Origin of the sequence: Streptomyces sp. NPDC048349 (assembly GCF_040651925.1) — a bacterium.
GTDB lineage: Bacteria > Actinomycetota > Actinomycetes > Streptomycetales > Streptomycetaceae > Streptomyces.
On the sequence record NZ_JBEZLA010000017.1, the window covers coordinates 1 to 56,055 of the forward strand.

General features: G+C 71.9%; 52 protein-coding genes, 1 tRNA gene and 1 pseudogene. 33 read left to right on the forward strand and 21 right to left on the reverse strand.

All coding sequences use genetic code 11. From position 1 onward, the window contains the following. Nucleotides 1-88: 88 nt before the first annotated feature. On the reverse strand, nt 89-1,270 hold the full coding sequence (locus AB0D44_RS12170) for a pyridoxal phosphate-dependent aminotransferase (RefSeq protein ID WP_362588373.1): 1,182 nt from the start codon (nt 1,268-1,270) through the stop codon (nt 89-91). Nucleotides 1,271-1,528: 258 nt separating this feature from the next. Here AB0D44_RS12170 and AB0D44_RS12175 point away from each other — a divergent pair, with 258 nt between their 5' ends. From AB0D44_RS12175 to AB0D44_RS12235, 13 genes are all read left to right on the forward strand, one after another. Further along, nucleotides 1,529-1,756, forward strand: a complete 228-nt coding sequence (locus AB0D44_RS12175; RefSeq protein WP_362588376.1) for a hypothetical protein — start codon at nt 1,529-1,531, stop codon at nt 1,754-1,756. Between the two features lie 214 nt (nt 1,757-1,970). Then, nucleotides 1,971-2,519 (forward strand): DUF2617 family protein, encoded by a 549-nt coding sequence (locus tag AB0D44_RS12180; protein ID WP_362588379.1) that lies wholly within the window; start codon nt 1,971-1,973, stop codon nt 2,517-2,519. A gap of 223 nt (nt 2,520-2,742) precedes the next feature. Beyond that, the gene (locus AB0D44_RS12185) at nt 2,743-4,386 is read left to right on the forward strand and encodes a polyamine aminopropyltransferase (protein ID WP_362588382.1); all 1,644 of its coding nucleotides are present in this window, start codon (nt 2,743-2,745) and stop codon (nt 4,384-4,386) included. 32 nt (nt 4,387-4,418) lie between these two features. Beyond that, the gene (locus tag AB0D44_RS12190) at nt 4,419-5,375 is read left to right on the forward strand and encodes an SRPBCC domain-containing protein (protein WP_362588385.1); all 957 of its coding nucleotides are present in this window, start codon (nt 4,419-4,421) and stop codon (nt 5,373-5,375) included. A 20-nt stretch (nt 5,376-5,395) separates the two neighbouring features. After that, complete coding sequence (locus tag AB0D44_RS12195) at nt 5,396-6,181, forward strand: aldose 1-epimerase (RefSeq protein ID WP_362588388.1); 786 nt, start codon at nt 5,396-5,398, stop codon at nt 6,179-6,181. Between the two features lie 21 nt (nt 6,182-6,202). After that, nucleotides 6,203-6,742, forward strand: coding sequence for an orotate phosphoribosyltransferase (gene pyrE / locus AB0D44_RS12200; RefSeq protein WP_362588390.1), 540 nt, complete (start codon nt 6,203-6,205; stop codon nt 6,740-6,742). Between the two features lie 283 nt (nt 6,743-7,025). Beyond that, nucleotides 7,026-8,048 carry a class II fructose-bisphosphate aldolase gene (fbaA, locus tag AB0D44_RS12205; protein ID WP_362588392.1) on the forward strand — a complete coding sequence of 341 codons (1,023 nt, stop codon included), beginning with the start codon at nt 7,026-7,028 and terminating at the stop codon, nt 8,046-8,048. A gap of 163 nt (nt 8,049-8,211) precedes the next feature. After that, a complete protein-coding gene (locus tag AB0D44_RS12210; protein ID WP_362588394.1) occupies nt 8,212-8,625 on the forward strand; it encodes a DUF3151 domain-containing protein in 414 nt (137 codons plus the stop codon). 148 nt (nt 8,626-8,773) lie between these two features. Further along, entirely contained in the window at nt 8,774-9,619 is an 846-nt protein-coding gene (locus AB0D44_RS12215; RefSeq protein WP_362588397.1) for a tryptophan 2,3-dioxygenase family protein, read from the forward strand. Next, a complete protein-coding gene (gene kynU / locus AB0D44_RS12220) occupies nt 9,612-10,817 on the forward strand; it encodes a kynureninase (protein WP_362588400.1) in 1,206 nt (401 codons plus the stop codon). The genes AB0D44_RS12215 and kynU overlap by 8 nt, the downstream gene beginning before the upstream one ends. 171 nt (nt 10,818-10,988) lie before the next feature. Beyond that, nucleotides 10,989-11,867 (forward strand): alpha/beta hydrolase, encoded by an 879-nt coding sequence (locus AB0D44_RS12225; RefSeq protein ID WP_362588403.1) that lies wholly within the window; start codon nt 10,989-10,991, stop codon nt 11,865-11,867. A gap of 278 nt (nt 11,868-12,145) precedes the next feature. After that, a complete protein-coding gene (locus tag AB0D44_RS12230) occupies nt 12,146-13,759 on the forward strand; it encodes a hypothetical protein (protein WP_362588405.1) in 1,614 nt (537 codons plus the stop codon). A gap of 150 nt (nt 13,760-13,909) precedes the next feature. Further along, the gene (locus tag AB0D44_RS12235) at nt 13,910-15,559 is read left to right on the forward strand and encodes a PKD domain-containing protein (RefSeq protein ID WP_362588408.1); all 1,650 of its coding nucleotides are present in this window, start codon (nt 13,910-13,912) and stop codon (nt 15,557-15,559) included. Nucleotides 15,560-15,683: 124 nt separating this feature from the next. Here the strand turns inward: AB0D44_RS12235 and AB0D44_RS12240 are convergent, their stop codons facing one another. Further along, the gene (locus AB0D44_RS12240; RefSeq protein ID WP_362588411.1) at nt 15,684-16,967 is read right to left on the reverse strand and encodes an adenylosuccinate synthase; all 1,284 of its coding nucleotides are present in this window, start codon (nt 16,965-16,967) and stop codon (nt 15,684-15,686) included. Between the two features lie 184 nt (nt 16,968-17,151). Between AB0D44_RS12240 and AB0D44_RS12245 the strand changes: the two genes are divergently transcribed. Then, entirely contained in the window at nt 17,152-17,982 is an 831-nt protein-coding gene (locus AB0D44_RS12245) for a diacylglycerol kinase (protein ID WP_362588614.1), read from the forward strand. Between the two features lie 294 nt (nt 17,983-18,276). Here AB0D44_RS12245 and AB0D44_RS12250 read toward each other — a convergent pair whose 3' ends face one another. Next, complete coding sequence (locus AB0D44_RS12250) at nt 18,277-18,771, reverse strand: MarR family transcriptional regulator (protein WP_362588617.1); 495 nt, start codon at nt 18,769-18,771, stop codon at nt 18,277-18,279. A gap of 81 nt (nt 18,772-18,852) precedes the next feature. Between AB0D44_RS12250 and AB0D44_RS12255 the strand changes: the two genes are divergently transcribed. Both AB0D44_RS12255 and AB0D44_RS12260 read left to right on the forward strand, forming a co-directional pair. Then, nucleotides 18,853-19,821: an ABC transporter ATP-binding protein gene (locus AB0D44_RS12255; protein ID WP_362588414.1), complete on the forward strand. Its 969-nt coding sequence runs from the start codon at nt 18,853-18,855 to the stop codon at nt 19,819-19,821. Next, a complete protein-coding gene (locus AB0D44_RS12260) occupies nt 19,818-21,401 on the forward strand; it encodes an ABC transporter permease (RefSeq protein WP_362588416.1) in 1,584 nt (527 codons plus the stop codon). Before AB0D44_RS12255 ends, AB0D44_RS12260 begins: the two co-directional genes overlap by 4 nt. Before the next feature lie 10 nt (nt 21,402-21,411). Here the strand turns inward: AB0D44_RS12260 and AB0D44_RS12265 are convergent, their stop codons facing one another. The 7 genes from AB0D44_RS12265 to AB0D44_RS12295 form a co-directional block, all read right to left on the reverse strand. Beyond that, entirely contained in the window at nt 21,412-22,620 is a 1,209-nt protein-coding gene (locus tag AB0D44_RS12265) for a cytochrome P450 (RefSeq protein WP_362588418.1), read from the reverse strand. 9 nt (nt 22,621-22,629) lie between these two features. Then, nucleotides 22,630-23,289 carry a response regulator transcription factor gene (locus AB0D44_RS12270; RefSeq protein WP_362588420.1) on the reverse strand — a complete coding sequence of 220 codons (660 nt, stop codon included), beginning with the start codon at nt 23,287-23,289 and terminating at the stop codon, nt 22,630-22,632. After that, nucleotides 23,286-24,680, reverse strand: coding sequence for a histidine kinase (locus AB0D44_RS12275; protein WP_362588423.1), 1,395 nt, complete (start codon nt 24,678-24,680; stop codon nt 23,286-23,288). The genes AB0D44_RS12270 and AB0D44_RS12275 overlap by 4 nt, the downstream gene beginning before the upstream one ends. An 89-nt stretch (nt 24,681-24,769) precedes the next feature. Further along, on the reverse strand, nt 24,770-25,441 hold the full coding sequence (locus AB0D44_RS12280) for a response regulator transcription factor (RefSeq protein ID WP_362588426.1): 672 nt from the start codon (nt 25,439-25,441) through the stop codon (nt 24,770-24,772). Further along, nucleotides 25,438-26,790, reverse strand: coding sequence for a sensor histidine kinase (locus AB0D44_RS12285; protein WP_362588429.1), 1,353 nt, complete (start codon nt 26,788-26,790; stop codon nt 25,438-25,440). The genes AB0D44_RS12280 and AB0D44_RS12285 overlap by 4 nt, the downstream gene beginning before the upstream one ends. A 10-nt stretch (nt 26,791-26,800) precedes the next feature. Then, a complete protein-coding gene (locus AB0D44_RS12290; protein WP_362588432.1) occupies nt 26,801-28,000 on the reverse strand; it encodes an acyltransferase in 1,200 nt (399 codons plus the stop codon). Next, nucleotides 27,993-29,087, reverse strand: coding sequence for an alpha/beta hydrolase (locus tag AB0D44_RS12295; RefSeq protein WP_362588434.1), 1,095 nt, complete (start codon nt 29,085-29,087; stop codon nt 27,993-27,995). The genes AB0D44_RS12290 and AB0D44_RS12295 overlap by 8 nt, the downstream gene beginning before the upstream one ends. A gap of 192 nt (nt 29,088-29,279) precedes the next feature. Between AB0D44_RS12295 and AB0D44_RS12300 the strand changes: the two genes are divergently transcribed. After that, nucleotides 29,280-29,756 carry a diadenosine tetraphosphate hydrolase gene (locus AB0D44_RS12300; RefSeq protein WP_362588620.1) on the forward strand — a complete coding sequence of 159 codons (477 nt, stop codon included), beginning with the start codon at nt 29,280-29,282 and terminating at the stop codon, nt 29,754-29,756. 153 nt (nt 29,757-29,909) lie between these two features. On the opposite strand, the gene AB0D44_RS12305 is transcribed toward AB0D44_RS12300, so the two are convergent. Beyond that, nucleotides 29,910-30,413 (reverse strand): MarR family transcriptional regulator, encoded by a 504-nt coding sequence (locus tag AB0D44_RS12305; protein WP_362588437.1) that lies wholly within the window; start codon nt 30,411-30,413, stop codon nt 29,910-29,912. Beyond that, nucleotides 30,406-31,035, reverse strand: coding sequence for a DJ-1/PfpI family protein (locus AB0D44_RS12310; RefSeq protein WP_362588440.1), 630 nt, complete (start codon nt 31,033-31,035; stop codon nt 30,406-30,408). The genes AB0D44_RS12305 and AB0D44_RS12310 overlap by 8 nt, the downstream gene beginning before the upstream one ends. 198 nt (nt 31,036-31,233) lie before the next feature. Here AB0D44_RS12310 and AB0D44_RS12315 point away from each other — a divergent pair, with 198 nt between their 5' ends. From AB0D44_RS12315 to AB0D44_RS12325, 3 genes are all read left to right on the forward strand, one after another. Next, nucleotides 31,234-32,595: an aspartate aminotransferase family protein gene (locus AB0D44_RS12315; RefSeq protein ID WP_362588442.1), complete on the forward strand. Its 1,362-nt coding sequence runs from the start codon at nt 31,234-31,236 to the stop codon at nt 32,593-32,595. A 96-nt stretch (nt 32,596-32,691) separates the two neighbouring features. Then, nucleotides 32,692-33,360, forward strand: coding sequence for a GntR family transcriptional regulator (locus AB0D44_RS12320; protein ID WP_362588445.1), 669 nt, complete (start codon nt 32,692-32,694; stop codon nt 33,358-33,360). A 173-nt stretch (nt 33,361-33,533) separates the two neighbouring features. Continuing rightward, complete coding sequence (locus tag AB0D44_RS12325) at nt 33,534-34,184, forward strand: hypothetical protein (RefSeq protein ID WP_362588447.1); 651 nt, start codon at nt 33,534-33,536, stop codon at nt 34,182-34,184. Nucleotides 34,185-34,482: 298 nt separating this feature from the next. Here AB0D44_RS12325 and AB0D44_RS12330 read toward each other — a convergent pair whose 3' ends face one another. Then, the gene (locus tag AB0D44_RS12330) at nt 34,483-35,238 is read right to left on the reverse strand and encodes an SLATT domain-containing protein (RefSeq protein WP_362588450.1); all 756 of its coding nucleotides are present in this window, start codon (nt 35,236-35,238) and stop codon (nt 34,483-34,485) included. 267 nt (nt 35,239-35,505) lie between these two features. Here AB0D44_RS12330 and AB0D44_RS12335 point away from each other — a divergent pair, with 267 nt between their 5' ends. The 7 genes from AB0D44_RS12335 (at nt 35,506) to AB0D44_RS12365 (ending at nt 41,661) form a co-directional block, all read left to right on the forward strand. Continuing rightward, complete coding sequence (locus tag AB0D44_RS12335; RefSeq protein ID WP_076044258.1) at nt 35,506-35,850, forward strand: YbaB/EbfC family nucleoid-associated protein; 345 nt, start codon at nt 35,506-35,508, stop codon at nt 35,848-35,850. Nucleotides 35,851-35,887: 37 nt separating this feature from the next. Then, nucleotides 35,888-36,487 (forward strand): recombination mediator RecR, encoded by a 600-nt coding sequence (gene recR, locus AB0D44_RS12340; RefSeq protein ID WP_362588453.1) that lies wholly within the window; start codon nt 35,888-35,890, stop codon nt 36,485-36,487. After that, entirely contained in the window at nt 36,480-37,127 is a 648-nt protein-coding gene (locus AB0D44_RS12345) for a DUF5063 domain-containing protein (protein ID WP_362588456.1), read from the forward strand. Before recR ends, AB0D44_RS12345 begins: the two co-directional genes overlap by 8 nt. A gap of 161 nt (nt 37,128-37,288) precedes the next feature. Continuing rightward, nucleotides 37,289-38,563: an aspartate kinase gene (locus tag AB0D44_RS12350; RefSeq protein ID WP_362588459.1), complete on the forward strand. Its 1,275-nt coding sequence runs from the start codon at nt 37,289-37,291 to the stop codon at nt 38,561-38,563. Then, complete coding sequence (locus tag AB0D44_RS12355) at nt 38,560-39,633, forward strand: aspartate-semialdehyde dehydrogenase (protein ID WP_362588462.1); 1,074 nt, start codon at nt 38,560-38,562, stop codon at nt 39,631-39,633. The genes AB0D44_RS12350 and AB0D44_RS12355 overlap by 4 nt, the downstream gene beginning before the upstream one ends. 169 nt (nt 39,634-39,802) lie before the next feature. Next, nucleotides 39,803-40,597, forward strand: a complete 795-nt coding sequence (locus AB0D44_RS12360; RefSeq protein WP_362588465.1) for a SigE family RNA polymerase sigma factor — start codon at nt 39,803-39,805, stop codon at nt 40,595-40,597. Further along, on the forward strand, nt 40,594-41,661 hold the full coding sequence (locus AB0D44_RS12365; protein ID WP_362588468.1) for a hypothetical protein: 1,068 nt from the start codon (nt 40,594-40,596) through the stop codon (nt 41,659-41,661). The genes AB0D44_RS12360 and AB0D44_RS12365 overlap by 4 nt, the downstream gene beginning before the upstream one ends. Nucleotides 41,662-41,793: 132 nt before the next feature. Here the strand turns inward: AB0D44_RS12365 and AB0D44_RS12370 are convergent, their stop codons facing one another. Next, nucleotides 41,794-42,573, reverse strand: a complete 780-nt coding sequence (locus AB0D44_RS12370; protein ID WP_362588471.1) for an SURF1 family protein — start codon at nt 42,571-42,573, stop codon at nt 41,794-41,796. 34 nt (nt 42,574-42,607) lie between these two features. Continuing rightward, on the reverse strand, nt 42,608-44,383 hold the full coding sequence (locus AB0D44_RS12375; protein ID WP_362588623.1) for a prolyl oligopeptidase family serine peptidase: 1,776 nt from the start codon (nt 44,381-44,383) through the stop codon (nt 42,608-42,610). A gap of 320 nt (nt 44,384-44,703) precedes the next feature. Here AB0D44_RS12375 and codA point away from each other — a divergent pair, with 320 nt between their 5' ends. Continuing rightward, complete coding sequence (codA, locus tag AB0D44_RS12380; RefSeq protein WP_362588474.1) at nt 44,704-46,071, forward strand: cytosine deaminase; 1,368 nt, start codon at nt 44,704-44,706, stop codon at nt 46,069-46,071. 30 nt (nt 46,072-46,101) lie between these two features. Then, a complete protein-coding gene (locus AB0D44_RS12385; RefSeq protein WP_362588476.1) occupies nt 46,102-46,692 on the forward strand; it encodes an HD domain-containing protein in 591 nt (196 codons plus the stop codon). A gap of 66 nt (nt 46,693-46,758) precedes the next feature. Here the strand turns inward: AB0D44_RS12385 and AB0D44_RS12390 are convergent, their stop codons facing one another. Next, a complete protein-coding gene (locus AB0D44_RS12390) occupies nt 46,759-47,433 on the reverse strand; it encodes a TetR/AcrR family transcriptional regulator (RefSeq protein ID WP_362588478.1) in 675 nt (224 codons plus the stop codon). 151 nt (nt 47,434-47,584) lie between these two features. On the opposite strand from AB0D44_RS12390, the gene AB0D44_RS12395 reads away from it, so the two are divergent. The 3 genes from AB0D44_RS12395 to AB0D44_RS12405 all read left to right on the forward strand — a co-directional run bounded on the left by AB0D44_RS12395 (nt 47,585) and on the right by AB0D44_RS12405 (nt 51,088). Further along, entirely contained in the window at nt 47,585-48,094 is a 510-nt protein-coding gene (locus tag AB0D44_RS12395; RefSeq protein WP_362588481.1) for a DUF5956 family protein, read from the forward strand. Nucleotides 48,095-48,255: 161 nt separating this feature from the next. Next, nucleotides 48,256-49,296: a M4 family metallopeptidase gene (locus tag AB0D44_RS12400; RefSeq protein ID WP_362588484.1), complete on the forward strand. Its 1,041-nt coding sequence runs from the start codon at nt 48,256-48,258 to the stop codon at nt 49,294-49,296. Between the two features lie 292 nt (nt 49,297-49,588). Next, on the forward strand, nt 49,589-51,088 hold the full coding sequence (locus AB0D44_RS12405; RefSeq protein ID WP_362588626.1) for a M4 family metallopeptidase: 1,500 nt from the start codon (nt 49,589-49,591) through the stop codon (nt 51,086-51,088). Nucleotides 51,089-51,531: 443 nt separating this feature from the next. Here the strand turns inward: AB0D44_RS12405 and AB0D44_RS12410 are convergent, their stop codons facing one another. Both AB0D44_RS12410 and AB0D44_RS12415 read right to left on the reverse strand, forming a co-directional pair. Beyond that, complete coding sequence (locus AB0D44_RS12410) at nt 51,532-52,212, reverse strand: hypothetical protein (protein ID WP_362588487.1); 681 nt, start codon at nt 52,210-52,212, stop codon at nt 51,532-51,534. Continuing rightward, nucleotides 52,209-52,769 (reverse strand): hypothetical protein, encoded by a 561-nt coding sequence (locus AB0D44_RS12415; RefSeq protein ID WP_362588490.1) that lies wholly within the window; start codon nt 52,767-52,769, stop codon nt 52,209-52,211. The genes AB0D44_RS12410 and AB0D44_RS12415 overlap by 4 nt, the downstream gene beginning before the upstream one ends. Before the next feature lie 109 nt (nt 52,770-52,878). Between AB0D44_RS12415 and AB0D44_RS12420 the strand changes: the two are divergent. Continuing rightward, nucleotides 52,879-53,412 (forward strand): annotated as a pseudogene (locus AB0D44_RS12420) (LacI family transcriptional regulator); the annotation flags it as partial. Nucleotides 53,413-53,995: 583 nt separating this feature from the next. Here the strand turns inward: AB0D44_RS12420 and AB0D44_RS12425 are convergent. The 3 genes from AB0D44_RS12425 to AB0D44_RS12435 form a co-directional block, all read right to left on the reverse strand. After that, entirely contained in the window at nt 53,996-54,559 is a 564-nt protein-coding gene (locus tag AB0D44_RS12425) for a barstar family protein (RefSeq protein WP_362588493.1), read from the reverse strand. 337 nt (nt 54,560-54,896) lie between these two features. After that, on the reverse strand, nt 54,897-55,550 hold the full coding sequence (locus AB0D44_RS12430; RefSeq protein ID WP_362588496.1) for a hypothetical protein: 654 nt from the start codon (nt 55,548-55,550) through the stop codon (nt 54,897-54,899). A gap of 368 nt (nt 55,551-55,918) precedes the next feature. After that, a tRNA-Pro gene (locus tag AB0D44_RS12435) sits at nt 55,919-55,992 on the reverse strand. Nucleotides 55,993-56,055: the final 63 nt, after the last annotated feature.

Here is a 56,055-nt window from a genome sequence, read left to right on the forward strand (position 1 = left end):
GTACGTCCAGTACGGGGGCATCCGGCCGGCACGCCGAGAGCACGCACCGGACACCGCTCCTTCACCACGGACCTCCGTCAGACACCCCCTAGAGCCGGCTCAGGCGGGACACCGCCTCCTGGAGGACATCGGTCCGCTTGCAGAAGGCCCAGCGGACCTGAGTGGCCCCGGCGGACTTGTCGTCGTAGAAGACCTGGTTCGGGATGGCGACCACGCCGCAGCGCTCGGGCAGGGCGCGGCAGAAGGCCGGCCCGTCCTCCTCGCCCAGCGGAGTGATGTCCGTGGTGATGAAGTAGGTGCCCTGCGGGCGGTAGACCTCGAAGCCGGCCGCCGCGAGGCCGTCGGCGAGCAGGTCGCGCTTGGCGGCCAGGTCCGCGCGGAAGCCCTCGTAGTAGGAGTCGGGCAGGGCGAGGGCCTCGGCGATCGCGTACTGGAAGGGGCCGGAGGAGACGTAGGTGAGGAACTGCTTCGCCGAGCGGACGGCCGCCACCAGCTCCGGCGGCGCCGTGACCCAGCCGACCTTCCAGCCCGTGAAGGAGAAGGTCTTCCCCGCGGAAGAAATGGTGACCGTGCGCTCGCGCATGCCCGGGAACCCCGCCAGGGGGGTGTGGGCGCCCTCGAAGACCAGGTGCTCGTAGACCTCGTCCGTGACGACCAGCAGGTCGCGCTCCACGGCGAGGGCGGCGACGGCGCTCAGCTCCTCGTGGGTCAGGACGGTGCCCGTGGGGTTGTGCGGGGTGTTCAGCAGGAGCAGGCGGGTGCGCGGGGTGACGGCCGCGCGCAGTTCGTCCAGGTCGAGGGCGAAGCTGCCGGCGTGCGGGCGCAGGGTGACGGGGACGCGGACGGCGCCGGCCATCGCGATGCAGGCCGCGTACGAGTCGTAATAGGGCTCCAGGGCGATGACCTCGTCGCCCGGTTCGAGGAGGGCCAGAAGGGCGGCGGCGATGGCCTCGGTGGCACCGGCCGTGACCAGGACCTCGGTGTCGGGATCGTAGGGCAGGCCGTAGAAGCGCTGCTGGTGCGCGGCGATCGCGGTGCGCAGCTCCGGGATGCCGGGGCCCGGCGGGTACTGGTTGCCGAGGCCCGTGAGGACCGCCCGGGAGGCCGCCTCGGCGATGTCGGCGGGGCCGTCCGTGTCGGGGAAGCCCTGGCCCAGGTTGATCGACCCGGTGCGGGCGGCCAGCGCCGACATCTCCGCGAAGATCGTGGTGCCGAAGGCCGCCAGACGGCGGTTGAGGAAGGGGCGGTCGCTGCTCACGGGTGCGCTCATGGGCGCCATCCTGGGGGGAACCTCTGGACTTGCTCAAGTGTGCTTTGGGCCGCGTGGCCTGGGGGCATCCCCCCTTCACACGGGACGCGGGGATCCCGTCCCCCGGGAAGACCGGGGCGTGAGAGAGGGGGCGGGCATCGTGTTCGTCTTCGTTGTGATCGGGCTGTTCGTCTTCGCCGTCGTCGTGACCGTGGCGGTCCGCTCGTTCCGCCAGGGGTACTCCGGATCCGGCTCGGGTTCGAGCAGCAGCTCCGGCTGGTGGGCGGGAAGCGGCGCCGGGTCGTCGTCCTCCTGCGGCTCGTCGTCCTCCTGCAGCTCGTCTTCCTCCTGCGGATCGTCGTCTTCCTGCGGCGGTGGCGGGGGGTGCGGTTCCAGCTGACACGGGGCAGCTGGCACCGCATGGACGAGGGCGCCCGGCGGGCTGGTTTCCGCCGGGCGCCCTCTCCTTCGCGCCCGCACCACGACGCGCGGGAAGCACGTGGTTGAACACGTGAACTGTGGAGCCCCCGGGGGGATGTAAACCCCGTCAAGTTGGGTAAAAGCGCTGTGAGTGCCGTGCCTTTCATGATTCCCTCGGTTGAGTAGACCAGTCCTCGGACCTCCCTGGACTTCCTGTGGACCCGTGCCGGTGTCCCCCCACCCGTTGACTACCGCTGGCGGGCCCCGGCCCATCTCCCTCGCGCGTTTGCGGAGCCGACTCATGCTCACGACCCTCCAGACCACCTACACCGACACGCGTGCCGCCGATCTCGCCTGGGCCCTGGGTCGGGACCGGCTGCCCGCCCTGGCCGTACTGAACCTCGAACTGTCGGGTGCGAAGGTGGAGTTGCGCCTGCTCGGGGCCTCTCATCAGGTGCTCCTGGAGGAAGGCGAGGTGCTCTGCTCGGAGACGGTCGCCTGTATGCCCGGCAGCAGTACGCCGCTGCCGCTCGGCGTGGCCAAGCGGGTGGGCGACTGGGAGTACGAGTTCGCGGCCCGGGTCGAGACGTTGTCCCGCGGGTCCTTCGCGGGGCGGGCGCAGGAGTTGCTCGCCCTGGTCGCCGACCACCCGAACGGACTAGCGGGCACCTTCCCCGGCAGCCCGCACGCGTTCACCGCGATGCTGGCGCAGCACTACGAGGGCCAGGTGCGCTGGCGGACCTGGCACGCGTACCCGCAGGAGGGCCAACTGGTCGCGACCAGGACCCGGGTCGGCGTCCGCGCGGGTACCGCGACGGTGGCGGCCCTCGAGTCGCACGCGGTGCGCTAGGGGCGCGGCGGGGCTCCAAGGGCAGGGGGGCTCCAGGAGTCCGGTGGTGCTCCGGGGCAGGGCGGTGCTCTGGGGCACGGTGGTGCTCTGGGGGCGCGTGGTGCTCGTCGGCCGCCGGGGCGCGGGGATTGTCGTTCGGTTACGCCAACTGGCCGGATCGGTACGCCACTTGCACCCATGTGGGTGACCGGATGCGAGTGGGCGGTGACGTACGGTTCGCTGCATGATCGACCGTTCCGTCCCGCGCCGGGTCCTCCCGGCTCCGGAGCCGCGGGGCGCGGCGACCGTCCCGGCCGCCCTGCCCGTACGGCCCCGGACCGGCCGACTCCTCGTGCTGGCCACCGTGTTCGTCTGCGCCGCCTGCGGGCTCGTGTACGAACTGGAGCTGCTCGCCCTGGGCTCCTACCTCATCGGCGATTCCGTCACCCAGGCGTCGGTCGTGCTGTCCGTCATGGTCTTCGCCATGGGCGTCGGCTCCCTGCTCGCCAAACGGCTGCGGCACCGGCCCGCCTTCGGCTTCGCCGCGATCGAGGCGGGGCTCGCGCTGCTCGGCGGGCTCTCCGCCCTGGCGCTGTACGCGAGCTTCGCCTGGCTGGGCGAATCCCAGCCGGCCCTCGTCGCCTTCTCCTTCGGCATCGGCGTCCTCATCGGCGCGGAGATCCCGCTGCTGATGGCGCTCATCCAGCGCATCCGCAGACAGGACGCGGGCGGGGCCGTCGCCGACCTGTTCGCCGCCGACTACGTGGGCGCACTGGTGGGCGGTCTCGCCTTCCCCTTCCTGCTGCTGCCGGTGCTCGGCCAGCTCACCGGCGCCATGCTCACCGGCACCGTGAACGCGGTCGTCGGCGGCGGGCTCGTGCTCTGGCTGTTCCGCCGTGACCTGAGCCGGCGCGCCCGCTGGACGCTGGTCGCCGCCAACGTGACCGTGCTGTCCGTGCTGGCCTGCGCGACCGTCCTCGCCGACGACTTCGAGCGGGTCGCCCGCCGCGCCGTCTACGGCGAGGAGGTGCGCGTCGCCGTCCGGACCGGGGTGCAGGAACTGGTGCTCACCGGCCCCCCGACCGGCTCCCCGCGCTCCCTGGACCTGTACCTCGACGGGCGGCTGCGGGTCAGCGGCTACGACGAGTACCGCTACCACGAGGCCCTCGTCCACCCCGCGATGACCGGCCCGCACACCCGGGTCCTGGTCCTCGGCGGCGGTGACGGGCTCGCCGCCCGCGAGGTGCTGCGCTACCGGGACGTCGCCTCCGTCACCGTCGTCGAACTGGACCCCGGCGTGGTCCGGCTCGCCCGCACCGACCCGATGCTCTCCGCGCTCAACGCCGGCGTGTACGGGGACCCGCGCCTGGGGGTCGTCACGCAGGACGCGTTCCGCTGGCTGCGCGGGCCGGCCGCCCGGAACCGCTTCGACGTGATCGTCTCGGACCTGCCGGACCCGGGCATCACCCCCAGCACGAAGCTGTACTCGCAGGAGTTCTACGGGCTGGCCGCGCGGGCCCTGCGGCCCGGGGGCCGGATCGCCGTACACGCCGGACCGCTGGCCACGCGCCCGCGCACGTACTGGACGGTCGAGGCCACCCTGCGCGCGGCCGGCCTGCGGACCTCCCCCTACAGCGCGGGCGGCCGCCTGTCGGGCTTCGCCGCCGGACCCGACCGCACCCCCCTCGGCGGCAGCGGCGCGCCCCCGCAGGACTGGGGCTTCGTCCTGGCCTCGCGGGAGCAGGCGCCCCCGCTGCGGGTGGACCGCGACACGCCGGGGCTGCAATCGCTGTCGACCGGCTCGCTCCAGGACGCCGCGCGTGACGCCGAGCGCACCCGGATGCCGGGACTTCCGCCGTCGACCCTTCCGCACCCGCGGTATTCGTGACCCGGTGGGCTCTCGTCGGTAGGCTCGACCGCATGGAGCATCAGGTGTTCGTTCCGGTACCGGCAGACACTCTCCGCGCCGTGCTGCGCGACCCCGTCCGGGTGGCCCGGTGCGTGCCGGGGCTCCAGCAGGACGCCGACACCGACTCCGGACCGCTCGCCGGCCGGCTGAAGGTCAGGGTCGGCGGGAACACCGTGACCTACCGGGGCGCCCTCTCGGTCTCCGAACGGGACCCCGATCACTTCGCCGTCGACGGCGAGGGCACGGAGGTGCGGGGCAGCGGGACCGTCAAGCTCGCCCTCGCGCTGCGGCTCACCCCGGAGGGGGACCAGAGGACGCGGCTCGACTTCACCGCCGGGGCCACCGCCGACGGGCGCGCCGCCGCATTCACCGCCGCGGCCACCGCCACCGCCGTACAGCGGCTGCTCGACCAGAGCGCCGAGCGGCTCGCCGAGGAGGCCCGGGGCGGGAGCGGGGCGGGGGGAGCCGCCCCCGGCCAGGACGCCGGGGCCGCCGTGACCCCCGGTGAGGGAGAAGCGGCCGGAGCCGCCCCCGGTGAGGGCGCCGCGTACGGGGCCGCCGGGCCCGACATGAGCGATCCGGTGGCCGACGCGGAGGAGGCCGAAGGCGACGGCGCCGCCGGGCCGACGGGTTCCGCCGGGGACGACATCACCGAGGTCACCGCCTCCCTGTTCGACACCGAGGTACCGCCGCCCTCCCTGGACCCGTTCCTTGCCGGGGGATTCGACGACCTCGACGACCTCGGCGATCTGCCCCGGCCCCCGGCCGAGGCCGCCCACGCCCGTCGCACCATGATCGGCCGCAGCGCCGAGGAGGTGGACCACGCGCCCCCGCGCGGCCGGTACGCTCCCGTCCCCGCACCCGCCGCCACCACGGCCGGCGACAACCTGCGCTGGCTCGCCCCCGCCGCGGCCCTCGCCCTGGCCTCGGCCGTCGTCATCGGCCGGGCCCTGCGCCGCCGTCGCTGACCCCTATTACGCTCGACCGCATGAGTACGCAACTGAGCGCCGGCGGCGCCGAACTGACCATCGACCAGGAGAACGGCTGCCGGATCAGCAGCCTGCGCGTCGACGGGATCGAGCTGCTGCGCCAGGGTCCGCACTTCGGGGCCTTCCCGATGGTCCCCTGGTGCGGACGCACCGCGAACGGGCGGTTCCGCGACGGCGGGGTCCTCCACCAGCTCCCGGTCAACCACCCCCCGCACGCCATCCACGGCTTCGGCCGCGACACCGCCTGGCGCCGGGGCCGGCTCACCGACACCGAGGCGGCGTTCGTCTTCGACCTCGCCGACCCGTGGCCGTGGCCTGGCCGGGTGACCCAGAGCTTCGAGCTGACCCCCGACGGGCTGACGCTCGCCCTGGGCGTCGAGACGTACGGCGACTCCTTCCCCGCCCAGGCGGGCTGGCACCCCTGGTTCCGCCGCAACCTCGGCACCGGCGAGGACGTACGGCTCGACTTCGAGCCCGCGTGGCAGGAGGAGCGCGGTGACGACCACCTGCCCACCGGCCACCGCACCGACCCGAAGCCCGGCCCCTGGGACGACTGCTTCGGCATGCCGCACGGCGTGGACGTCACCCTCACGTGGCCCGGCGCGCTGGAGCTCAAGGTCACGAGCCGTGAGGAGTGGGTGGTCGTCTACGACGAGGAGGCCGAGGCCGTCTGCGTCGAACCGCAGTCCGGCCCGCCGAACGGGCTGAACACCCTCCCGCGCCTGGTCACCCCCGTCGACCCGCTGGAGGTCTCCACCACGTGGACGTGGCGGCGTCCGGTCTAGGCCGCAATTAAGCTCAGAGCCATGAGTGACGTACGCGATGCGCTTCTGCAGCAGATCAAGGACAAGGCCGTCGTGCACGGCAAGGTGATCCTCTCCTCCGGCCGGGAGGCCGACTACTACATCGACCTCCGCCGGATCACCCTCGACGGCGAGGCGGCCCCGCTGGTCGGGCAGGTCATGCTCGACCTCACCGCCGACCTCGACTTCGACTGCGTCGGCGGTCTGACCCTGGGCGCCGACCCGGTCGCGACCTCGATGCTGCACGCCTCCGCCGCGCGCGGCCGGCGGCTGGACGCCTTCGTCGTCCGCAAGGCGCAGAAGGCCCACGGCATGCAGCGCCGCATCGAGGGCACCGACGTCAAGGGCAAGCGCTGCCTGGTCGTCGAGGACACCTCCACCACCGGCGGCTCCCCGCTGACCGCAGTCGAGGCGGTCCGCGAGGCCGGCGGCGAGGTCGTGGCCGTCGCCACCATCGTCGACCGCGGTGCGGCCGGTGCCATCGCCGAGGCGGGCCTCCCGTACCTCACCGGCTACCGCCTCGAGGACCTCGGCCTCTCCTAGGGAGGTCCCCGGCCGGGCCACAGCTCTGGCCACGGGCCGGCGGTCCCCGCCGCGGCGCCCCGGGGACCGAAGGTCCCCGTACGTCCCGGATCAAGTTCTGACCTGCTGCTTTTCGGCCCGCCGGGATGTTTCACGTGAAACGTCCCGGCGGGTTCCGGCCGTACTGGCCGACGGCGGGGGTGGAGTGTCGGGCGGAGTCTGGAAAGATGGGTGCGACGATGACGTCGCCCCCAGGTCAGGGCCCGCAATAAGCACACTCCCCGCACATCCAAGGAGCGGACAGATGCCCATCGCAACCCCCGAGGTCTACAACGAGATGCTCGACCGGGCGAAGGCAGGCAAGTTCGCCTACCCGGCCATCAACGTGACCTCGTCCCAGACCCTGCACGCTGCGCTGCGCGGCTTCGCGGAGGCCGAGAGCGACGGCATCATCCAGATCTCCACCGGTGGTGCGGAGTTCCTGGGTGGCCAGTACAAGAAGGACATGGTCACCGGCGCCGTCGCCCTGGCCGAGTTCGCGCACATCGTCGCCGCCAAGTACGACATCACGGTCGCGCTGCACACGGACCACTGCCCCAAGGACAAGCTGGACGGCTACGTACGTCCGCTGCTCGACATCTCCGCCGAGCGCGTCGCCAAGGGTCTGAACCCGCTCTTCCAGTCGCACATGTGGGACGGCTCCGCCGAGACCCTGGCCGACAACCTGGCCATCGGCCAGGAGCTGCTCGCCAAGGCCGCCGCCGCGAAGATCATCCTCGAGGTCGAGATCACCCCGACCGGCGGCGAGGAGGACGGCGTCAGCCACGAGATCAACGACGAGCTCTACACCACCGTCGAGGACGCGATCCGCACCGCCGAGGCCCTGGGCCTGGGCGAGAAGGGCCGTTACCTGCTGGCCGCCTCCTTCGGCAACGTGCACGGCGTCTACAAGCCGGGCAACGTCGTCCTGCGTCCCGAGCTCCTCAAGGACCTCCAGGCCGGTGTCGGCGAGAAGTTCGGCAAGGCCTCGCCGTTCGACTTCGTCTTCCACGGCGGCTCGGGCTCCACGGCCGAGGAGATCGCCACCGCGCTGGAGAACGGCGTCGTGAAGATGAACCTCGACACCGACACCCAGTACGCCTTCACCCGCCCCGTCGTGGACCACATGTTCACCCACTACGCGGGCGTGCTGAAGGTCGACGGCGAGGTCGGCACGAAGTCCAAGTACGACCCCCGCACCTGGGGCAAGGCCGCCGAGGCCGGCATGGCCGCGCGCGTCACCGAGGCCTGCGCCAACCTGCGCTCCACGGGCACCAAGCTGAAGTAGGCGCCCGCGCGCGTACGTTCACGCCGGTCCCACCGAAGGGCCCGGCCCGCCGTCCCACGACGGCGGGCCGGGCCCTTCGGCCGTCGCGGCGCGTACGTTCACGACGGGCCCTTCGGCCGTCGCCCTCCGCCAGTCGCGCCCCGCGATACCCCAGACTGGGGGCATGTCCATTCACCAGAACCTGCTCGGGGGCCCCGCCCCCACCCACCTCCCCGACGAGCCCGGCCGCGAGGCCCTGGCGTCCGGCACTCCCGCGGCCGAGGTGGCGGCCGCGCACCCCACCTCCTCCCTCGCCTGGGCGACCCTCGCCGACGAGGCCTTCGCCGCCGGCCGCACCGTCGAGTCGTACGCGTACGCCCGCACGGGCTACCATCGCGGCCTCGACGCGCTGCGCCGCGCCGGCTGGAAGGGCCACGGGCCCGTGCCGTGGGAGCACGAGCCCAACCGCGGGTTCCTGCGCGCCCTGCACGCCCTGGCCCGCGCCGCCGAGGCGATCGGCGAGAAGGAGGAGTACGAGCGCTGCTCGACCTTCCTGCGCGACTCCTCGCAGACGGCGGCGGACGCGCTGCAGGCCTGAGGCCCGCAGGGCGGGGATGTGACGTACGCCACTCCCCGCTGGAGCCCCGGCCCGACCGCGTCCTATGATGCGGGCAGGGGACCGGGGCTCCACTTGCCTCACGGAAGGAGCGGACCGCTACCCGGAAGCACGTGTCGAGGAGACAGCGATGTCGAACACCCTTGATGCCTCCGGAGCCGGTTCGGACACCCCGAACCTCGACTTCGACGGCACCACCCCGTACGAGGACTACGTCCAGGCGGACGTCCTCACCCACCTCCAGCACCTCCGCTCGGACGACCCCGGCGAGATGGTCTTCCTGGTCACCACCCAGGTCATGGAGCTGTGGTTCACGGTCATAGTCCACGAGTGGGAAACCGCCGCGAAGGCCCTGCGCGAGGACCGCATCCCGGTCGCGATGGATGCGCTGAAACGATCCCTCCGCGAACTCGAGGCCCTCAACGCCTCCTGGCGCCCGCTCGCCCAGCTCACCCCGGGCCAGTTCAACGCCTACCGCTCCGCGCTCGGCGAGGGCTCCGGATTCCAGTCGGCGATGTACCGCCGGATGGAGTTCCTGCTCGGCGAGAAGTCCTCCTCCATGCTGGTCCCGCACCGCGGCGCCCCGCGCGTCCACGCGGAGCTGGAGAAGGCCCTGCACGAGCCCAGCCTCTACGACGAGGTCCTGCGCCTGCTGGCCCGCCGCGGCTTCCCGGTCCCGGCCGAGGTCCTCAGCCGCGACCTCTCGCAGCGCTACGAGCCGTCGGCCGACGTCGAGGCCGTTTGGACCGGCCTGTACGCCGCCCCGGACGAGCACCTGGACCTGCACCGCCTGGGCGAGGTCCTCACGGACGTCGCCGAACTGGTCTGGCGCTGGCGCAACGACCACCTGGTGGCCACCCGCCGCGCGATGGGCGCGAAGACCGGCACGGGCGGCTCGGCAGGCGTGACGTGGCTCGAGAAGCGCGCCGCGAAGAACGTCTTCCCGGAGCTCTGGACGGCCCGCAGCCATGTCTGACGCGACCGCGATACCGGACCTGACGGCCCGGGCGGAGGCCCTCGACGCGGCCGACGAGCTGGCCAAGCTCAAGGACCGCTTCACCCTCCCCGAGGGTGTCGTCTACCTGGACGGCAACAGCCTCGGCGCCCTGCCGGCCGGCGTCGCCGAGACCACCGCCGACGTCGTCTCGCGACAGTGGGGCGAGCTCCTCATCCGCTCGTGGGACGAGAGCGACTGGTGGACCGCCCCCGAGCGGATCGGCGACAAGCTCGCCCCCCTCATCGGCGCGGCCCCCGGCCAGGTGGTCGTCGGCGACTCGACCAGCGTCAACCTGTTCAAGGCCCTGGTCGGCGCGGCCCGCCTCGCCTCGCCGGGCCGTACGCAGCTGCTGGTCGACGCCGCCACCTTCCCCACCGACGGCTACATCGCGGCGTCGGCGGCCCGGATGACCGGCCTCGAGGTGGTCCCGGTGGACCCGTCCGGCGCCGCGCAGGCGATCGGCGGCGACACCGCCGTGGTCCTGCTCAACCACGTCGACTACAAGTCCGGCCGCCTCCACGACCTCCCGGCCCTGACGGCGGCCGCCCGCGCCGCCGGCGCGGTCACGGTCTGGGACCTGTGCCATTCCGCGGGCGCCCTGCCCGTCGGGCTCGACGCGCACGGCGTCGACCTCGCGGTGGGCTGCACGTACAAGTACCTCAACGGCGGCCCCGGCGCCCCCGCCTACCTGTACATCGCCGACCGCCACCAGGCCGCCTTCGACTCCCCCCTGCCGGGGTGGAACGGCCACGCCGACCCCTTCGCCATGACGCCGGAGTTCGCCCCGGCCGACGGCGCGCGGCGCGGCCGCGTGGGCACGCCGGACATCCTGTCCATGCTGGCCCTGGAGGCGGCGCTCGAGGTCTGGGAGGGCGTGGGTATCGAAGCCGTGCGCGCCAAGTCCCTCGCCCTGACCGACTTCTTCCTCGCATGCGTGGCGCAGTACGTCCCGCGCGGCCGGGTCGAATCGGTCACCCCGGCCGAGCACGCCCACCGGGGCAGCCAGGTCTCGCTGCGCACCGAGAACGCCCGCGAGGTCATGCGGGAGCTCATCGCGCGCGGCGTCATCGGGGACTTCCGGGCCCCCGACGTCCTGCGCTTCGGCTTCACCCCGCTCTACGTCGGATTCGCCGACGCGGAGCGCGCGGCGCGCACACTGGGTCACATTTTCGGGTGACCCCGTAGCGAAACGTCACATCACCGGGCGGGCGGGGCTACGGCTCCGCCCGCTCCGGCACATCCCGGGCCCCGCACGGAACGGCTCGTTCCAGACTGATACGGTCCCGCTCTGCCGGACCACCGGAACATCTGTCCCCGCTGTCCCACGCGTTACCGAGAGGTTGAGCCGATGACGGACCCCGCCGCAGTGGAACGGGACGCCGCCGAGGCTGCCTCGGCCTTCTCCCATCCGGCGGTCGCGCCGGACGCGACCGCCGCGTACGGGGAACACCCCGACCAGGTCATCGACTTCTATGCCCCGCGCGGTGCGGCCGAAGGCCCGGTTCCGCTGGTCGCCGTGCTGCACGGCGGCGCCTGGCGGGCCCCGTACGACCGGCAGCACGTCACACCCTTCGCGGACTTCCTGGCCCGGCAGGGTTTCGTGGTCGCCAACATCGAGTACCGGCGCGGCCGTTCACTGCCGGCCCAGGGCTCGCAGGGTCCCGTCGCCGGGCGGTGGCCGGAGACCTTCGACGACGTGGCGGCCGCGCTGGACGCCCTCCCCGGACTGGCCGCGGCCGCGCTGCCGCAGGCCGACATCCGCCGGGTGGTCCTGACCGGCCACTCGGCCGGCGGCCACCTCGCGCTGTGGGGGGCGGCCCGGCACGTGCTCCCGCACGGCTCCCCGTGGAGGCTGCCCTCGCCGCCGGTGCTGCGCGGCGTGGTGGCGCTGGCCCCGATCGCGGACTTCGCGGTGGCGGAGGAGCTCGGTGTGTGCGGGGGCGCGAGCGCGCAGCTCCTGGGCGGGCCGGAGCAGTTCGCGGCCCGGCTGCCCTTCGCGGACCCGGCGGCCCTGCTCCCCACGGGCATCGCCACGGCCGTGGTCCAGGGCCGCGAGGACATCGTGGTGCCGCCCGCGGTCGCGGAGTCGTACGTGGCCGCCGCGGCGAAGGCGGGGGAGATGGTGGGCCTGACGCTGCTGGACGGGGTCGGTCATTTCCCGCTCATCGACCCGGCGGCGGACGCGTGCGCGGTGGTGGCGGAGGAGATCTCGCAGCTGGCCTGGTAGGGCCCGGCGGCATGCGGTGCAGGCGCAGTCCGTGCAACTTGCCCACGGGATTGCAGGATCCAACGGGCGGGGCAACGGCCTAGAACCGGACAGGTCGGGGCAGATCAGGGCCGGGTCTGCGCCACCCGCCCGCATACCCGGCTGACCCCCCGCCGTAAGGTATGTAGGCTGCACCCGATACATCCTGAGCACGTTCAAAAATGGGGGGATCGGTGCGCAGTCGCCGTCTCGTAGTATCCGCCGCACTTATAGCCGCCGGTGCGGGCCTCATCCCGGGAATGGCCCACGCGGCCGACCCGGGCAAGCCGGCCACCAACCGTGTGGCCGCCTCCGCCGCCGACCTGGACAAGGCCGCGGCGTCGAGCTTCAAGAAGTTCTCCAGCCCCGCCGACCGTACGGTCCGCAAGAGCCTGCCGGCCGGCGAGAACAAGGCCGCCACCGTCCAGTCGGCGGATGGCGCCGTCGCGGGCAACCCGAACCTGGCGATGGTCCTGAACGCCAGCGGTGACACCGCGCACGGTCTCAAGCTGGACACCGAGATCATCAGCGAGACCGCCTCGCTCAGCATCACCATCGAGTGGGGCGACGGCAAGAAGGACACCACCACCGCCGGCGGTTCCACCACGCTGAGCAACAGCCACACCTACGCCGAACTGGGCGAGTACACCGTCAAGGTCACCGTGACGGACACCGCGAACCAGGTCGAGGTCGTCAACACGCTCCCGATCCAGACCGCGGGCTCGGACTTCACCCCGTACGGCCCGACCCGTCTGCTGGACACCCGCAGCGGCATCGGCGCCGCCAAGGCCAAGGTCCCCGCGCGCGGCACGGCCCACCTGAAGGTCGGCGGCAACGGCGGCATTCCGGCCGGCGTCACCGCGGTCGTCCTGAACGTGACCGCCACCAACACCACCCAGGCCGGTCACGTCACCGTGTTCGGCTCGGGCCACGAGCAGCCGATCACCTCGAACGTCAACTTCGAGGCCGGTCAGACCGTTCCGAACCTGGTCATCGTGCCCGTCGGCAAGGACGGCTACGTGGACCTGTTCAACGGCGGCTGGGAGTCGATCGACCTGCTCGCCGACGTGACCGGCTACTTCACCCGGTCCGCGGCCAGCGGCTACTCCTCGATGACGCCGACCCGCTTCGTCGACTCCCGCGAGGGCCTGGGCACCGTCAAGGGCCAGGTTCCCGGCCAGGGCGTCTTCAGCACCCAGATCAGCGGCCTGCGCGGGGTGCCCCAGGGCATCAGCGCCGTGGCGCTGAACGTGACCGTCACCAACCCGAAGGAAGCCGGTCACGTCACCGTCTTCCCGAGCGGTCAGACGGCGCCGTCCACCTCCAGCGTGAACTTCACCGCCGGTCAGACCATCGCCAACTCGGTGATCGTGCCCGTCGGCGCTGACGGGAAGATCAGCCTCCGCAACGGTGCCTGGGCCGGGGCCGACGTGATCGTCGACGTCGTCGGCTATTACAGCCAGGCCAGCAACGGCGCCTACATGCCGCTGTCGCCGGGCCGTCTGCTCGACAGCCGTGACCCCGACAGCCCGATCTACGGCGAGCTGCCCGGGCGCATGTACTTCGCCCTGGAGATGCCCGGCTACGAGCCCGGCATCGCCGGCTACGTGCTGAACACCACGGTCACCAACACCCAGGGCCCCGGCTTCCTGTCGGTCGCCCCGGACCCGAACCGGATCGAGGACTACTGGGACGAGACGGCGATCGAGCCGGCGCGCCCCAATGCCTCCACCCTGAACTGGACGGCGGGCAAGAGCGTCCCGAACCTGGTCCAGGCGGGCCCCGGCCAGTACGGCGTCGTCGACTTCTGGAACCAGGGCTGGGAGCCCACGGACCTGATCGTCGACATGTTCGGCTACTACGAGACCAAGTAGCGGATTCGACCACCGCCCCGGGCCCGGCCGTTCTGGCCGGACCCGGGGCGGTGTTGCACGTGCACGTCGGGCCCCCGGGCCCGTGTACGACACCGAGCAGGTCGCGAGTTTTTGAACCTCTTCACGTTCCGACAGAAAAATGGGGGGCCGGTGCGCAATCGCCGACTCATAGTTTCCGCCGCTCTCGTCGCGGCAGGTATCGGTCTGGTCCCGGGCGCCGCCCAGGCAGCAGGCCCGGTGGCACCGGCCGGACACGGCGCCGCCGCCTCCGCAGGGGCTCCGGGCAAGGCCGGTGTGCAGGGGACGGCGGCCGCCTTCCACAGCCCTGCCGACCGTACGAAGGTCACGGCGCAGGCCGAGGCCGCGGGCAACCCTGACCTCGCGATCGAACTGGAGGCCTACGAGAACTCCGCGCACGAGATCCTCCTCGTCAGCGACGTCAAGAGCGCCGCCGCCGCGCTCGAGATCACCCTCGACTGGGGCGACGGGACCACGCAGAAGTACGCCGCGTCCGGTGCCGACGTGCAGAACACGACCCACATGTACGCCGAGGTCGGCACGTACGCGGTCAAGGTCACGGTGAAGGACACGACGAACAACGTCACGGCGGTGAACGACCTCACGTTCGTCACGGCCGGCAGCGAGTTCACCCCGCACGCGCCGACCCGGGTGCTGGACACCCGCGCGGGCGTCGGCGCGGCGAAGGCCAAGGTCGGTGGGCAGGGCATGGTGGCCCTGAAGGTCGGCGGGGTTGCCAAGATCCCTGCCGACGTCGCGGCCGTGGTCCTCAACGTCACCGTCACCAACGCCACGGACGCGGGACACATCGCGGTCCAGCCCGGCAAGGACTTCATCCGGCCCACTACGTCGAACCTCAACTACGTCGCGGGCCAGACGGTCCCGAACCTGGTGATCGTGCCGGTCGTCGACGGCTACGTGCACCTGGTCAACGGCGGTTGGGCGTCGGTCGATCTGCTCGCGGACGTCACCGGTTACTTCACCCACTCGGCGGCCGACGGCTACGCCCCGCTGACCCCGGTCCGCGCCGTCGACACCCGCGCCGGCCTGGGCACGGCCAAGGGCCAGGTCGCCGGATACGGCACGTTCGACGTCGAGATCGCCGAGCGCAACGGTGTCCCGAAGGGCGCCACCGCAGTGGCGCTCAACCTGACGGTCACCAACCCGCAGGAGGCCGGTCACCTGACCGCCTACCCCAGCGGGCAGGCGGCTCCGTCCACGTCCAGTGTGAACTTCACCGCCGGTCAGACGGTCGCCAACTCGGTGATCGTGCCGGTGGGTCCTGATGGGAAGATCAGCGTCCGCAACGGCAGCTGGAAGCCGGCTGACGTGGTGATGGACGTCGTCGGCTACTACACCCCCGCCAGCAATGCCGCCTTCCGGCCGATGTCCGAGCCTTTCCGGCTCATCGACACCCGCGAGGACGCCTGGTACCGGACCGCCGGGCCGGTGCCGGCGCGCGAGTACCTCATGCTGCCGCTCATGGGCGATTCGGCCGGCCCCGTCACGGGCTGGGTGCTGAACACCACGGTCACCAACACGCGCGGGGCGGGCCACCTGTCGGTCGCTCCCGACCCGAACACGTGGACCGACTACCAGAAGGGCCTCCAGACCAGGCCGGAGCGGCCGGGCGCCTCGGCCCTGAACTGGACGGCGGGTGCGACTGTCCCGAACCTGGTGCAGTCGCCCGGGGGCAAGGGCGACGTCATCGACTTCTGGAACCAGGGCTGGGAGCCGGTCGACATGATCATCGACTGCTTCGGCTACTACGACACCAAGTAGCCCGGGGCCGGGAGGAACCGGTCCCCCGGCGGGTCCAGGGGCGGTGTGCCGTACGGTGCACCGACCCGGTACGACGAAGGGGCGGCGGGCGCACGTGCGCCCGCCGCCCCTTCGGGGGAGCTGCCTAGAGGAACGAGTTGATCTCGATCGTCTCGGTGCGGCCCGGGCCCACGCCGATCGCGGAGATCGGGGCGCCCGACATCTCCTCGAGGGCCTTGACGTACGCCTGGGCGTTCGCCGGAAGGTCCTCGAAGGTCTTGGCCTTGGTGATGTCCTCGGACCAGCCGGGGAGGTATTCGTAGATCGGCTTCGCGTGGTGGAAGTCCGACTGCGAGTACGGGAGCTCCTCGACGCGCTTGCCGTCGATCTCGTACGCGACGCACACCGGGATCTGCTCCCAGCCGGTCAGCACGTCCAGCTTGGTGAGGAAGAAGTCGGTCAGGCCGTTCACCCGGGTGGCGTAGCGCGCGATCGGCGCGTCGAACCAGCCGCAGCGGCGGTCGCGGCCGGTGGTCACGCCACGCTCGCCGCCGATGCGGCGCAGGTCCTCGCCGTCCTGGTCGAAGAGCTCGGTCGGGAACGGGCCCGCGCCGACGCGGGTCGTGTAGGCCTTCAGGATGCCGATGACGCGGCTGATCTTCGTCGGGCCGACACCGGTACCGGTGCAGGCGCCGCCCGCGGTCGGGTTCGAGGAGGTGACGAAGGGGTACGTGCCGTGGTCGACGTCGAGCAGCGTGCCCTGGCCGCCCTCGAAGAGCACGACCTTGTCCTCGTCCAGCGCGTTGTTGAGGATCAGGGTGGTGTCGGCGACGTACGGCTTGATCTGCTCCGCGTACTGGAGCATCTCCTCCACGATGGCGGCGGCGTCGATCGCGCGGCGGTTGTAGAGCTTCGCGAGGAGCTGGTTCTTGCCCTCGAGGGCCGCTTCGACCTTCTGGGTGAGGATCGACTCGTCGTAGAGGTCCTGGACGCGGATGCCAATGCGGTTGATCTTGTCCGCGTACGTCGGGCCGATGCCGCGGCCGGTCGTACCGATCTTGCGCTTGCCGAGGAAGCGCTCGCCGACCTTGTCGAGGGTGACGTTGTACGGCGTGATCAGGTGCGCGTTGCCGCTGATGAGCAGCTTGGAGGTGTCGATGCCGCGCTCGTTCAGGCCGCGCAGCTCGGAGAGCAGGACGGCCGGGTCGACGACGACACCGTTACCGATGACCGGGGTGCATCCGGGGGAGAGGATGCCGGAAGGGAGAAGGTGCAGCGCGTACTTCTGGTCACCCACGACGACCGTGTGGCCGGCGTTGTTGCCACCCTGGTAGCGCACTACATAGTCAACGGATCCACCGAGCAGGTCGGTGGCCTTTCCCTTGCCCTCGTCACCCCACTGAGCTCCGAGCAGCACAAGAGCGGGCACAGGCGTACACCTCTTCCGGATGGGGCATGTCCAAGGTCAGGGGGCGTACGACGATGTACACCGCAGGCTGAGCCGTCGGACCGGTACCCCGGAATAGACGAAGGCCCTGGCGCAATAGCGCAAGGGCCTCTTGCACAAAGATGCTACCCGAGGAAGGACCGAGGTGTCGGCTCCAGAGCCCACCATGAGCCACGCGGGCGCGCCGGTAGGCGGCCTGCTCGTGCTCGTCGACCCGGTCGCCCGCCGTCTTGACGGCGAGTCCGTGCGGATCGCGAAAGATGTGTTGTCAGCGGGCGCAGCAGCGAAAATCTGCCTCCCGGATTCGCAGGAGGAGTTTGCGAGGGCGCTGGCCCGCCGGGGAAACCGGCGGCCGGTGATCGTGGGCGACGACCGGGCCCTGGTGCGCGCCGTGGGGCTGCTGCACCGGGAGCGGGGTCTGGCGGAGGGTGCCCTCTCACTGGTGCCGGTGGGGCCCGCGGGGTCGGTGGGGCTGGCCGGGGCGCTGGGCGTGCCGCTGTCGGCCGTCGCGGCGGCGCGGGTGGTGCTGGAGGGGGCGGTGCGGATGTGCGACCTGCTCGTGGACGACAGTGACGGGGTGGTCCTGCGGTCGCTGCGGATCCCGCCGCTGCGGGCGGCGGCGGCCGGGACCTCGGCGCGGCCCTCGGTGTGGAGCGCGTACCGCTCGCTGGTGCGGACGCTGGTCCGGCCCGTGGCCGGGGCCGGGGACGCGGCCCGGCTGCGGCTGCGGGTGGAGGCGGACGGGGTGGTGCTGGCGGACGTGGACCGGCAGGTGGAGGAGGTCGCGGTGACCACCGGGGAGGACGGCGGGCTCGCGGAGGTCGTCGTCCGTACGGGTGGCGACGGCGCCGGTTCGACGGTGTCGGCGCGCGCGAAGACGCTCTCGGTGTCGGGCACGGACTTCCGCTACCGGGCCGACGCGGCGATGACCGGGCCGGTCCGCAGGCGCACGTGGACCCTGCACCCGTCGGCGTGGGCGCTCACCGTGCCCCGGTGACGGGCGGGGCGGTGTTGCGCCTGTAAGGCGGCGCGAGGTGCTGTGCCTGGGGGCTGCCGGGTCGGCGGGTGCTGCCGCGACCACGGCCCGCAGCGGGCGACGGTGCCGTACGGATCCTGATCCCGCCGACCGGGTCCCGCGGTCGGGTTCCGCGGTCGGGTTCCGCGGTCGGGTTCCGCGGTCGGGTCCCAGGGCCGGGTCCCAGGGCCGGGTCCCAGGGTCGGTCCCACGGTCGGCGGCGTCCTGTGGGTCCCGGCGGTGCGTCGGCTCGGCCGGGCCCCGGCCGGTCCGGGCTCAGCGGAGGTCCAGGGTCTCCCGGTAGGCCCGCCAGCGGTCCAGCAGGCCGAGCAGCTCGCCCTGCATGAACGCGAAGAACGCGGCCGTCTCGGCGACGCGCGCCCCGGCCGGGGTGTCGGCGCCGAGGCCGGCCGCGCCCTCGCGCAGGGTCTTCTCCCACAGGGTCAGCACCTGGTCCCGGCGCGTGAAGGTCTCGTACCAGAGCTCGTTGTGCAGGACGTACCGGTCCCGCCGGGAACCCGGTTCGCGCTCGCGGCTGACCATGTTGACCTGCGCCAGGTAGGACACGGCCCCCGATACCGCCGCCGGGCTGATGCGCAGCGCCTCGCCGAGTTCCGCCGAGGTCATCGCGGCCTCGTCGCTCGCCAGCAGCTGCGCGAAGACCCGCGCGGCCATCCGGGGCATGCCCGCCTCGGTCAGCTGCGCGGCGAACCGCTCCACGAAGCGGGAGACCGCTTCCGCGTCGCGCCGTTCCGCCGTCTCGTCCGCCATCTCGATCTCGTCTGCCACCTTCCCTACTTTATGCGATTTCTTAGCTTCATAAATTTGTGAAAGAAGCGTAGGTTCGGAAACATGACGAAGGCAATCCGCGTCGCCGGACTCCACAAGGCGTTCGGCCGCACCCACGCACTGGACGGACTCGACCTCAGCGTCGCCACCGGCGAGGTCCACGGCTTCCTCGGCCCCAACGGCGCCGGGAAGTCCACCACCATCCGCGTCCTGCTGGGCCTGCTGCGCGCCGACTCCGGCACCGCCGAACTCCTCGGCGGCGACCCGTGGGCCGACGCCGTGGCCCTGCACCGCCGCGTCGCCTACGTGCCGGGCGACGTCACCCTGTGGCGCAACCTGTCGGGCGGCGAGGTCATCGACCTCTACGGGCGGCTGCGCGGCGGCCTCGACCCGGCCCGCCGCGCCGAGTTGATCGAACGGTTCGAGCTGGACCCGACCAAGAAGGGGCGCACGTACTCCAAGGGCAACCGGCAGAAGGTCGCCCTGATCGCGGCCTTCGCCTCCGACGCCGAGCTGCTCGTCCTCGACGAGCCCACCTCCGGCCTCGACCCGCTCATGGAGGGGGTCTTCCGCTCCTGCGTCGCAGAAGCCCGCGCCGCCGGGCGCACCGTCCTGCTCAGCTCGCACATCCTCGGCGAGGTCGAGGCGCTCTGCGACCGGGTGAGCATCGTCCGCAAGGGCCGCACCGTCGAGTCGGGCACGCTCGCCGACCTCCGCCACCTCACCCGTACGTCGATCAGCGCCGAACTCGCCGCTCCCCCGGCCGGCCTCACCCGCCTGCCGGGCGTGTACGACGTGCAGGTGCAGGGCCTGAGGGTGAGCCTCCAGGCCGACACCGACAAGCTGGACGCCGTACTGCGCGCCCTCACCGCCTCGGGCGTCCGGTCGCTGACCTCGACCCCGCCCACCCTCGAGGAACTGTTCCTGCGTCACTACGCGGACGGGAACGCGGATGCGGGCGTGGACGGGGGTGCGGACGTGGACGTGGTTGCGGACGCGGACGTGGTTGCGGAAGGGGCGTCGACGCGATGAACAACCGCCTCGCCGGGACGGGCGCCCTGCTGCGGCTGGCCCTGCGCCGCGACCGCGTGATGATGCCGGTCTGGATCGCGGTCGTGTCGCTGCTGGTGCTGAGCCTGCCCGCCACCCTCGAATCCGTGTACGCCACCCCGGCCGAACGGGCCCGGCTCGGCGTCACGATGGGCGCCAACGGCTCCCTGCGCGCCCTGTACGGCCCGCTCTTCGGTGACTCGGTCGGCGCCCTGACCGCGTGGCGCGGCGGGGTCTTCGCCGGGCTGCTCGCCGGCGTCATGAGCCTGGTCATCGTGGTGCGGCACACGCGCGAAGAGGAAGAGACGGGCCGTCAGGAACTGCTCTCCGCCGGCATGGTGGGCCGCCGTGCGCCGTTGACGGCCGCACTGCTCGCCGCCCTCGTCGCGAACGGGCTCCTCGCACTGGTCGTGACCGCGGGCCTCGCGGGCCGGGGGGCGGGCGGTGCGGCCGCCCTCGGGCTCGCGCTCGGCGCCACCGGGATGCTCTTCGCTGCGCTGGCGGCCATCGCGGCCCAGCTCACCGAGAGCGCGCGGCTCGCGAAGGGGCTCACCGGGGCGGTGCTCGGCGCGGCCTTCGTCCTGCGCGCCGGGGGCGACGCCGGCTCGCGGACCGGCTCCTCGGCGCTGACCTGGAGCTCGCCGCTGGGGTGGCTGGAGCACGTACGGGCCTTCGCCGCCGAACGCTGGTGGGTGTTCGCCCTGTTCGCTGCGGCCGTGACCGCGCAGGTGGCGGCTGCGTACGCGCTGGCCGGGCGCCGCGACGTGGGCATGAGCTTCCTGCCCGCCCGCCCCGGTCCCGCCGAGGGCCGGCTCGGCTCGCCCGGCGCACTGGCCTGGCGGCTGCAGCGCGGCAGTCTGATCGGCTGGAGTCTGGGCTTCCTCGCCGCGGGCTTCGTCTTCGGCGGGATGACGGAGGGCGCCACCGACCTGGTCGGCGACAACGACAGGACCCGGGAGATCATCGAGCGGATGGGCGGTCAGAGCGGGATCGCCGACGCCTTCCTCGCCACGATCGCCGGGATGCTCGGCCTGGTCGCCGCCCTCCACATCGTCTCGGCGGTACTGCGGCTCGGCGCCGAGGAGTCGGGGCAGCGCGCCGAACCGCTGCTCGCGAACGCCGTCGGCCGCCTGCGCTGGGCCGGCGGTCACCTGGCCCTGGCCTTCGGCGGCTCGGCACTGATCCTGCTGCTCGGGGGGCTCGGCCTGGGCCTCGGCCGCGGGGAGTCCGCCGCGGGGGTGGCCGAGGCGGCCGGCGCCACACTCGCGCAGCTTCCGGCGGTCTGGGTGATCGGGGCCGTCGCCGCCCTGCTGTACGGCGCGGTCCCCGCCTACGCCGGGGCCGCCTGGGCGGTGGCGGGGGCCGCGCTGGCCCTCGGCTGGGTGGGACCCGCGCTGGAACTCCCCGAGGCCGTCATGAACCTCTCGCCCTTTACCCACCTGCCGAAGCTGCCGGGAGCCGAGGCCCTGACCTGGGGCCCGCTGCTGACCCTGACGGCGCTGGCGGTGGCACTGACCGCAGCCGGCCTCGCGGCCCTGCGCCGCCGCGACGTGGCGTTCTAGGCCTCCCCGCCTAGAACGCGACGAGCAGGCGCTCCAGTCCCCGGATGACGTACCCGTCCCGCCACTGCGGCTCCTCGACGAGCCGCAGGGGCGGGACTCCGTCTGCCAGCAGCGCCCCGAAGGACGCCTCCAGCTCACGGCGCGCCAGCGGCGCCCCCAGGCAGTAGTGGATCCCCGCCCCGAAGGCCAGATGCGGATTGTCGGCCCGTACGAGGTCCAGCGTGTCGGGGTCGGCGAACCGCGCGGGATCCCGGTTGGCAGACCCGAACAGGAGTGCGACCTCGGCCCCGCGGGGGATCTCGGTGTCCCCGATCCGGATGTCGTCGAGGACCCAGCGCTCGAACATCTGGAGGGGTGTGTCGTAGCGCATGAGTTCATCCACAGCTGTGGACAACTTTTCGGGATGCGGATCCGCGCGCAGCGAGGCGAGCTGACCGGGATGGCGGAACAGCGCCCACCAGCCGTTGACGGTGGTGTTCACGGTGGCCTCGTGGCCCGCGTTCAGCAGGAGCACGCAGGTGGAGATCATCTCCTGCTCGCTGAGCCTGCCCTCCTCGTCGTGGGCGGCGATCAGACCGGAGATCAGGTCCTCGCCGGGGCGTGCGCGCCGCTCGGCGATCAGAGCGCGCAGGTACGCACTGAACTCGACGCTCGCCCGCACCGCGCGGCGCGCCGTCTCCTCATCGGGCCGCAGCTCGAACATCCCGCAGATGTCCGCCGACCAAGGCCGCAGCAGCCCCCGGTCCGCCTCCGGCACTCCCAGCAGCTCCGCGATCACCGCCACGGGCAGCGGCTCGGCGACCACGGTGAGCAGATCTCCGCCGCCGTCCGCGAGCAGCCGCCCCACCAGCTCCCTGGCCATCCGCCGCACGGCCGGCACCAGCCGCTCCACCGTCCGCGGGGTGAACGCCTTCGCCACCAGCCTGCGCACCCGCGCGTGCGCGGGGTCCTCCAGGTCCAACAGCCCGTTCCCGTTGAGGACGTGAAAGGCCTCGTGCTCCGCGGGCGGCGCCTGCCGCCCGAACTCCTCGTGCGTGAAACGGTGCAGGTAGGTCCTGCCCAACCGCCGGTCCCGCAGCAGCGCACTCACGTCGGCGTAGTGCGCCACCAGCCACTGCCCGGTGGCCTCGCACCACACCGCCCGCCCCTGCTGCCGCAACTCCCGGTACGCCGGGTACGGATCGGCGACGAACGCGGCATCCCACGGATCAAAGCCCATCCCCGCACCCTACGACGGAGTCACCAGCCGGGTCTCGTACGCGAACACCGCCGCCTGGGTGCGGTCCCGCAGGCCCAGCTTCACCAGGATCCGGCTCACGTGGGTCTTGATCGTGGACTCGGCCACGATCAGCCGGCCGGCTATCTCCCCGTTGGACAGACCCTGCGCGATCAGCACCAGCACCTCCTTCTCCCGCTCCGTCAACTCGCCCAACCCCGCCGGATCCGCGACCCTCGCCGTCTCGGCGAGCTTGGAGAACTCCGCGATCAGCCGCTTGGTCACCGACGGCGCCAGCAGCGCCTCCCCGGCCGCCACCACCCTCACCCCGTCAGCCAGCTGACGGGCCGACGCGTCCTTGAGCAGGAACCCGGACGCCCCGGCCCGCAGCGCCTGGTACACGTACTCGTCGAGGTCGAAGGTCGTCAGGACCAGCACCTTCGCGTCCGTGTCGGCCGCCACGATCTCCCGCGTCGCCTCGAGCCCGTTCATCTGCGGCATCCGGATGTCCATCAGCACCACATCGGGCCGCAGCGCCGCCACCTGCGCGATGGCCTCCCGGCCGTCGACGGCCTCACCGACGACCTCGATGCCCTCCATGGCGTTCAGCAGCACGGAGAACCCCTCGCGGACCATCATCTGATCGTCGACGATCAGCACCCTGATCGTCATACCGCCCCCGTCTCCGTCCCGGTCGCCGTCCTGGTCCCGGTCGCCGTGCCGGTCCCCGTCTCCTTCGACGGCTCCGGCGCCGTCTCCGGACGGTTGCGCACCGGTATGAACACCGCCACCTCGTACCCGCCCGCCGCGGTGCCGCCGGCGGTCATTTCCCCCTCCAGCATGGCCACCCGCTCCCGCATCCCGGTGATCCCGTGCCCGGCCCCCGCCGAGGGCCGGGCGTCCCCGGTCGCCGGCCCGTTGACGATCCGTATCCCGAGGCCGCCGAGCACGTACGAGACCTCCACCGACGCCGACGCCCCCGGCGCGTGCCGCAGCGTGTTGCTCAGGGCCTCCTGGATGATCCGGTACGCCGACAGCTCCACCCCCTGCGGCAGTTCCCGCACCGCACCCGTGACGGTCTTCTCCACACTCAGCCCGGTCTCGCGCACATTGGCCAGCAGCCCGTCCAGCGAGGCCAGCGTCGGCTGCGGGGCGTCCGGGGCCTCGTAGTCCGCGGAGCGCACCACGCCCAGCACCCGCCGCAACTCGGTCAGCGCCGCCACCGCGTTCTCCCGGATGGTGACGAACGCCGCCTCCAGCTCCGGCGGCGGGTTCTTCACCCGGTAGGGCGCGGCCTCCGCCTGGATCGCCACCACCGACATGTGGTGGGCCACCACGTCGTGCAGTTCCCGCGCGATCGTGGTCCGCTCCTCCAGCAGCGTCCGCTTGTCCCGCTCGACGGCCGTGACCTCCTGCTGCGCGCTCACCTCTGCCTTCGCGGAGCGCCGTATCCGGATGCTGCTCGCGATGGTCAGAGCGAAGGCCGAGGTCACCGCCATCTGCGGCAGGCCGGTCCCGTACCCGTTGCCGAGCAGCGCCGACATCCCGAAGCCGAGCGCGAGGGTGAGCGTCCACATCCAGGCCGCGATCCTGGGGCCGGTCCGCAGGGTGACCAGGACCATGACCACGAGGTGGGAGAGGAAGCTGCCCGGGCTCCAGGGCCAGTCCGCGCCCCCGCCGACCAGGGCGAGCACCACCGTCATCGCGACGGCCGCCCACCATGCGCCGATCGGCCGCACCAGTGTCAGGAGGACCGGGACCGTGGCCACGAGCCCCATGGCGAACCTGCCGGCTTCGCCGACGTAGCCCGATTGCGTGGTGCTTGTGAACACCAGGACGAAGAACGCCAAGGCCCCCACCGCCGCGTACTGCCTCCACGGCGCGTACCGGCGTATCGCCTCGGGCAGCCGCCGCAGGAAGCGCCCGGGCGTCTGCGCCAGGGGCAGGGGCCGGTAGGCGAAGGCATCGGTGAAGAGGTCCTGGCGCAGGGTCTCGATCAACCCCGATGCCATGCGCAATTCAGGTGTCGTCCGGGCTGTCCCGCCGGTGGTCGTCTCGGTCATACGCACCACCGTAGGGCGGCGCCTGCCTGGTCTGCGTCGCCAGCTGAGGGGATTTCCCGGGGTCCCCCTCAGGTACTACACGGGTGACATCAGTAGCCCGTCGGACGGACCAGCCCGGTCTCGTACGCGAACACCGCCGCCTGGGTGCGGTCCCGCAGGCCCAGCTTCACCAGGATCCGGCCCACGTGGGTCTTCACCGTCTGCTCGGCCACGGTGAGATGGGCCGCGATCTCCGCATTCGACAGCCCCTGGGCCACGAGTGAGAGGACCTCGGTCTCCCGCCCGGTCAGCTCGTCGATCCGCGCCCGCGACGGCGCGCGCGGCGCCCCCAGCCGGGAGAACTCGGTGATCAGCCGCTTCGTGATGTTCGGCGAGAGCAGCGCCTCCCCGGCGGCCACGACCCGCACGGCCTCCGCGAGCTGGTCGGCCGACGCGTCCTTGAGCAGGAATCCGGAGGCCCCGGCCCGCAGCGCCTCGTACACGTACTCGTCGAGGTCGAAGGTGGTCAGCACCAGCACCTTCGCGGTGGCGCCCGCGGCGCCCGTGATGACCGACGTGGCCTCGATCCCGCCCATCCCCGGCATGCGGATGTCCATCAGCACCACGTCCGGCACCAGTTCACCGGCCTTGGCCACGGCGTCGGCCCCGTCGACGGCCTGGCCGACCACTTCGATGTCGGGCTGGGCGTTGAGAAGCACGGTGAAGCCCTGCCGGACCATCATCTGGTCGTCGGCGATCATCACCTTGATCGGGGTGCTCATGAATCCCTCGTCGTCTCGCGTGCGGAACCGCCGGGCTCGTCCCGCGGGTCCATCGGAAGTACCGCGGTCACTTCGTACCCGCCGCCGGGCAGCGGACCGGCGGACAGCTCGCCCCCCAGCATGCCCGCTCGCTCGCGCATCCCCAGCAGCCCGTGCCCGGCACCCGGCGAGGGCGCAATCGCCCGGGTCGGCGCGGTGTTGGCCACGCACAGGTGCAGGTCACGCGGTCCGTACGCGATGCCGACCTCCACCCGCGAACCGGGCGCATGGCGCAGACAGTTGCTCAACGCCTCCTGCACGATCCGGTACGCGGTGAGCTCGACGCCCGGGGTCAGCGGCCGGCGTATGCCCGCGATCTCGGTGGTGACGTGCAGCCCGGCCCCCCGCACGTTGTCCACGAGGCCGTCCAGCTCGGCGAGGGTCGGCTGCGGATGGTGGGGGTTCGCCGGATCGTCGGGCTGCTCGGAGCGCAGCACGCCCAGCACCCGCCGCAGTTCGGTCAGGGCTTCCACCGCGTTGTCCCGGATGCCCGCGAGGTTCTCCTTGAGCTCCTCCGACGGGTTTTCCACGAGGTGCGGGGCGACCTGCGCCTGGATGGAGATGACCGACATGTGGTGGGCGACGACGTCGTGCAGCTCGCGGGCGATGCGGCTGCGCTCTTCCAGCAGCGTGCGCCGGGCGCGTTCCTCCGCGGTGAGGGTCTCCTGCTCGACGAGCTGGCCGCGGGTCAGGCGCGTCGCGCGCAGCGCGTAGCCCAGGACGCCGACGAAGCCGAAGAGGAGCGCCACGCCCGCGATGACCGTCTGACTGGCCGGTGGCCTGAAGGCGGTCTCGACCACCCCGGAGTAGAGGATCGAGACGCCGACGACCCCGATCGTCACCCGGGGCGGGACCCGCAGGGCCACCAGGAGGATCAACGGTGCGAACGTGAAGGCCCCGGCGGGTGTCCAGGGCCAGGCCTGGCCCTGACCCACCCCGCCGTAGATCGTCCACGCGACCAGAGCCGCGGTGACGAGGCCGAGCCACCAGCCGGCGAGGGGGCGGAACATGCCGAGCACGATGGAGCCCCCGGTCAGGAGGGCCAGCGCCACGACCGGGCCACCGGTGACACCGTAGTGGTCCTCGAGCTGTGCGACCGTGACGGCGCAGGAGACCACGGCCCCGTAGACGACGGCCACATGGGGCAGCCAGGCCAGCCAGCGCGGCCGCGACATGCGGGGAAGCGGGTCCCACTTCAGCGTGAGCAGCTCCAGGGCCAGCGCGCGCAGCGCCGAACGGCCGCCAAGCCGGCTGCGGGCTTCGAGTGCAGAGGACTTGCTCGCTTTGATCGGCTTGCTCGGCTTGCTCACGCGCTCCAGCCTAGGCATGGGTGATCTCCCTGACCTTGGCCGTCGCCCGGTGGGAGCCGGCGACGAGGCGGGGGGTGTGCTGCGGCATCGGGCGGTCGCCCCGCTCGTACACGCGGAAGGCGGCCCAGCACACCGTCAGCGCGGCGGCGAACACGGGCAGCCACAGCAGCCGGGCCGGTATCCAGGCCAGTGAGTCGGGCACGGTGTGCAGCCCGGGCAGGTCGAACGGGGCCAGCAGCCCGAGGGCCGTGACGGCCATCATCGCGGTCTGGTGCCAGAGGAAGACCGTCATGGCGGACAGGTTCACCAAGGCCACCGTCGCCCACGCTCCCGGCCGTCGCATGGCCCGGCCCAGCGGCTCGCGCACCAGCAACGCCAGCCCGCACTGGGCCAGTCCGAACGCGACCGCGGCGAGCGTCGGCGGGTTCAGGTTCGAAACGGAGGCCCCGGGCACGCCGACCATCGACGCCGGGTATCCGCCCCACAGGATCAGCGCGGCCGCCGCGACGACTCCCGCGGCGAACAGCAGGAGGGCCGGCCCGCGCCGGGCGAACGCGCCCCGGGACCAGGCGGCGCCCAGGGTGTAGGGGACGAGCCAGCCGGCGGCCACGTTGACCCAGCCGGCCCACTCGGGCCCGCCGAGCCCGAACCGCCACAGGTCGACGCCCGCCACCACGGCCAGGGGCCACAGTGGATGGATCCGGGCCGCGAGCGGGGTCGCGGCGGTCAGCGCGCCGTACACCAGCAGGAACCACAGGGGCGACAGCACTAGCTTGACCAGGGTCTGGACGGTGGCGAACCCCACCCCGCCGATCAGAATCCCGCCCACCGCGATCGTCCACAGGAGCAGCACGGCGGCGACCGGACGCAACAGCCGGCCCAGCCGTCCGCCGACCCAGGTGCGGTAGGAGTCGCCGCGCGCCCGCGCAGAGGCGTAGCCGCGGGTGGCGACCTGGCCGCCGACGAGGAAGAAGACGGCCAGGGTCTGGAACACCCAGGACACCGGAGCCAGCCCGCCCGTGTACGCCAGCGGACTGGCGGTGCTCAGCCCGCCGTCGGCGGTGGTCAGGGCGGTGACCAGCCAGTGCCCGAGGACCACGCCGAGGATCGCGAAGGCCCGCAGGGCGTCCACGGCACGGTCGCGGTGGGCCGGGGTGGCCGCGTCGACGCCCTCGGCCAGGGCGGACCACCGGGCGCGGAGCTCACGCATGGGAGGCCCCCGAGACGGTGTCGGCGGTGTCGCTGGGGGCTGCGCTGCCGAGAACGATGGCGGCCAGGCTGTCCAGGGACTCGGTGCCGGGCTTCAGGTAGTCGCTGTGCCCGGCGGAACCGGCGGCGAACGCCCGGGCTCCGAAGGCGGGATCGACGGGGTCGGTTCCGAAGCCGACCGCGCCGAGCCGGGCGTGCGGGACATGGCCGATCCAGTCACCGCCGCCCCGCCCGGCCCAGACCCGGGCCTGCGTCGGGAGGTCCCGGGCGGAGTCGGCCCCGGTGCCCGGGCTGGCGAACAGGACCATGTCGGCGACCGCGGGCCCGGTCCCCGTACGGGCGCAGACCACTGATCCGTACGAGTGGCAGAGCAGGGAGAGGCGGGCGCCCGGCCGTGCCATGTCCCGCAACCGGTCGAGGAAGGGCCCCAGTTCGGCGGCGGCCTCGTCGGCGCGCGCGGCGGTCAGCACGGTCGTGCTGACCGTGCCGGGGGTGTCGTACCCGAGCCAGGCGACCACGGCGGAGCGCGGATGCTCGGCCTGGAGGCGCTGCTGCAAGGAGACAGCCCCGGCACGGAACCTCGGGTAGGTGTCGAGCGTCGTGTCGGACCCGGGCACCAGGACGGCGACCCGGTCGGCGGTTTCCAGGTCGCCGAACACCTCGACGGCCCGGCCGCGTCCGCGCCCGTCGAACGCGAGGAACTGCGCCGTGCCGGCCGCGTCCATGGCATCCAGCTTCGCGGCCCGGCCGGTGCGGCCGGCGGTCGCCGCCATCCGGGCGGCCTCCGCGAGACCGGCGCGGTTGACGGTGTACCGGTCGTGGGGCGCGGCGGACTCGGCGAACGACGCGGGTGCGGGCGCGGGGACGTTGGGGGAGGCGGCGGCGGACACCGGCACGACGACGGCCGCCGCCACCAGCGCGGCCAGCAGGGTCCGGCGCAACCGGCCGGCCGCGAGGCCGCGGCGGGGGGCCGGGCCGTGGCCGTGCGTGAGGCTGCGGCCGCTCGCAGGGGCGCGACCGCTCGCCGGGCCGCGACCGCTCGCCTCCCCCGCAGCGGTGCCGGTCCTTGTCGTCGTCCCCGTCGCCATCGTCTCTTCCTTCGGTCGGGAAGAGCCGTCAGCGCCCTTCGCTGCTACCGAAGTTAGAAATCGCGGTCCGTGGTCGGCGTCCCGCTCCAGAGCCGTGTTCCTGCGTAGCTCTCAGGTATGACAGGGGGAACCTCAGGGGTAGGGGCGGGCTCGAAGTCCACGGCCAAGACGGTGGGTTAGGGTCGGCCGATGATCGAATCCAACTGGCGTCACGACCGCATCGGCAGTGCTCACCGGGGGCAGAACCCGACCGTCCTGCGCCGCCTCGACGCGGGCTTCGCCGTGATCGGGGACCGGCAGTTCCTGCCCGGGTACTCCGTCCTGCTGACCGACGATCCCGCCGTGACCCGGCTCTCCGACCTGCCGCGGGCGCGTAGGGCCGCGTACCTCGGCGACATGGAGCGGCTCGCCGAGGCCGTCGAACGGGCCGGCCGCCGCCTGGACCCCGCCTTCCGCCGCGTGAACATCGAGATCCTGGGCAACACCGACCCGTACCTCCACGCCCACATCTGGCCCCGCTACGACTGGGAGCCCGCCGACCTCGTCCGGATGCCCGTCTGGCTGTACGGGGAGGAGTACTGGCGCGACGACCGGCACGCGCTGGGCGAGCGCCACGACGGCTTGCGGGCCGCCATCGCGGAGGAGCTGGACGCCCTCGGCGGGGCGTGAGACCGCGGGGCGTGAGGCCGCGGGGCGTGAGGCCAAAGGGCCGGTCCTGGGGCTCCGCCCCGATCCCCGCGCCTCAAACGCCGGCGGAGCCGGGGCCGGAGGCCGGAGTGGGGCCCGCGCCGCACGTGGGTCGGGGCGGGCCGGCCCCCCGTCTCATGCGTCGCCGGGGGCGGGAAGGGGCTCGGGTGGGTGGGCGACGGCGTCCAGGGCTTGGGTCAGGCGGGTCAGGGCGTGGACCGTTTCGGCGAAGGCGGTGTCGCCCAGTTCCTCTGCCAGGCGGGTGGCCAGGGAGGCGTGGCCCGGGGTGATGCGGGCGACCGCCGCGCGGCCCGCTTCCGTGGGGCGCAGGAGTTTGGCGCGGCGGTGGGCCGGGTTCGGGACGTACTCGGCCAGGCCCTTCGCGGCGAGCAGGTCGGCGATCCGCTGGACGCTCTGCCGCGTGATGCCCATGGTGCGGGCGATGCCCGCGACCGGCAGGGGCTCACGGAGCACGGCGCCGAGCACCTGCCACCAGGCCGCGGTCAGCCCGGCCGGGCGGGCGAGCTCCTCCGACACCGCGAGGAACTGGCCGTTGAGCCGGAACACCCCGAGGGCGGTCCGGCTCAGGAGGTCCTGGCGGGCACGTACGGAAAGCGGCTCGGGCTCCGGCTCAGGCATCGCCCGCCTCCGCCGCCGCCATCAGGACCGGGTACGCGCTCGCGTCCGAGTCGTGGAACAGCCGGTACCACGCGTCGAGCACGTCCGGCTCGTAGACGCCCAGCCGGGCGAAGACCTCGCGGGCGAACGCCACCGGTTCCGTCGGCCCCGCCGTGATCAGGTCACCGTCCGTCACCGCGTCGGCCTCGACGTAGCGCTCGGCGCCCCCGTAGCCCGGCTGCTGTGCCAGGTAGAAGGAGGCCGCGCTGGTGTGGGCGCGCCCGTCCAGCAGGCCCGCCCGGGCGAGGCCGGCCGTGGCTCCGCAGATCGCCGCGACCGGCACGCCGGCGTCCAGGAACTCCCGGGCCTTCGCCGCGAACGGCGCCAGCTCCTCACCGGTGTCCCACAGCGAGGCGCCGGTCAGGATCAGGAGGGAGGAGTCCTGCGGTCGCAGGTCCGTCAGGGCCAGGTCGGGGTGGATGCGGACGCCGCCCATGGTGGTGACCGGCCGTTCCGCTTCCGGGCCGACGGTACGGACCTGGTGGCCGCGCTGGGTCAGGTGCGCGGTGGTGTGTCCGGTTTCCCAGTCCGCGTACGTGTCGTAGACGGCGAGGTGGACGGGCTTGCGCGGGGTCTCGTTCATCGTGATCGCCTCCGGCGTGGTGCGCGGACGTTCAGGACCTGGTCTGTGGCGCTTCCTATGACAAGAGGCTGTCATATTGGCAGCATGCTGTCAACATCCCCCGGGGCGGGTGCGGCAGACAGACTGCCGAGACCGGCCCCCCACCCCCATACAATCCGCCGATATCCCTCCCCACCTGCGCACTTCTAGCGTGACGCCATGACCCCTCATGTCAGCTCGCACACCCTCGCCGCAGTGAAGGACGCCGACCGGAAGCATGTCTTCCACTCCTGGTCCGCCCAGGCCCTGATCGACCCGCTCGCCGTGGCCGGGGCCGAGGGGTCGTACTTCTGGGACTACGACGGCAAGCGCTTCCTCGACTTCTCCTCCCAGCTGGTCAACACCAACATCGGCCACCAGCACCCCAAGGTCGTCGCCGCCGTGCAGGAACAGGCCGCCCGGCTCTGCACCCTCGCCCCCGGCTTCGCCGTCGACGTCCGCTCCGAGGCCGCACGCCTCATCGCCGAGCGGACCCCCGGCGATCTCGACAAGATCTTCTTCACCAACGGCGGCGCCGAGGCCGTCGAGAACGCCGTCCGCATGGCCCGTCTGCACACGGGCCGGCAGAAGGTGCTGTCCACCTACCGCTCCTACCACGGCGCCACGGCCGCAGCGATCAACCTCACCGGCGACCCGCGCCGCTGGCCCTCCGACACGGCGGCCGCCGGCGTCGTGCACTTCTGGGGTCCGTACCTCTACCGCTCGGCCTTCCACGCCGCCACCGAGGCCGAGGAGTGCGAGCGCGCCCTCGCCCACCTCTCGGACACCATCGCCTTCGAGGGGCCGGGGACCATCGCGGCGATCATCCTCGAGACCGTGCCCGGCACCGCCGGCATCATGACCCCGCCGCCCGGCTACCTCGCGGGAGTGCGCGAGCTGTGCGACCGCCACGGCATCGTCTTCATCCTGGACGAGGTCATGTCGGGCTTCGGCCGCACCGGTGCGTGGTTCGCCGCCGAGCACTGGGGCGTCACCCCCGACCTGATCACCTTCGCCAAGGGCGTGAACAGCGGCTACGTGCCGCTCGGCGGCGTCGCCATCTCCGCCGCCATCGCCGAGACCTTCGCCACCCGCCCCTATCCGGGCGGACTCACGTACTCCGGCCACCCGCTGGCCTGCGCCGCCGCCGTCGCCACGATGAACGCGATGGAGGAGGAGGGCATCGTCGAGCACGCCGCCCACCTCGGCGCGCACGTCATCGGCCCCGCGCTCGCGGAGATCGCCGAGCGCCACCCCTCCGTCGGCGAGGTCCGGGGCCTCGGGACCTTCTGGGCGCTGGAACTCGTCCGTGACAAGGAGACGCGCGAGCCCCTCGTCCCGTACAACGCCTCCGGGGCGGCCAACACGCCGATGGCCGAATTCGCGGCCGCCTGCAAGGCCTCCGGGCTGTGGCCCTTCGTCAACATGAACCGCACCCACGTCGTCCCCCCCTGCACGATCACCGAGGCGGAGGCCAAGGAGGGACTGGCCCTGCTCGACGAGGCGCTGACGGTCGCCGACCGGCACACCACGTCCGGATAGCGGACGGCACATTCGTATACCGATGTTCAACCGCTCTATTTCGGCCTCGCTGCCTGGCCTAAGGTGTCCGGAGTTCACCTAAGGAGACGGACCCCTATGCCAGGCAGCGGCGCTGTCACCCGCAACACACTTCGCCAGCAGATCGCGGACGCGCTGCGTGACGAGGTGCTCGCGGGACGCCTGCCGCCGGGGACCGAGTTCACGGTCAAGCAGATCGCCGAGCAGTACGAGGTCTCCGCGACCCCGGTCCGCGAGGCGCTGGTCGACCTCTCGGCGCAGGGGCTGCTGGAACTGGTCCAGCACCGCGGCTTCCGGGTGCGGATCTTCTCCGTGGACGACTTCCGGGGAATGATCGAGGCCCGCGCGCTGGTCGTGGACGGGATCTTCCGCCGGCTCGCCGAGCGGGGCACCGCCGTGGGCTCCGGAGAGCTGCTGGTGTCGGTCCGGCGCCGGGCCGAGGAGGCGCGGCGGGCCGCCCAGAGCGGTTCGCTCGAAGTGCTGATCGGGTACGACCTGCGGTTCTGGCGGGAGCTGAGCGAGCTGGTCGGCAACACCTACATCTCCGAGTTCCTGCACCGCATCCGGGTGCAGTGCTGGGTCTTCGCCGTGCCCCACCTCCAGCGGGATCCGCAGCGGCTGCGGGCGGCGTTGTGGGACCGGCACAGCGAACTGGTGGACGCGGTGACGCTCGCCGATGCGGATGCGGTACGGAGCATCGTGCAGGGGTACAACCAGCACGGGCTGGACTGGGCCGCCGGGCTGTAGGGGAACGGGTTTCGCGGAGGGTTCCGCGGCGGGTTCCGCGGAGATCGCCCGACGGGTTCCGCGGCGGGCGCCCACGGCGGGGCCTGCCGGTACGGGTTCTGCGCACCCCTTCGCGGAGCGTGTCCGGAGCACTACGCTGGCCGGATCGGCGCCAACGACTGATCGGAGCCCGCGTGGCCTGTGACCTGTGGCTGGTCCCCCTTGTCGACGTGCTGTGCCACAGCCCCGACAACCCCTTCGCGGAAGAGATCGCCGCGTACGACAAGGCGCTCGGCGAGGCCGGGCTGCCCTCCGTGCCCGTGTTCGCCTACATGCCGGGCCTGAGCGGGGACGTGGCCCCGGTCGCCGGCTTCGACTACGACGCCCTGCACTTCCTGCGGCGGGCGTACCTGCTCCACATCTGCGGGCTGCCGGTGACGCCGGTGGACGAGCTGGGCGGGGACTACGAGCAGCTGCTGGAGATGTTCGAGCCGACCGCGCAGCAGTCGCACCTGGTGTGGCACTACGACCATGCCGGGGCGTACGTCCCGGTGGACTTCGCGACTCCGTTGGCGAACGAGGAGCTGTTGGCCGGCGGGGGGCCGCTGGGGTCCGCGCAGGGGTTGCTGCGGGAGCTGTCGGTGGTGGCGCCGGCGATCGGGATAGATCCCGGGAATCCGCCTGCCGCGCCGGCGCCGCCGGGGAGGCCGACGTCGTTGGAGGAGCCGGCGGGGCCGGTTCCGTACGACGACAGTCCGTTCGCGCGGGAGCGGCACGTGTGGTTGGGGCTGCACGCGGCGGCCACGCGGAGTCTGGGGCAGGGGTCGATGATCATCTTCAGCTGAGGGGGCCGCCGGGGGTGGGGGCGGGTGGGCCGCTGCGCGGAGCCGCTCCCCGCCCCGCCCTTTCTCCGTTTCCCGGGCTCCGCCGCGGAGCCCGCGCCTCAAGCGCCGGCGGGGCTGGAAGGTCGGGCTCCGCCCCGGACCCGGCCTCAAGCGCCGGCCGGGCTCACGGATCGGGGCTCCGCCCCGCACCCCGCGCCTCAAGCGCCGGCGGGGCTGGAAGACCCCGGCCGCCCCCACCCCAAGCACGGCGGGGCCGGACGCGCGTCGGCGGGGCTGGAGCGTGGAGCCCCGTCGGGGTTCAGCGGGGCTGTTCCGGGGGGCGTTGGCGGGGCATGTTGGGGCGGGTGCCCGGGGGGAGGGGGAAGCGGGCCGGGGGGACGTACGCGTCCGAGCGGGCTCCGTTGGCGCCCAGGGACTGCATGACCAGCGGGGCGGGGCCGGAGCTGAATTCCACCATCCACTCCGCGGTCTCGGAGCGCACCAGCTCCGTCACGTCCTCCGAGAAGCGCCGCAGCACCGTCAGGCACCGCTCGGCGGCCTCGCTGGCCGTGCCCTCCGTCGGCCCGAGCACCTCCCGTACGTTCTCCGAGGCCCAGTCGAACTGCAGGGTCTGCAGGCGGCGCTGCACCGCCTGCGCCGTGGCCACGTCCCGCATCCAGCCCGAGGTCAGGCCGAAGAACCGGTCGCAGGCCAGGCAGGACGCCGCCAGCAGCAGCGACAGGAACCCGTACGCCGACGCGCCCCGCGCCGAGCCCGTCAGCTCCAGCAGCGGCAGCGCGGCGCCCGTGACGGCGCCCAGGGCGGCCCCGACCCGCAGTACGCGCGCTCCGCGGCGCTTCCACGCCCGGTCGGACAGGTACCACTCGGCGGTGCGCAGCGCATCGGCCTCGACGCGGCGGTAGAGCTCGTCGAGCCGCTCGGCAGGCTCGCCCCAGTCCCCGAGGGGGAACGGCCGCCCGGTCAGATCGCCCGCCGCCATCGGTCCGCTGCCCTCCTCCCGGGGTTCCCGGGGATCCCGGGGTGGCCCCTCGGGCTGCATCTCCGGCTGGCTCACCCGGCACTCCCTCTGCCTGCGCTGACGTGTGGTGGTGCGCGTGTGCGCAATGATGCGCATGCTCTTCCTACCTTCGAATGGTGCGCGATGGGCAACGAATCCCGGGATTTCCGCCCGCAAGGAGGTCTCCATCAGGTACGCGCACGTCGCGTCTCTCACTCGAAAGAGTTGGTCCTCTCGGCGTAGGGCGCAGCGCCCGGGGAGCACGTAGGCTCGGATTGACCGAGCTGCCCCAGGCTTGGACCGATGCTACGGAGTGAGTGACCTGTGATTCCCGGTGGTGGCCAGCCCAACATGCAGCAGCTGCTCCAGCAGGCCCAGAAGATGCAGCAGGACCTCGCCGCGGCCCAGGAAGAGCTGGCCAGGACCGAGGTCGAGGGCCAGGCAGGCGGCGGCCTCGTCAAGGCGACCGTCACCGGCTCCGGTGAGCTGCGCGCCCTGGTGATCGACCCGAAGGCCGTGGACCCCGAGGACACCGAGACGCTCGCCGACCTGGTGGTCGCGGCCGTCCAGGCGGCCAACGAGAACGCCCAGGCGCTCCAGCAGCAGAAGCTGGGCCCGCTGGCCCAGGGGCTGGGCGGCGGCAGCGGCATCCCCGGCCTCCCCTTCTAGCCATCCCACCCGCACACGAACGAAAGAAGGCAGTCCGTTGTACGAAGGCGTGGTCCAGGACCTCATCGACGAACTGGGCAGGCTGCCCGGCGTCGGGCCCAAGAGCGCGCAGCGGATCGCCTTCCACATCCTGCAGGCCGAGCCCACCGACGTCCGCCGCCTCGCGCACGCGCTGCTGGAGGTCAAGCAGAAGGTCCGGTTCTGCGCGGTGTGCGGGAACGTGGCGCAGGAGGAGCGGTGCGGCATCTGCCGTGATCCGCGCCGCGACACCACGGTGATCTGTGTCGTCGAGGAGCCGAAGGACGTCGTCGCGATCGAGCGGACCCGCGAGTTCCGGGGCAAGTACCACGTCCTCGGCGGCGCGATCAGCCCGATCGAGGGCGTCGGCCCCGATGACCTGCGGATCCGCGAGCTGCTGGCGCGCCTCGCGGACGGCGAGGTGACCGAGCTGATCCTGGCCACCGACCCGAACCTGGAGGGCGAGGCGACCGCCACCTACCTCGCCCGCATGATCAAGCCCATGGGCCTGAAGGTCACCCGCCTGGCCAGCGGGCTCCCCGTCGGGGGAGATCTGGAGTACGCGGACGAGGTCACGCTCGGGCGGGCCTTTGAAGGAAGGCGACTTCTCGATGTCTGACGCAACGCTGCACGCCATCGGCCAGGATCCGGACGATTTCGCCGCCTCGATCGCCGACCAGATCGAGTCGTTCATCGTCGCGGTCACCGAGGTCGCCAAGGGAGAGGACCCGGACAGCGCCGTTCCCTTCCTCCTCCTGGAGGTCTCCCAGCTGCTGCTGGCGGGCGGCCGGCTGGGGGCGTACCAGGACGTGCTGCCCGAAGAGCGCTACGAGCCCGACCTCGGCCCGGAGCCGGACGTGGACGACCTGCGCGAGCGGTTCGCGATCATGCTGGAGCCGGTCGACGTCTACTCCGAGGTCTTCGACCCGTACGAGCCCCGCAAGGCGCCGGTCCCGCACCGGATCTCCGACGACCTGGCAGAGGTGGTCGCCGACCTGCGGCACGGGCTCATCCACCACCAGGCGGGCCGGATCACCGAGGCCCTGTGGTGGTGGCAGTTCTCGTACTTCACCAACTGGGGCCCGACGGCCTCGGCCACGCTGCGCGCGCTCCAGTCGCTGATCGCGCACGTGCGCCTGGATCAGCCGCTGGCCGCCCTGGACGGCCTGGACACGGACGAGGACCTCACGGAGGACGACCTCGCGGAGCAGGCCGGAGAGGTCATGGCCCAGGAGCTCGGCGGCCTCGGCCGCACCTGACCGTCCCCGCACGCCGGTGGGCCGGCAGGCCGGCACATCGGTGTCCGGGGGCGGGAACCCATCCTTTGGTCTTCACGTCTCATGATGTGGTACGAAGCGGTCGGATCCCGGTCGCTCGTTAGACTGCACCAGCAAATGAGACGGACTAGCGAGGAGCGCACGTGGGCCTTGTCGTGCAGAAGTACGGAGGCTCCTCCGTAGCCGATGCCGAGGGCATCAAGCGCGTCGCCAAGCGGATCGTGGATGCCAAGAAGAACGGCCACCAGGTGGTCGTCGTGGTTTCCGCGATGGGCGACACGACGGACGAGCTGATCGATCTCGCCGAGCAGGTTTCTCCCATGCCTGCCGGACGCGAATTCGACATGCTGCTGACCGCCGGAGAGCGGATCTCCATGGCCCTGCTGGCCATGGCGATCAAAAACCTGGGCCACGAGGCCCAGTCGTTCACCGGTAGCCAGGCAGGCGTGATCACCGACTCGGTCCACAACAAAGCGCGCATCATCGATGTCACGCCGGGCCGTATCCGCACCGCGCTGGACGAGGGCAACATCGCCATCGTCGCCGGTTTCCAGGGCGTGTCCGCCGACTCCAAGGACATCACCACCCTCGGCCGCGGCGGCTCGGACACCACCGCCGTCGCGCTCGCCGCGGCGCTGGACGCCGAGGTCTGCGAGATCTACACCGACGTGGACGGCGTGTTCACCGCTGACCCGCGCGTGGTGAAGAAGGCCCGGAAGATCGACTGGATCTCCTCCGAGGACATGCTGGAGCTCGCCGCCTCCGGTTCCAAGGTGCTGCTGCACCGCTGCGTCGAGTACGCACGCCGATACAACATCCCGATCCACGTCCGCTCGTCCTTCTCGGGACTGCCGGGCACGTGGGTCAGCAACGAGAATCCGCAAGGGGACGAGCAGGTGGAGCACGCCATCATCTCCGGAGTCGCTCACGACGTCTCCGAAGCCAAGATCACGGTCGTCGGCGTTCCGGACAAGCCGGGCGAGGCCGCGGCGATCTTCCGCGCGATCGCGGACGCCGAGATCAACATCGACATGATCGTGCAGAACGTGTCGGCGGCCTCGACGGGTCTCACCGACATCTCGTTCACGCTGCCCAAGACCGAGGGCCACAAGGCCATCGACGCGCTGGAGAAGGCGAAGGCCCAGATCGGCTTCGACTCCCTGCGCTACGACGACCAGATCGGCAAGATCTCCCTGGTCGGCGCGGGCATGAAGACCAACCCGGGCGTCACCGCCTCCTTCTTCCAGGCGCTGTCCGACGCGGGCGTCAACATCGAGCTGATCTCCACGTCCGAGATCCGCATCTCGGTCGTGACGCGCCAGGACGACGTCAACGAGGCCGTCCGCGCCGTGCACACGGCCTTCGGCCTCGACTCCGACAGCGACGAGGCCGTCGTCTACGGAGGCACCGGACGATGACCGGCGCCCGGTCCTCCGCCCCGGCGCTCGCCGTGGTCGGGGCGACCGGAGCGGTCGGCACCGTACTGCTCCAGATGGTGTCCCAGCGGGCCGACGTCTGGGGCGACATCCGCCTGATCGCCTCCGCGCGCTCGGCCGGCCGCATGCTGGCCGTCCGCGGGGAGGCGATCGAGGTGCTCGCCCTCACCGAGGACGCCTTCGACGGCCTCGGTCCGGGCGACGTCGCACTCTTCCTGACCCCGGCCGAGGTCTCGGCCCGGTGGGCCCCCGTCGTCACCGCACGCGGCGCCGTCGTCGTCGACCAGTCCGCCGCCTTCCGCGAGGACCCCGAGGTCCCCCTGGTGGTGCCCGAGGTCAACGCGCACGCCGTGCGGACCCGGCCCCGCGGGATCGTCGCCACCCCGGACTGCGTCACCGCCACCATGATCGCGGCCCTGGGCGCGCTGCACGCCGAGTACTCCCTCGGCGAGCTGGCCGTCTCCTCGTACCAGGCCGCGAGCGCCGCCGGCCGGGCCGGCTCCGAGGCGCTGCGCCGCCAGCTGGCGCTGGTCGCCGGGACCACGCTCGGCGAGCAGACCGGAGACGTACGCCGGGCCGTGGGCGAGGACACCGGCCCTTTCGCGGCTCCGCTCGCCCTCAACGTCGTGCCCTGGTCCGGGGAGCTGCGCGAGGACGGCTGGTCCTCGCACGAGCTGGCGGTACGCAGCGAGACGCGCCGCATCCTGGACCTGCCGGCGCTGCCGATCGCCGTGACCTGCGTGCAGGTCCCCGTGATGACGGGGCATTCCCTGACGGTCCGGGCCCGGTTCGAGAACGAGGTGGACGCCGCGCACGCCCGTCAGACCCTGGACGCCGCGCCCGGTGTGGTCCTCGTCGACGACCCGGCGGCGGGCGAGTTCCCGACCCCGGCGGACGCCGCGGGAACGGATCCGGCCTGGGTGGGGCGGGTGCGGGTCTCGCTCGACGACCGGCGTGCGCTGGAGTTCTTCGTGTGCGCCGACAATCTCCGCAAGGGCGCCGCCCTGAATGCCACTCAGATCGCGGAACTGATCGCAGGTGAATCTGCGTAATTCGCTTTGTAGGATCGGTGCTGATCCCTTGATCAAGGTGATGGCCCGACTGCCGTCTCGATAGACGGGGCAATCGGGAAGAGCGGGTACGCATGAGGGCAATGGGGATGTTGCTGTGGCGGCTGCCTCGCGCGTACAACCCTGACGGGGGGACGCGTGTCCTACAGGCGTGGCAGAGGCACTGCTGGAACCGGCCGTCCTACCGGCGCGCATCGGGGTCATCCCGTCGCCCCGGGGCTCCCGCGTGTCCGGCGGCGGTCTCCCCGTGATCATTCCCGTCCCGCCGGCCGGGCCCTCCGAGGTGCCCGTACGGGCCGCCGTACCGACCTGGGGCGGCCGCGTGCCCGCGCCGCGCGACAGCGCTGAGACGGGCGGCGGCACGAGCCCCACGAGCGAGGCCGCGACCGGGCCAGTGCCCGGGGCCACGGCCGGGACCGAGGCCGTCACCGAGCAGGTCCCGGTGGTGGCGGGCACCACCGTCGACCACCTCACGGAGACCTACCAGGCCCACTACCGCTCGCTCCTGGGCCTCGCCGCGCTGCTCCTGGACGACACCGCCTCCTGCGAGGACGTGGTCCAGGAGGCGTTCATCCGCGTGCACTCGGCCCGCAACCGGGTCCGTGACCGCGACAAGACGCTGGCGTACCTGCGCCAGACCGTCGTGAACCTCTCCCGGTCCGCCCTGCGCCGGCGCATCCTCGGTCTCAAGCTGCTCTCGAAGCCGATGCCGAACATGGCGAGCGCCGAGGAAGGCGCGTACGACCAGCTGGAGCGGGACGATCTGATCAAGGCGATGCGCGGACTGCAGCGCCGCCAGCGAGAGGTGCTCGTGCTGCGGTACTTCGCGGACATGACGGAAGCCCAGGTGGCCGAGACGCTCGGGGTGTCGCTCGGCTCGGTGAAGGCGTACGGATCGCGGGGGATTGCCGCGCTGCGGGTGGCGATGGAGGCTGCGCAGTCATGATGGACGACCACACCGCGCCCGGCGGCGCGAGCGACGAAGAGGCGCTGCGGGGCCTGCTGCACGGGGCCGTCGAGGGCTTGCAGCCCGCCGAGGGCGCGCTGGAGCGGCTGCGCTACGCCGTCCCCGCCCGGCGGACCCTCAAGCGGCAGGCCTTCATCGGCGCCGCGGCCGTCGCCCTGCTCGCCGGGACGGCCATCCCGGCGACCCTGCACCTGGCGGCCGACGAGACCGCCACCACCGAGCACTCGACGATGGCCGGACACGGGGCCGAGTCGGGCGAGAAGCCGGGCTCCGCACACTCCGACCCGCACCTGAACGGGTCCGGGAGCCAGCCCAGGGCCACGCGTTCCGGCGGCGGCGTGCCCGACGCGGGCGGCGCCACCGGCCAGCCCGACCCCACGGCCTCCGGTTCTCCGGCAGGCGGTGTGACGGCAGGACCGTCCAGCCGCGGCACCGATCCCGGCACGCTCGTGGGCGCCGGCAACGGCCCGCAGCCGCCGGCGGCCGCACCGGCCGTGCCCGGGTGCGGCGCCGAGCAGCTGGGGGTGGTGGGTGCGGCCCGTGCCCCCGAGGCCGACGGCAAGATCTACGGCAGTTTCAAGGTCACCAACGTCTCGGCGCAGGGCTGCACCGTCACCGGCCCGGACACGGTGACGGCGGCCGCCGCGGCCGGTGCCCCGACCGGCCCGGGCTCCGCGGTCGCCGTGGTCGGCCACACGGCGGGGGACCCGGCGAGCGGGCTGCTGCCCGATCCGTCGGCGGAGGCGCCGGTGCTGGTGCTCCCGCCGAACTCGGCGTACGAGGTCCGCTTCGCCTGGGTGCCGTCGGCGGAGCCGTGCGCCGCGGCGAGCCCGGACGCGGGAGCGACGCCGCCGCAGGGCCAGTCCGCCGACACGCCGGTCGCCGATCCGGAGACGGGGACCACGCCCCCGCAGGCTCCGGGCGTGGCCGTGTCCCACACCCCGCCGACGGGCGCCCCGGTCACGCGGACGACGATTCCCGAGGCCTGCGGGGGGACGGTGTACCGCACGGGAGCGATCCCGGTGGACGCGCCGAAGCCGTAGCGAGCGGACAGCGGACGGCGGACAGCAGACGGCGGACAGCGCAGAGCGAATCGCGAAGAGCGGAAGCGAGAGGGAGCCGCGGCCCGATCCGAAGGACAGGCTCCCCGACCGCCGGGCCGTGGCTCCCGACCGCTACGCCGACGCGGCCCGGACCGTTTCGGCCGGTACCAGGCCCGCCTCCGCGTCGCGCAGGGTCTCCACCTCGCGGCGGTAGAGGCGGAACCACATGAAGAGCACGAAGGCGACGAAGACGAACCACTCGCCGGTGTAGCCGAGGTTCTGGAAGGCCTTCAGGTCCAGCCCGGTGTTGTTCGGGGCCGCGGCGGGCACCGGGGTCATGCCGTCCGACGGGGTCAGCACGGTCAGCCAGGCGTCGTACAGGTCGTACGGGACGATGTTGACCAGCGAGGCCGCCCCGATCACGCCGAGCTGGCCGGCCGGCAGGCCGCCCTGGGCGTGGACCCCTTTGGTACCGGAGTTCTCGGAGGCCTGGAGCGCGCCGGTGACCTCGACGCGGCCCGCCGGCGCGGCCGGCGCCTTCGCCGGATCGGCCGTCCCCGGCAGCCAGCCCCGGACGACCGGGACGGCCTTGCCGGAGTCGGTCTTCAGCAGGGTCAGCACGTAGAAGCCGGTCGCGCCGTCCAGCCGGCGCTCGGGGACCAGCAGCTGGTCGCCGTACTCCCCGGACGCAGAGGCCAGCCGCCCGGAGGTCTTCTTGTCCACCGGGAGCAGCGAGTCCAGGGGGGCGGCCGTCTGGTCGGCCGGGCGCTCGGAGGTCGCCTCGCGGTGGCTGTCGACGCGGTCCTCGAACCGGCCGAGCTGCCAGGACCCCATGAACAGGCAGAAGGGGACGGCGAGCGCGACGAAGACGTTGATCCCCCACCAGCGCGGGGTCAGGAGAAACCGGTGCACCCCACCACCGTACGGGGGGTGCACCGGACCGGGTTTAGCGGGGCAGGTGCTTCTGCGCGAATTCCAGCTCCATCCGGACCTGCTTGATCCGCTCCTCCACGACCAGCGAGCCGTGCCCGGCGTCGTAGCGGTACACCTCGTGCACCGCGCCGCGCGCCGCCAGCCGGTCGACGTAGTTGTCAATCTGCCGGATCGGGCAGCGCGGGTCGTTGACGCCCGCAGCGATGTGGACGGGAGCCTTCACCGCGTCGACGTACGTCAGCGGCGAGGAGACCTCGAAGCGGTCCGGGACCTCCTCCGGCGTGCCGCCGAAGAGCGTGCGGTCCAGGGACTTCAGCGCCTCCATCTCGTCGTGGTAGGCGGTCACGTAGTCCGCCACCGGTACGGCGGCCAGCCCGACCGCCCAGTCGTCGGGCCGCATGCCGAGGCCCAGCAGCGTCAGGTACCCGCCCCAGGACCCGCCCGACAGCACCATCCGCGCCGGGTCCGCGAGGCCGGAGTCGACGGCCCACTCCCGGACCGCCGTGATGTCCTCCAGCTCGATCAGGCCGACCCGGTGCTTGAGGGCGTCGGTCCACGCGCGGCCGTAGCCGGTCGAGCCGCGGTAGTTGACCCGGACGACGGCGAAGCCGTGGTCCAGCCAGGCCGCCGGGGTCGCCGCGAAGGCGTCGGAGTCGTGCCAGGTGGGTCCGCCGTGGATCTCGAAGACCGTCGGGAAGGGGCCGTCGCCGTGCCCGGCCGGCCGCTGCGCGAGCGCGTGGATGCGCCCGCCGGGGCCCTCCACCCACACGTCCTGCACCGGCTGCGAACCGGGCGCCCGGAAGCCGGGCGGGTCCAGGACGGTCGCGCCCGAGGTGGACCGCACGACCGAGGGCTCGGCCGCCGTGGACCACTGGTACTCCACCGTCCCGTCGGGGCGGGCCGTCGCGCCCGACACCGTCCCCGGGGGCGTGTCCACGCGTACGAGCTCCCGCGCGGCCAGGTCGTAGCGCCACAGCTCGCTGCGCGCCTCGAAGTCGTGCACGATCAGCAGGGCGGAGCCGTCCGGATACCACTCGGCGCTGACGTCGCCCGGCAGGTCGATTGCGAGCTCCTCCTCGGCCCCGTCGGCCACGTCCCACACCATCGGCTCCCAGCGGCCGCGCCGCTGGTGGCCGACCAGCAGCCGGGTGTCGCCCGCGGCCGGTGCGAAGCCGAGTACCTCCAGGCCCAGCTCCTCGGCGCCGCCCCGCGAGTCGTCCAGCTCGGCGACGGTGGCGCCGTCGAGGGTGACCACGCGCAGCGCGGAGTGCATGGCGTCACCGTGCTCCGTGTGCTCGATGGCGACCAGGGTCCCGTCGCGGGACAGGTCGCCGACGCCGGCGGACTCCCGGTGCCGGTAGATCACGGTGGGCTCGGTGCCGTCCGGCCGCACCACGTGGATGGTCGTGCCGTCCTCGTCGGTGGAGCGGCCCACGACGGCCGTGCCGTCGCGGCCGATGGCCAGCCCGGCGGGGTAGGAGGGCTCCAGCCCGGGGGTGGCCGGCTCGTCGGGGCCGCCCGCGAAGGGCTGGCGCACCCAGGTGCCGAACTCGTCGCCGTCGGTGTCGGAGAACCACCAGATCCACTCTCCGTCGGGGGAGAGGGTGCCGTCGGTGGTGCCGTTGGGGCGGTCGGTGGCCTGCCGCTGGACGCCGGTGGCGCGGTCCCAGGCGTAGAGCTCGAAGGTCCCGGTCGCGTTGGAGACGAAGAGCGAACGGTCCGGAGCGTCCTCGGCCCACTCGGGCAGCCCGACGCGCGACGCCCGGAACCGCTGCTCCCACGCGGGCATCTCGGAAGCGGGGGCTGCGCCGACGGGGGTCTCCCCGCGGGTCTCCGCGGGGGTCTGGCCGGGGTCTTCGCCCGTGGTCTCGCCGGTGGTCAGATCGGTGTCGCTGGTCATGCCCCCCATTCTTGCCGCACCCCGCGCGGGGATGCCGACTGCTCCGTACGGGCGCACGGTGGAACCCGTACGCGTGTTCCACCGTGTTCCGTGTTCCGTGTTCCGAAGAGGAGTGATCACGGCCAAGAAGGCGCGCGCGGCTGAGTCCGGCAACCGGTCACGTCCGCGCCCTCCCGCGAGGTCGCGGGCCGCGTGCGTACGCTGACCGCATGCGGATGATCGTCCGGGGTGCCCGGCTGCTGCACGCCCACGGCCCGTCCGGTGCGCCGGGCGGGGCACCGGCCGACGCGCTGCCCGATGCGCTGCCCGATGCGCTGCGCCACGCGTTGTACGACGTGGAGGTCGGCGAGGACGGGCGGATCGCGCGGGTGGTCCCGTACGACGACCAGAAGGAGCCGCCCGCCACCGGGACCCTCATCGAGGCCCACGGCTCGCTGCTCACCGCTCCCTTCGTCGAGCCGCACATCCACCTCGACACGGCCCTGACGGCCGGCGAGCCGCGCCCCAACGCCTCCGGCACCCTCTGGGAGGGCATCGCCTGCTGGAGCGAGCGCAAGCGGACCCTGACCCGCGAGGACGTCGTTTCGCGGGCCACCGAGGTGCTGCGCTGGCAGGCGGCGCAGGGCGTGCTGCACGTGCGGACCCACTGCGACGTGACCGACCCGGCGCTCACCGCGCTCGACGCGCTGCTGGAGGTGCGCGACCGGGTCCGGGACGTCATGACCCTGCAGATCGTGGCCTTCCCGCAGGAGGGGATCGTCTCCTTCCCGGACGGCGAGGCGCTGCTGCGCGAGGCCGTGGCGCGCGGAGCGGACGTCGTCGGCGCCATCCCGCACTTCGAGGACACCCGGGAGGACGGGGTCGCCTCGCTGGGCATCGCCTTCGCGCTCGCGGAGGCGAACGGCCTGCGCGTGGACGCGCACTGCGACGAGATCGACGACGAGCAGTCCCGCTTCGTGGAGGTGCTGGCCACCCTCGCGCTCCGCTCGGGCCTGCGCGAGCGCGCCACGGCCTCCCACACGACGGCCATGGGCTCCTACAATGGCGCCTACAGCTTCAAACTCCAGCGGCTGCTGTCGCGTTCGGGCATCAACCTGGTCGCCAACCCCTTCGCCAACCTCAACCTCCAGGGCCGCTTCGACGCCTATCCCAAGCGGCGCGGCCTGACCCAGGTCAAGGAGATGCTGGCGGCGGGGGTCAACGTGGCCTTCGGCCACGACGACGTCATGGACCCGTGGAACGCGCTCGGCACCGGCAACCCGCTGCAGACCGCCCTGGTCGGGCTGTATGCCGCCCAGCTCACCGGCGCGCACGAGATCCCGCTGGCCTTCTCGATGGTGACGGAGCGTGCGGCGCGGGTCCTGGGCCTGTCGGACGTGGAGTACGGCATCAGGGAGGGCGCCCCGGCCTCCTTCGTCCTGCTCCCGGCGCCGACGCCGCAGGAGGCCGTCCGCCGCCAGGTCAGGCCCCGGTACGTCGTCGCCCACGGCACGGTCCTGGCCCACACCCCGCCCGCCCCGACCCTGCTCTCCTGGCCGGGAGAACCCCCGTCGGACGTCGACTTCAGCCGGGCCTGACCGGTACGACACCCCCTAGGCTGGCGCCCCATGACATGGACTCTTGACACCGCAGCGGCCCGGGCAGCCTTCCTGATCGCCTCGGAGTACGCGGACGCCGATCTGCTCGCCCACTCGGTCCGCTCGTACGCCTTCGGCGCCGACCACGCGCAGCGGCACGGCCTGGAATACGACGCCGAGCTCTTCTACGTGTCGGCCCTCCTGCACGATCTTGGCCTGACGGCCCCGTTCGACAGCCACACCCTCCCCTTCGAGGAGGCGGGCGGCCATGTCGCGCGCGTCCTGACGGCGGGGCTGGGCTGGTCCACGGCCCGCCGTGACCGCGCCGCGGAGGTGATCGTCCTGCACATGAGGGACGACGTGACCGCGGACGAGGACGTGGAGAGCCACCTCCTCCAGGTCGGCACGAGCGCCGACGTGTCGGGACTGCGCCTGAGCGAATTCGACCCGGCTTTCACGGCGGGGCTGCTCGCCGCGCATCCGCGGGGCGGATTCGGCGCCGCCTTCCTCGCACTGGCCGAGGAGCAGGCGAAGCGCAAGCCCGACTGTGCGGCGGCGGCCTACGTCGCGGGCGGCGCGGCCCTGCGCATCGCGGCCAACCCGCTGGAAGCGGCCCGGTAGCCCCCGGCGGCCAGGAGTCCCGGCTGCCAGCAGTCCCCCGGCAGTCCCCGGCCGCCGGGAGCCAGGTCACAGGCCGCGCTCGACCATGCCGATCAGGTCCTGGCCGGCCTCGTGGGCCTGGGCTTCGGTGACTCCGCGCAGGGGGCCGTCGATCATCAGGACGGCCAGGCCGTGGACCGCCGACCAGGCGAGGAACTCCGCGCCCGCACGGCGCTCGGCGGGCAGCCGGCCCGTCTCCACGAGGCCGTCCAGGGCGGCGCCCAGGAGCTCGAAGGGGGTCAGCCCGCCCGTGCCGGCCGCGGTGGTGTCCGTGGCGTAGGCCATGTCGGCCGGGACGTGGAAGGCCGTGCGGAACAGGCCCGGCTCGGTCACGGCGAAGCGGAGGTAGCCGGTCCCCACGGCGCGGAAACGGGCCCGGGCGCGGGCCGCGGGATCGTCCCCGGCCTCGGCGACCAGCCGGTCGATCTCCTCCTCCATCGTGAGCGCCACCCGGGCCATGGCCGCCTGCGAGACCCCGTGCACCAGGGCCGCGCGGTCGGCGAAGTGCCGGTAGGCGGCGTTGGGGGAGACCCCGGCGCGCCGGGTGACCTCGCGCAGCGAGACGGCATCGGGCCCGCCCTCGCGGGCCAGCTCCAGCGCCGCGTCGAGCAGGGCGTTGCGCAGGTTGCCGTGCCGGTACGTGCTCCGCTTGGGCGGCGGCGGCGGCGCGGGCGGCTCGGAGCCGGGTGTCGTGGGGGGCATCTTTCGCTCCGCTCGATGTGGACAGTGTCTACTTACAGGCATAGCCTACGGGCAGACGCACGCCGTCAAGGCGACCGCCCTGGCCCCGCTGCCGGCGGAGTTCCTCGTGTGAGAACCGGGTTCGCGCGACCCCGTCGGATAGCGTTCCCGCATGTCGTGGGACGAGGACGGAACACCGCACCCGCTCGCACAGCGCCGCACCGGCCGCAGCGAACTGGAGCCGGACCGGCTGCCCGAGGTCCGGGAGCTGGAGGTGCTCGGCTGGGAGCCCGCGCCCGAGGAACTGCGCTGGGCCTTCCTCCCGTACGTCTGGCCCCCGGCGGCCCGTACCTGGATCCCCGACCGCTCCACGCACTGGGCGGTGGAGACCTCCCTGGACGGCCACGGCCACATCACCGGCGTCGAGGCCGCCCCGCTCCCCGAGGCGGACCTGCACGAGCTCGAGGGGGAGACCGGGACCGTCCTGGCCGGCCTCGGCCTGCCGCCCCGCCCCGAGGGCCGGCTGTGGCTGCTCCGCCCGGTCGGCCCCTTCCCCACCGTCGGTGAACTCCTCAGCCACCTCGTCGCGCTGGCCGCCGAGCGGGGAGTGGAAGCCGGGGCCACGGCCGAGTTCCTGGCCCTGGTCCGCGCCGAACTCGACGCCCTCGCCGGACGGGCGTGATCCGGCGATCGCGGCGCACCCGTACCGGATGACGGCAGGTGTCCGCGCGAGGAACGCGGCGCCAAGGCCTGGCCAAATCCCACCTGGTTGAGCAAGGATCACGTCCGCACCGCGCCACGCGCGTTCTTCCGGCACATCACGCCCTTCCCAGGAGGATGTTCATGCCTCGCCGTATACCCAGCGGCCTGATCGCCGCGGCCGCCGCCACCGCGGCACTCGCCATGGCCGCACCCGCCTCGGCATCCGCGTCCGCCCCGGCCGCCCCCCTCCCCCAGGGCCGCGTCTTCATGGTCAACCCCGTCCAGTCCACCGGTGACCAGACGCTGACCGACGCCAAGGACTCCGCCGGCGCCGTGCCGGCGTCCGCCTACGCCACGGCCGCGCTGCGCAACCTCGACGCGAGCGGCGGGCTGTCGGGGAAGTGGGCGCGCGTCCGGTCGGACACCGGCCCTTCCGCCAAGACCGCGGACGCCGCCTCCTACAACCGCCATGACGACCAGTTCGAGCAGGTCATGGCCTACTTCTGGGTCAACGAGGCGCAGGAGTACCTGCAGGGCCTGGGCTTCGGCAGCGAGCTGCGCGGGGCCAACGACCGGGTCCAGCCCGTGCGCATCAACCAGTGGGGCGCCGACAACTCCTTCTTCACCGACAAGAAGGACGAGATCCGCTTCGGCAAGGGCGGCGTCGACGACGCCGAGGACGCCGAGGTGGTCCTCCACGAGTACGGCCACGCGGTCCACGAGGCCCAGGTCCCCGGCTTCGGCACCTCCCCGGAGGCCGGCGCGATCGGCGAGGCCTTCGGCGACTACCTGGCCGTCGAGGTCGGCACGCACGCCGTCGCCCGCTACGGCTGGGTCCGCACGGCCGACGAGGCGTGCGTCGCCGACTGGGACTCGATCACCTACAGCGACGCCCCGCACTGCCTGCGCCGGATCGACGGGTCCAAGGTCTACGCGGACCGGATCGGCGAGGTCCACGCGGACGGCGAGATCTGGTCCCGCGCGCTCTTCGACATCCGGGGTGCGCTGGGTGCCAGGGCCGCCGACCGCGTCATCGTGAACGCGCAGTTCGGGTTCGCGCCCGACACCAGCTTCACGGACGCGGCGCTGAAGACGGTCGCGACCGCCGAGCGCATGTACGGCAAGGGCGCGGCGGACGCGGTGCGCGCCGCGTTCCGCGCCCGGCAGATCCCCGGCGTCTAAAGGCGGTTGGCGGACACCGGCCGGCCCCGGGGTGCAACTCGCCCCGGGGCCAAGCGGAATGTTCCGTTTTTGACCGTTGAGCGGACATCGGGATCCTCTTTCCGGACAACAGCTGGTCAAATTCTTGTTGCATACCTGTCAATCGGCCCCTCCTTCCTGGCACTCTCGCTGCCGCCCCCACGGCAACGAAGGAGACCGAGTGACCCACCACCTGTCCTCACCCCCCACCTCCCGCACCTCCCGCAGCCGGACCCGCGTGCTGCGCGCCGCCGCCCTCGTCGCCTCCGCGGCGATGACCGCGCTCGCCGTCCAGAGCGGCTCCGCCAACGCGGCCGCCGACCGCGAGGAAGGCGCGACCGCCCTGCGCCTGTCGACCGCCGCGCGCGCCCAGGCGATCGCCGCCGCGCAGACCGAAGCGGTCGGTACCGCGCGCGCCATCGGCCTCTCCGACCAGGAGCGCCTCGTGGCCCGCGACGTGATCAAGGACGCGGACGGCACGGTCCACACCCGCTACGAGCGCACCTACGCCGGCCTGCCCGTCCTCGGCGGCGACCTCGTCGTCCACCAGAAGAAGGACGGCAGCCGCAAGACCACCAAGGGCACCGAGGCCCGCATAGCCCCCGCCGCCGCCCGCTCCCTGCAGGCCGCCCCCGCCGGCGCCCGCCCGGTGGTCTGGGCCGCGACCGGCTCGCCGGTCTTCGCCTACGAGGCCGTCGTCACCGGCACCCAGCCCGACGGCACCCCCAGCGAGCGCCACGTCATCACGGACGCGGCCACCGGCGCCGAGCTCTGGGCGTACGAGGCCATCGAGACCGGCACCGGCACCAGCCAGTACTCCGGTCCGGTCACGCTCGGCACCACCCCGAGCGGATCGACGTACAACCTGACCGACGCGGGCCGCGGCGGCCACAAGACGTACGACCTGAACGGCGGCACCACCGGCACCGGCAGCCTGTTCACCGACGCCGACGACAAGTGGGGCGATGGACTGGCGACGAACCGGCAGACCGCCGCCGTCGACGCCGCCTACGGTGCGGCCGTCACCTGGGACTTCTACCAGGCCGAGCTCGGCCGCAACGGCATCGCCGGCGACGGCAAGGCCGCGTACTCCCGGGTCCACTACGGCAACGCGTACGTCAACGCCTTCTGGTCCGACCAGTGCTTCTGCATGACCTACGGCGACGGCGCGGGCAACCTCAAGCCGCTCACCTCCCTGGACGTCGCCGGCCACGAGATGAGCCACGGCCTGACCGCCGCCACGGCCAAGCTGAACTACAACCGCGAGTCCGGCGGCCTGAACGAGGCCACCAGCGACATCCTCGGCACCTCGGTGGAGTTCTTCGCGAACAACTCCTCCGACACCGGTGACTACCTCATCGGCGAGAAGATCGACATCCGCGGCAACGGCACCCCGCTGCGCTACATGGACAAGCCCAGCAAGGACGGCTCCTCGGCCGACTACTGGTCGAAGTCCGTCGGCCGTCTCGACGTCCACCACTCCTCGGGCGTCGCCAACCACTTCTTCTACCTGCTCGCCGAGGGCAGCGGCGCGAAGACCATCAACGGGGTGTCCTACGACTCCCCGACCTATGACGGCTCCACGGTCACCGGCATCGGCCGGACCAAGGCCTACAAGATCTGGTACAAGGCGCTGTCGACTTACATGACGTCGACCACCACCTACGCGGGGGCGCGCACCGCGACCCTCCAGGCGACGGCCGACCTGTACGGCACGTCGGGCACCGAATACCAGCAGGTGGCGGCGGCCTGGACGGCCGTCAACGTCAAGTGACGCACTGACAATCCCCGGTGCCGGGCCCCCCGACCCACCCGGCACCGGGCCACCGCAACGCCCGCCGTCCCGGGGCGGCAGAGTCCCCGATGGCCGGGGCGGCGGCCATGGACGAGATCATCAGGACCGCCCCGAAGGCATGGTCACCGATTGTCGCCCAGACGCAGAGAGAGCCGGTGCAGATTGCTCTGCACCGGCTCTCACCTGGTCTTACTCTGTCGGGGTGGCGGGATTTGAACCCACGACCTCTTCGTCCCGAACGATGTCCACCCAAGATCCCCACCAGCGGGGATGGCGTTTGACCTGGTCAGCGCGTCGGCCTGGGTTGGGCTGGCGCGGTCCGGAGGGGTCTCGGGGTGGTCGGCTTCCAGCTGGCTCCCAGCCGCCGATGCAGGCCGACCCGTGATCGCACGCCTGACCGTGCCAGCACTCGACAGGCGGCTTCAGATCACCGTCGAAGGCGCGTGCTTGCTCAGATAGCTCTTGAAGGTCTTCCTGATCTCCGCCTGGACGTAGCCCGCCTGCAGCGAATTGGGCACCACATCCCGCTCGAAGCCTCTTTTCCGGGCATCGAGGTAACGCACGATGCTCGACGATCCGGTATTGGAGATGAAGAGCTCGTTCTGGGTACGGATGTCAGCGCGCAGTCCCTCGAAGTTCCGCGCGAGCCCGATGCCGAGGTTGGAGACGTAGTACTTGCACTCGACGATGAGTACGGACTGACTGCCTCGGGGTGCGATGCCCTGTGCACGGCTCAGGGCGGCTTCCTCAGCTGGCAGTACCAAGACGTCGCACTCGTGCAGGACCCCCGACGCACCCGTCACATAGACACCGAGGTGAACTTCGAGGGCGGGCGCGCCGTCGAACTCGATCACGGCGTGGGTAAAGGGTTGGCTGTTGCCGTACAGATGGCCAGGCCCTGTTCGGAACACGAGACTGCTGGCCTTGGCCCCGTCGACGTCTTCGTAGGTGACGGTGGCGCCATGCCGACTCGCCGTCGCGACGATCAGCGAGAAGATGAACCCCTCGTATACGTCGTTCGGCTTGGATGCGGAGTCGTACGAGACCGTTCCTGCCGCCAGAAGGCTCTTGATCTCACCGATGAGGTGATTGACAGGGCTCAACTGCGCACCTCCCCGGTGACTTCATCCAGCAGACGACTGAGCCGTTCACGCTGCTCGACGGGCACCCGATCTGCCCGGATCTCCGTTCGGCTGCGACGAGACCGGGAGCTCTCGTCAGGTTCGAACGAGAGCTCCTCGGCGATACTGCGTCTGCCGGCGTCGCCCTCGGGCTCGGTCTGAAGCAACTTCAACGTCTCCAGTTCGATCTCAGGCAGCTCCACCAGCACCCGCCTCACAGCATCGAGGAGGAGCTGGACGCGCTCCTGATCTGTCATGGCTCGCGTGGCGATGACCAGCGTCCCCCGCTTGCGTGATGCCTCGAACTCGACGAACCCGAGCATGGATCGGTCCACGACCTCATATCGGGCCGCTGCCAAGGCCGGGCTGGCGTCGCGGGAGTCATCACCGCGGCGCTGCGCGCGCCGGCGGAGGATCTTCTCCTCCGGTACACCTGCTGCGATCGCGGCGTCGACATCGTCGAGCACCCAAGCCAAATCAGTGCCTTGCAGGGCTTCGCGGAGCTCCTGCTCGGTATGGCGAAGTTCGAACTGGTTCATGTCCCCCCTTGAGAGTGGCGGTCTGATGCATGCAGGTCACGTCAGTGCGCGGCTCCCACCGACAAGGTCGACGGGAGCCAACAGGCCAGCTGAAGGCGGGCCAACGCGCGAGGCCACCCGTACCCGCATCGAACTCGCCATCACCGAGCTGGGCTTCGTACGAGGCGGCGCACCCACGGAACACGCCGCCCACTGGCGATGCAACGGCTTCGCCACCTGGCTCTTCCACCCGGCGACGACGGGCTGGTTCCCGAAGAAGGCTCCGCAGGAGCCCCGTCCCGTTCCACTCCTCGGCGACCCGTTCCCGGGCATACCGGTCCGAGGTCGGAACGCCCAGGGTCGCGCCTACCCCTGCTGGACGGCCATCGTCAGCAGCCTGACCCCGCACGGCCTGCGCCGCTCCCACCGCGCCCACACGGAGGATCTTGGCACGAAGAAGGTCCTCATGGACTAACGCATGGGGCACCTCGACGGCTCGGTCTCCGCCCGCTATGCCCACGTCACCCCAGGCAGGCGACGACGGCTGACGGCCGGCCTCACCCAGCAGTGGGAGGCAGCCATCGTCGCGCGCCTCGCGATGAGCCCCAGCTCGCCGGTCCGCGCGCTCGACACCCTGCTGCGAGCACGCACGGCGTTGGGTTAGGTGCGCGCAAGGCGCCACTTCGCGGGTGTTCCTGCTACTGCGAGAGACCGAACTGTGCCCAACAGGCGCTCTTACCCCTGCGCAGTGCCTCACCCACGCTGGTGGTCGGTGACAGGGGGAGGGAACGGGCAGCTCGTAAGCGGAAGCGTCGGTCCGTCCGGCGCAAGCGCCGAGACGACCGGCTCACGCCGGGAGCCGTCGGCGGTATCGAGGTGCTGGAGGGTGCTCGCGTCGGCCTGGGCGGTGATCTGGCCCTACCTCGTCGGGACGCTTGTCATCGCGACCGCGGCAGGTGGGCCTGGTGGCTGTGGAAGACGGACAGGCTTATCCGCACCGGTGACCGGACACTCGCGACGACTGCGCGGATGTGCGCGGACGGCTGCCCGACGGCCGGAGCATGGTGATCCAGCGCAAGGGTTGTGGGGGAAAGAGAAGAGTTCCCATGGGCTCGCACATATCCCGTTGCGGCGCAAACTGGCTCAGATTCCGTTCCAGCCGCACCGCAGCCAGTCCTTCGGTGAAGAGCACCCCGCGTTTCAACTCGGCCCACGCCTTTCCTCCGAACGACCCGACTTCTCTGCCGTCAAATTGACAGCTGCTGTCGGGTATTGCTGAAGCTGGAAGACTGGCTGTCGGCGGCGGACTGGGTAAGCTCATCAATTGGGCTGTCCTGCCATTCTTCAAGCTGTTTCGCCAGGGCAGATGCGGAGTCATTGTCGCATGACAGGACAACGGAGAATTTCGTGAGCGTTACGCCTTCAGGTCTCTTGGTGTAGGACCATCGCTGACCAGCGCGCCACAGGCATCCGAAGAATGTTTTGCGGGCATCGCCGTCCTCGGAAAGGACACTCTCAGTGGATTCGATGACCAGGATGTGATTGTCCGCCGAAAGCCAATTAAGGTCGCGCACGCAGTCATAGAAGGCGTTCCAGTTCCATCCAAAATAATCAGGGAACTTTAGCACTTCCGAGAAGTGGTGGAACACCGACACCTCGTGGGGCATTTCCTGACCGTTGAGACGCGCCACGTACGCGCTGCCTGACGCGGGCAGGAGCTCATCGAGAGGTACGCTGCCGCCTGGCGTGATGACATGCATCCACGGGGCAATAGGAATTGCCGACGCCTGTTCCTTCATCGCTCCACCCATCTGGGACTTCTGCCCACAATGTACGTGTGATTAGTGAGTCGGAGTGCTTGCCCGAGGGTTCGTGGGTGGGAAGTTGGTAGCCGCCGTTCTTGCCACTGCTGTCGAACGTCTCAGTTCACCACTTCGGCCTAGGGAAGCCTGGCTCACCCCCAACCGAAGTTGTACTTCTCCATGTCTCGGAGGACTTCCATGGACTCCGCGGGATGGAGTTAGGTACTCATCCCTCTTCAATGTTGCCGACGTTCCCCAGCGTTCCTCCGGGACTGAAGGCCGGGCAGCCTGCCAGCACTGGGGTCGACTCACGTGTGCTGATTGGGGACAAAATTAAAGGAGGTTTTCAGCAGAGCAGGGTTCGGTCCGAGACTGTAACCTTGGGGAGCACTTGAATTTCTATGTTCCCGACGGTGTCGCTGGTGCTGAAATCCACAGTCACCTTCGACGATTCGGGCCCATCGATAATGCGGAGGAGTGTTGCACCTTCTCGAAAGATGGTGAAGCTTGAGTCTCCCTGTTCGGGGTGCCAAGTGACTGCGACAGACCTACCGGTCGCATCGTACGAGAGCTCTAGTTTCCCGTCGACTACTTCAGTGAAGTCGACTGTGCATTGACCGTCTCCCGTAATGACGGGCTCCACTCCAAATGTATTGACGAACTCTTGCAACTCTGGTGTTGCGAATGCTCCCACAATCCGCCCCTTCCGCGGTTGAGACTCAGGGGTTGAGGTCGATGCCCCGTTTCCCCTGCACTTTCGAATCTCATCCTCGCCCCGACCTCCGGAAGTCGTGGTGCGCTCGGCCAGCGTGTCGAGGTCGAACCGGTTCACCAGGGTGGCGTAGCTGATCGCCTGGAGGTGGACGTCGCGGTCGGCGATACCCCGCTCCAGCTCGACCACCACGAGGCGCCCGGTGGCATCCAGGCCCAGGACGTCCAAGCGGTCACGCGTCGGCACCCCGTCCGTGTCGGCCCACCCATCGAACTCGGAGGTGATCACGAGCACCGATTCGCCGAGGACCAGAGGATGCGCGATTACCCACTCCTGGAGGTGCTGCCGTTCGAGAGGTCTTCCGCTGCCAGCGTGGTCGGTGGGACCGGCGTGGCCGAGCCCCCGTCGACAGTGAAGAGATGATCCACGCTGTCCCCTGCCGATGCGTCAGCCAGGCGCTCTGACGTCGGCCGCCCCGAGCCTACGTGCGGGTCGCTCCCCGGGTCAGTTCGTTCCGGTAGATCGCGGAAGGGTTCGGGAGCCGTCGGGGAGCCGATTCCGAAGTCGGCTCCCCGACGGCTCCCAAGACAGGGGCGAACGCCAAACAGGGGCCTGATCCGCGATGCGGATCAGGCCCCTGACCTGGTCTTACTCTGTCGGGGTGGCGGGATTTGAACCCACGACCTCTTCGTCCCGAACGAAGCGCGCTGCCAAGCTGCGCTACACCCCGATCGTCACCCTTGCAGCGCTTGCTGCCCTGGCGACATCGATTACTTTAGCGGACCCTCGGCCG

What these genes read in the sequence shown, in the direction of transcription:
- AB0D44_RS12170 (WP_362588373.1), bottom strand. Translation starts at nt 1,270, where the DNA reads ATGAGCGCACCCGTGAGCAGCGACCGCCCCTTCCTCAACCGCCGTCTG.
- AB0D44_RS12180 (WP_362588379.1), top strand. Translation starts at nt 1,971, where the DNA reads ATGCTCACGACCCTCCAGACCACCTACACCGACACGCGTGCCGCCGAT.
- AB0D44_RS12185 (WP_362588382.1), top strand. Translation starts at nt 2,743, where the DNA reads ATGATCGACCGTTCCGTCCCGCGCCGGGTCCTCCCGGCTCCGGAGCCG.
- AB0D44_RS12190 (WP_362588385.1), top strand. Translation starts at nt 4,419, where the DNA reads ATGGAGCATCAGGTGTTCGTTCCGGTACCGGCAGACACTCTCCGCGCC.
- AB0D44_RS12195 (WP_362588388.1), top strand. Translation starts at nt 5,396, where the DNA reads ATGAGTACGCAACTGAGCGCCGGCGGCGCCGAACTGACCATCGACCAG.
- pyrE (WP_362588390.1), top strand. Translation starts at nt 6,203, where the DNA reads ATGAGTGACGTACGCGATGCGCTTCTGCAGCAGATCAAGGACAAGGCC.
- fbaA (WP_362588392.1), top strand. Translation starts at nt 7,026, where the DNA reads ATGCCCATCGCAACCCCCGAGGTCTACAACGAGATGCTCGACCGGGCG.
- AB0D44_RS12210 (WP_362588394.1), top strand. Translation starts at nt 8,212, where the DNA reads ATGTCCATTCACCAGAACCTGCTCGGGGGCCCCGCCCCCACCCACCTC.
- AB0D44_RS12215 (WP_362588397.1), top strand. Translation starts at nt 8,774, where the DNA reads ATGTCGAACACCCTTGATGCCTCCGGAGCCGGTTCGGACACCCCGAAC.
- kynU (WP_362588400.1), top strand. Translation starts at nt 9,612, where the DNA reads ATGTCTGACGCGACCGCGATACCGGACCTGACGGCCCGGGCGGAGGCC.
- AB0D44_RS12225 (WP_362588403.1), top strand. Translation starts at nt 10,989, where the DNA reads ATGACGGACCCCGCCGCAGTGGAACGGGACGCCGCCGAGGCTGCCTCG.
- AB0D44_RS12230 (WP_362588405.1), top strand. Translation starts at nt 12,146, where the DNA reads ATGGCCCACGCGGCCGACCCGGGCAAGCCGGCCACCAACCGTGTGGCC.
- AB0D44_RS12245 (WP_362588614.1), top strand. Translation starts at nt 17,152, where the DNA reads ATGAGCCACGCGGGCGCGCCGGTAGGCGGCCTGCTCGTGCTCGTCGAC.
- AB0D44_RS12250 (WP_362588617.1), bottom strand. Translation starts at nt 18,771, where the DNA reads ATGGCGGACGAGACGGCGGAACGGCGCGACGCGGAAGCGGTCTCCCGC.
- AB0D44_RS12255 (WP_362588414.1), top strand. Translation starts at nt 18,853, where the DNA reads ATGACGAAGGCAATCCGCGTCGCCGGACTCCACAAGGCGTTCGGCCGC.
- AB0D44_RS12260 (WP_362588416.1), top strand. Translation starts at nt 19,818, where the DNA reads ATGAACAACCGCCTCGCCGGGACGGGCGCCCTGCTGCGGCTGGCCCTG.
- AB0D44_RS12265 (WP_362588418.1), bottom strand. Translation starts at nt 22,620, where the DNA reads ATGGGCTTTGATCCGTGGGATGCCGCGTTCGTCGCCGATCCGTACCCG.
- AB0D44_RS12270 (WP_362588420.1), bottom strand. Translation starts at nt 23,289, where the DNA reads ATGACGATCAGGGTGCTGATCGTCGACGATCAGATGATGGTCCGCGAG.
- AB0D44_RS12275 (WP_362588423.1), bottom strand. Translation starts at nt 24,680, where the DNA reads ATGACCGAGACGACCACCGGCGGGACAGCCCGGACGACACCTGAATTG.
- AB0D44_RS12280 (WP_362588426.1), bottom strand. Translation starts at nt 25,441, where the DNA reads ATGAGCACCCCGATCAAGGTGATGATCGCCGACGACCAGATGATGGTC.
- AB0D44_RS12290 (WP_362588432.1), bottom strand. Translation starts at nt 28,000, where the DNA reads ATGCGTGAGCTCCGCGCCCGGTGGTCCGCCCTGGCCGAGGGCGTCGAC.
- AB0D44_RS12295 (WP_362588434.1), bottom strand. Translation starts at nt 29,087, where the DNA reads ATGGCGACGGGGACGACGACAAGGACCGGCACCGCTGCGGGGGAGGCG.
- AB0D44_RS12305 (WP_362588437.1), bottom strand. Translation starts at nt 30,413, where the DNA reads ATGCCTGAGCCGGAGCCCGAGCCGCTTTCCGTACGTGCCCGCCAGGAC.
- AB0D44_RS12310 (WP_362588440.1), bottom strand. Translation starts at nt 31,035, where the DNA reads ATGAACGAGACCCCGCGCAAGCCCGTCCACCTCGCCGTCTACGACACG.
- AB0D44_RS12315 (WP_362588442.1), top strand. Translation starts at nt 31,234, where the DNA reads ATGACCCCTCATGTCAGCTCGCACACCCTCGCCGCAGTGAAGGACGCC.
- AB0D44_RS12320 (WP_362588445.1), top strand. Translation starts at nt 32,692, where the DNA reads ATGCCAGGCAGCGGCGCTGTCACCCGCAACACACTTCGCCAGCAGATC.
- AB0D44_RS12345 (WP_362588456.1), top strand. Translation starts at nt 36,480, where the DNA reads ATGTCTGACGCAACGCTGCACGCCATCGGCCAGGATCCGGACGATTTC.
- AB0D44_RS12355 (WP_362588462.1), top strand. Translation starts at nt 38,560, where the DNA reads ATGACCGGCGCCCGGTCCTCCGCCCCGGCGCTCGCCGTGGTCGGGGCG.
- AB0D44_RS12365 (WP_362588468.1), top strand. Translation starts at nt 40,594, where the DNA reads ATGATGGACGACCACACCGCGCCCGGCGGCGCGAGCGACGAAGAGGCG.
- AB0D44_RS12375 (WP_362588623.1), bottom strand. Translation starts at nt 44,383, where the DNA reads ATGCCCGCGTGGGAGCAGCGGTTCCGGGCGTCGCGCGTCGGGCTGCCC.
- codA (WP_362588474.1), top strand. Translation starts at nt 44,704, where the DNA reads ATGCGGATGATCGTCCGGGGTGCCCGGCTGCTGCACGCCCACGGCCCG.
- AB0D44_RS12385 (WP_362588476.1), top strand. Translation starts at nt 46,102, where the DNA reads ATGACATGGACTCTTGACACCGCAGCGGCCCGGGCAGCCTTCCTGATC.
- AB0D44_RS12390 (WP_362588478.1), bottom strand. Translation starts at nt 47,433, where the DNA reads ATGCCCCCCACGACACCCGGCTCCGAGCCGCCCGCGCCGCCGCCGCCG.
- AB0D44_RS12395 (WP_362588481.1), top strand. Translation starts at nt 47,585, where the DNA reads ATGTCGTGGGACGAGGACGGAACACCGCACCCGCTCGCACAGCGCCGC.
- AB0D44_RS12400 (WP_362588484.1), top strand. Translation starts at nt 48,256, where the DNA reads ATGCCTCGCCGTATACCCAGCGGCCTGATCGCCGCGGCCGCCGCCACC.
- AB0D44_RS12405 (WP_362588626.1), top strand. Translation starts at nt 49,589, where the DNA reads ATGACCGCGCTCGCCGTCCAGAGCGGCTCCGCCAACGCGGCCGCCGAC.
- AB0D44_RS12415 (WP_362588490.1), bottom strand. Translation starts at nt 52,769, where the DNA reads ATGAACCAGTTCGAACTTCGCCATACCGAGCAGGAGCTCCGCGAAGCC.
- AB0D44_RS12425 (WP_362588493.1), bottom strand. Translation starts at nt 54,559, where the DNA reads ATGGGTGGAGCGATGAAGGAACAGGCGTCGGCAATTCCTATTGCCCCG.